This window comes from Pseudomonas huaxiensis (genome assembly GCF_003231275.1).
GTDB lineage: Bacteria > Pseudomonadota > Gammaproteobacteria > Pseudomonadales > Pseudomonadaceae > Aquipseudomonas > Aquipseudomonas huaxiensis.
The window spans coordinates 1-55042 of record NZ_QKVL01000014.1 but is presented as its reverse complement, the minus strand read 5'-3'; the positions used below and the strand labels follow the sequence as shown (position 1 = coordinate 55042).

Below are 55042 nucleotides of genomic sequence, written 5' to 3'. Positions count from 1 at the left end.
ATTCGCTGTGAGCAAGAAGAAAACCCACTTCGCCATCGTCTCCAGTGTCGAGCTGGAGGGGTTGCGTCGGGACCGTGAACGATTGAACGCTCTTGAATCGTGCTGTTGGGATGTCCGCTTCGAGAGTCACTCCAACGGCATGGACGGCGACTACAGCATCGGAATCGAGATCGTCGGACACTATGAGGGCAAGCCATACCAGCGGGTTCTCGGTGAGAATTACAACGAGAACCTGCGCGCAGCCATCGACCAGGCGCTGACTGCCGAAGCGTATCCGCCAGAGCGCCCCGAGTACGACTTGTACGGTAAGCCTGAACGGAGGTCAGCATGATCGCCCTCGCCTACATGGCCTACCACGTATGGAGGTGGCCGCGATGAGCAAGCCTCGCGCAAGGACCACCGCCGGCGCCAAGGTCACCATCACAATCGAGCTATCCAACCTCGGAAGCTGGGGCCCCGACTGCACCATCGACCAGGTTTACCGACAAGCCCGCGAGGCTGCGATTGGTCGTCTCAATAAGGTGTTCAAGGATCATGTCGCCAGCACACGAATCCTCGGCCCAGTGATCGTCGAAGCCATCACGACCGACGTCGAAAAGCGCTGACCCCTCCCCCTACAACTCAACCCCGCCGACATGCGCGGGCATGGAGAGCTATTGTCATGACGAAACACACGCCTGAACCTTGGTCTGTCGACCCAAATGACCAACGTGAGATCAGCCCGGCCGATGATATGCGGTTCGGTATTGCCTCGGCCTGTAATGTCGACCCGAGGGAAACGCCTGGAAAATGGTTCTTCGGCCCAAGGTCGCAAGCCAACGCCCGTCGCATCGTGGCATGCGTTAACGCATGTGCAGGCATCGACACTGGCGGCTTGGAGCAGATGCCGAAGACCAGCGAGCCAATCGTCACCAGAATTCAACGGTTGACGATTCAGCGCGGAGAGTTGCTGGCAGATCTGATCGACGCCGCTGCCCAGTTGCGAGCTTACGAAATACTGCACCGTGCCAAAGGCACCGCCGATAGCCTGGCGAAGGCCGAGGTCAATGCCGGCCTGGCCGCGCGCTTCGAGCAAACCATCGCAAAGGCCACGGCCTGACCCAGCCTGCCGCCACCGGCGGCGTGGAGACCATCACATGGAAACCGCCAGCGCTCCACAGCCGCGCATCCTTCGCGCAGGCGCAGCCCCGGCCTACCTTGGAATGAGCCGGGCCGAGTTCAACAAGACGGTCAGGCCTCATGTTAGCGAATTCCCTGTCGGCGAGCGCGGCATCGGCTTTGACCGGCAGGAACTTGACGCCTGGATCAGCAGCTACATCCAAGCCACAGCGATTGCGAAACCAGGTGCTCAAGGGACAGAATCGGCCCGCAGCGAGCGCCAAGCAGGAGAATACACATGGCGCGAAAGACCATCACGGGCCTCTCACAGAGGAACGGAATCTGGCACATCGACAAGAAGGTCAACGGTGAGCGACTTTACGAAAGCACTGGAAGCCGCGAAAGGGAGGAAGCGGAAAGGTACCTGATCTTCAGGCTGGAGCAGTTGCGGCAGCAGAAGGTCTATGGCGTGCGCAGGGTCAGAACGTGGCGGGAGGCCGCGACGAAGTACCTGGTGGACTTCGCAGATCAGCCTTCGATCTGGCTGACGGCGACCCACCTGAAGCTGCTGGACCCGTACATCGGTGACCTTCCTGTGGGGCATATCGATGACGGGACGTTGGCGCAGTACATCAGGGATCGAAAGAGCGCAGGCAAGACAAAGGCCGGTGTATCGAACAGGACCATCAACATCGGCCTGCAGCGCGTCGTCAGGATCCTGAATCTTTGCGCAAGGAAGTGGCGGGATGCCGAGCAACGACCATGGCTGGACAACGTGCCGATGATCACGATGCTCGAAGAGAAGCGCTCTGCACGCAAGCCATACCCGATGTCATGGGAAGAGCAAGCGGTTCTGTTCGGCGAACTGCCAAACCACCTGCACAAGATGGCGCTGTTCAAAGTGAACACCGGCTGCCGGGAGCAGGAAGTTTGCAAGCTGAGGTGGGATTGGGAGATTTACGTCCCGGAGATCGACGCAAGCGTCTTCTTGATCCCCGCTGACTTCGGGGGTCGAACGGAAAACTCGGGCGTGAAGAATGGCGACGAGCGCCTGGTGGTGATGAATAGCGTGGCTCGCTCGGTGATAAACCAGCAGCGCGGGATCAGCAAGGAATGGGTTTTCCCGTATCACGCAGATACGCCGCTCCACCGGATGAACGATTCGGCCTGGAAGAAAGCCAGGGCGCGGGCTGCCAAGGCTTGGCAGGAAAAGAAGCTGCACCCAGCACACGAGGGCTTTGCTTCATTCAGGGTGCACGACTTGAAGCACACATTCGGCAGGAGGCTGAAGGCAGCAGGGGTGACCGAGGAAGACCGCAAGGCATTGCTGGGCCACAAGAACGGAAGCATCACCAGCCATTACTCGGGCGCCGAGATAGGGCAATTGATCGAGGCAGCAAACAGGGTGTCCGCTACAGATTCGCGCGGGCCGGTTCTCACGATGTTGAGCAGGAGAAAGGCATGAAATCAGGAGAAGTCACGCAAAAGTCACGCACATGAAAAAGGCCAATGCTGTGAACATTGGCCTCATCCATTGGAGTTTGTTGGTCGGGACGGAGTGATTCGAACACTCGACCCCTAGCACCCCATGCTAGTGCGCTACCGGGCTGCGCTACGCCCCGACGATGCTCTCGATACTGCTGAGAACGATGAAGAATCTACCTTAAGCTTTTGAATTTTGGAAGGATTATTTTTCACAATACCTTCCGCATTCAACTGAGGCTTACTTCTTCAGAACCACCAATACATCTTCCAACTCGGCAATCATCTGCCGGATCAGTTGTTTGTACTGGGTGGTGTCGTCCTTGGCCTCATCACTGGACAGCCGCAAGCGCGCACCGCCGATGGTGAAACCCTGGTCGTACAGCAAGGCGCGGATCTGACGGATCATCAGCACATCCTGGCGCTGATAATAGCGACGGTTTCCACGCCGCTTGACCGGGTTGAGCTGAGGAAACTCCTGCTCCCAGTAACGCAGCACGTGCGGTTTTACCGCACAAAGCTCACTCACTTCACCAATGGTGAAGTAGCGTTTTCCCGGGATAGGCGGGAGTTCGTCGTTATGGCTTGGTTCCAGCATAAGCCTCAACCCGGGCCTTCAGTTTCTGCCCTGGACGAAAGGTGACGACGCGACGTGCAGTGATCGGGATTTCTTCACCCGTTTTCGGGTTGCGTCCCGGACGCTGGCGCTTGTCGCGCAGGTCGAAATTGCCGAAACCGGACAATTTGACCTGCTCGTTGTCTTCAAGAGCGTGCCTGATTTCCTCAAAGAACAGCTCGACCAATTCCTTGGCCTCTCGCTTGTTCAGGCCCAGCTCCTCGTACAGCCGTTCTGCCATCTCAGCTTTCGTCAGAGCACCCATCCGCTATTTCCTTAACGTGGTGTTCAACCTTTGTTCGAGCGAGGTGAGGATATTCTGGGTAGTGGCATTCACCTCATCGTCGTTAAGAGTGCGCGATGGATGCTGCCAGGTCAAGCCGACGGCCAGGCTTTTTCTATCAGGATCAATACCTTTACCCTGATAGACATCAAACAGCCTGAGGTCCGTGAGCCACTCACCCGCGTTATCACGGATAACTTCCAGGACGGCATTCGACGCCACATCACGACCAGCCACCAAGGCCAGGTCACGACGCACTTCCGGGAACTTGGACAGTTCGTGGAATTTCGGCAGTCGCCCTTCCACTACTTCATCCAGCACCAGCTCGAAGACGTAGACAGTACGGTCCAGGCCGAGAGTCTTGACCAGTTCAGGATGCAGCGCACCCAGATAACCCACTTCATGACCGTTGCGCTCGATACGTGCGGTCTGGCCAGGATGCAGCGCCGGGTGCTTGCCGGCAACGAAGGTGAAGTCACCCAGCGAGCCCGACGAGCTCAGCAGCGCTTCCACATCCGCTTTCACGTCGAAGAAGTCGATGCCGTCGCGACCATTTGCCCAGCCTTCCGGCAGGCGGCTGCCACACACCACACCTGCCAGCATCGGCTGCTGTTGCAGACCGTCGAGCTGACCAACGAAACGCAGACCGCTCTCGAACAGACGCACGCGATCCTGCTGGCGGTTCAGGTTGTGTTGCAACGCCTTGACCAGACCCGGCCACAGGGAAGCACGCATGGCCGCCATGTCGTTGGAGATCGGGTTGGCCAGCAGCAGCGGTTCGACGCCTGGGCTGAACAGTTCGAACAGTTTCGGATCGATGAAGCTGTAGGTGATCGCTTCTTGATAGCCACGGGCAACCAACAGACGGCGCAAGATCGGCAGCTCGCTGCGGGACTCCGCGCGAGCCTGCGGAGCAAGACGCGCTTGCGGGTAACGAACCGGCAGGCGGTTGTAACCGTACAGGCGACCCAGCTCTTCGATCAGGTCGACTTCCAGGCTGATATCAAAGCGGTGACTTGGCACTTCGACCTGCCACTGCCCTTCACCGGCGGTGGTTTTCAGGCCCAGCGCGTTGAGCAGTTGCTCAACTTCAGCATCAGGCATTTCCATGCCCAGCATCTGGGTCACACGCTCGGCACGCAGAGTGATCGGCGCAACCTGCGGCAGGTGCTGCTCGCTCAGTGTCTCGATGACCGGGCCGGCTTCACCACCGACGATCTCAAGCAGCAGACCAGTCGCACGCTCCATGGCTTCGCGAGCCAGTTGCGAGTCAACGCCGCGCTCGTAACGGTGCGAGGCATCGGTGTGCAGGCCGTAGGAACGGGCTTTGCCAGCGACCGAAATCGGCTCGAAGAAAGCACTTTCCAGGAAAATGTCCCGCGTTGTAGCGGACACACCGCTGTGCTCGCCACCCATCACACCCGCGATGGCCAGGGCACGGCTGTGGTCTGCGATGACCAGGGTGTCGGCACGCAGGGTGACTTCCTGACCATCCAGCAGAACCAGCTTCTCGCCCTCTTCAGCCATGCGCACGCGAATGCCGCCGTTGATTTCGGCGAGATCGAAGGCGTGCAGTGGCTGACCCAGCTCGAGCATCACATAGTTGGTGATGTCGACAGCAGCGTCGATGCTGCGAACGTCGGCGCGACGCAGGCGTTCAACCATCCACAGCGGGGTAGGACGTGAAAGGTCGACGTTGCGGATCACTCGCCCCAGGTAACGTGGGCAAGCGGCTGGCGCCAGCACGTCGACCGGACGGACTTCATCATGGACCGCAGCCACGACAGGAACGACCGGACGGGTGACCGGAGCGGCGTACAGGGCGCCAACTTCACGCGCCAGACCCGCCAGGGAAAGACAATCGCCGCGGTTCGGGGTCAAGTCGACCTCGATGCTGGCGTCATCCAGGTCCAGGTATTCACGAATGTCCTGACCAACCGGAGCATCAGCCGCCAGTTCCAGCAGACCGTCATTGTCGTCGCTGATCTGCAGTTCGGAGGCCGAGCACAGCATGCCGTTGGACTCCACGCCGCGCAGCTTGGCCTTCTTGATCTTGAAGTCGCCCGGCAGTTCGGCACCGATCATGGCGAACGGGATTTTCAGGCCTGGGCGTACGTTTGGCGCACCGCACACGACCTGGAAGGTTTCACTGCCGTTGCTCACCTGGCAAACGCGCAGCTTGTCGGCATCCGGATGCTGCTCGGTACTCAGCACCTCGCCCACCACGATACCGCTGAATTGGCCAGCGGCCGGAGTCACGCTGTCGACCTCAAGTCCGGCCATCGACAGGCGAGCTACCAGCTCGTCACGGGAAACCTGCGGGTTGACCCAACCGCGCAGCCATTTTTCACTGAATTTCATCCTGCTCTCCTGAAAGATTCGTTACGGGTGCGCGACCTAGCGAAATTGCGCAAGGAACCGCAAGTCGTTGTCGAAGAACAGGCGCAAATCGTTGACGCCGTAACGCAGCATGGCCAGGCGCTCGGCGCCCATGCCGAAGGCGAAGCCCGAGAACTCTTCGGGGTCGATGCCAGACATGCGCAGCACGTTCGGGTGAACCATGCCGCAACCCATGACTTCCAGCCAGCCCGTCTGCTTGCAGACGCGGCAGCCTTTGCCACTGCACATCACGCACTGGATATCGACTTCAGCCGAAGGCTCGGTGAAGGGGAAGAACGAAGGACGGAAACGTACCGCCAGTTCTTTTTCGAAGAACACCCGCAGGAACTCTTCGATGGTGCCTTTGAGATCGGCGAAATTGATGTCGCGATCGACCAGCAGGCCTTCGACCTGGTGGAACATCGGCGAGTGGGTCAGGTCCGAGTCGCAACGATAGACGCGGCCCGGGCAGACGATACGAATAGGTGGCTGCGAGGACTCCATGGTCCGCACCTGCACCGGCGAGGTGTGGGTCCGCAGCAGCATGTTCGCATTGAAATAGAAGGTGTCATGCATTGCCCGCGCCGGGTGGTGGCCGGGAATGTTGAGCGCTTCGAAGTTGTGATAGTCGTCTTCGACCTCAGGACCTTCGGCGATGCCGTAGCCGATATGGGTGAAGAACTGCTCGATACGCTCGAGGGTACGGGTGATCGGGTGCAAACCACCGGAGGTCTGGCCACGGCCCGGCAAGGTCACGTCAATGCACTCGGCAGCCAGGCGAGCACTGAGCTCGGCTTCTTCGAAGGCGGCCTTGCGCGCATTGAGCACTTCGGTAACGCGTTCCTTGGCATCGTTGATCAGGGCGCCGACTTTCGGACGCTCTTCAGCAGGCAGGTTGCCCAGGGTCTTCATCACCTGGGTCAGCTCGCCTTTCTTGCCAAGGAATTGAACCCGGATCTGCTCCAGGGCATTGATGTCTTCGGCGCGCTCCACAGCCTCCAGGGCTTGAGAGACCAGCGCATCCAGGTTTTCCATGTACAGACTCCAGATACGAAATAGGGGAAGAGCTTACAGGCTCTTCCCCTATTTATGACGTTTAACATTCGCCGCCGGATTCAGCGGCGAATGATTGTCGTGGGTACTTAAGCCAGAACGGCTTTAGCTTTCTCGACAATCGCAGCAAACGCCGCTTTTTCGTTCACTGCCAGATCAGCCAGAACCTTACGGTCGATCTCGATGGACGCCTTTTTCAGACCGGCGATCAGACGGCTGTAGGACAGACCGTTGATACGAGCACCAGCGTTGATACGGGCGATCCACAGAGCGCGGAACTGACGTTTTTTCTGACGACGGTCGCGGTAGGCGTACTGGCCTGCCTTGATGACCGCTTGCTTGGCAACACGGAATACGCGCGAGCGTGCACCGTAGTAACCTTTAGCCAGTTTCAGAATTTTCTTGTGACGCTTACGAGCGATGACGCCACGCTTTACACGAGCCATGAGTAACTTCCTCTATCTTTGACCGAAATTAACGTACGCGCAGCATGCGCTCGACTTTTGCAACGTCCGACGGGTGCAGCAAGCTGCTACCACGCAGTTGACGTTTACGCTTGGTCGACATTTTGGTCAGGATGTGGCTCTTGAAAGCGTGCTTGTGCTTGAAGCCGGAAGCAGTTTTCAGGAAACGCTTCGCGGCACCGCTTTTGGTTTTCATTTTTGGCATGTTCGGATACTCCGCATTCAGTGGATAAACATAACCGCAAGGCCTGCCGTGCCCTGGTGGTTATTTCTTTTTCTTGGGGGCGATGACCATCATAAGTTGGCGTCCTTCCATCTTCGGATGCTGCTCAACGGTACCGTATTCGGCAAGGTCAACCTCGACCCGCTTCAACAGTTCCATGCCCAGCTCCTGGTGAGCCATCTCACGACCACGAAATCTCAAGGAAATCTTGGCCTTGTCCCCATCACTAAGGAAACGTACCAGGTTGCGTAGTTTTACCTGGTAATCCCCTTCTTCCGTCCCTGGACGAAACTTGATTTCTTTAATCTGGATCTGCTTCTGGTTTTTCTTGGCCTCGTTGGCTTGCTTCTTCTTCTCGAAGAGGTGCTTGCCGTAGTCCATGACCTTGCAGACGGGCGGTACCGCGTCTGCAGAAATTTCTACCAGATCCAGCTTCGCTTCTTCAGCGATACGAAGCGCTTCATCAATCGAGACGATGCCAATCTGCTCGCCGTCAGCACCAATTAACCGAACCTCGCGTGCCGAGATATTCTCGTTGATCGGGGCCTTCGGTGCAGTTCGTTTATCCTGTCTCATTTCACGCTTAATAGTAATTACTCCGAATCTTGGCGACCACGCCGGGAAACCGCTTGCGCAAGCAAGTCCGCGAACTGTGCGACGGGCATCGAGCCCAGGTCAGCACCTTCACGGGTACGCACAGCGACAGTTTGCGTTTCGACTTCCCGATCTCCGATAACCAAGAGATAGGGAACCTTGAGCAAGGTATGCTCGCGGATTTTAAAGCCGATCTTCTCATTTCTCAAGTCAGACTTGGCACGGAATCCGCTTTCAGTGAGGGTTTTTTCCACTTTTTGAGCGAATTCGGCCTGCTTGTCGGTGATGTTCATGATCACCGCCTGGGTTGGCGCGAGCCAAGCCGGGAACGCACCTTCATAGTGCTCGATGAGAATACCGACGAAGCGCTCGAACGAACCGAGAATGGCGCGGTGCAACATGACTGGATGTTTGCGACCGTTGTCTTCGGAAACGTACTCCGCGCCCAGACGGATCGGCAGGTTGAAGTCCAGTTGCAGCGTACCGCACTGCCAGACACGACCCAGGCAATCCTTGAGCGAAAACTCGATCTTCGGACCGTAGAAAGCACCTTCACCCGGCTGCAGATCAAACGGCAGACCGGCGTTGTCCAGCGCGGCGGCCAGCGCAGCCTCGGCACGATCCCACAGCTCGTCGGAGCCAACACGTTTTTCCGGACGAGTGGACAGCTTGAGCTGGATATCCTGGAAGCCGAAGTCGGAATAGACATCCATCGTCAGCTTGATGAATGCGGCCGACTCGGTCTGCATCTGCTCTTCGGTGCAGAAAATATGCGCGTCATCCTGGGTAAAGCCACGCACACGCATGATGCCATGCAGTGCACCCGAGGGCTCGTTTCGGTGGCAAGCACCGAATTCGGCCAGGCGCAGCGGCAGCTCACGGTAGCTTTTCAGACCCTGGTTGAAGACCTGCACGTGGCACGGGCAGTTCATCGGCTTGACCGCGTAATCGCGGTTTTCCGACTGGGTGGTGAACATATTGTCGGCGTAGTTGGCCCAGTGACCGGACTTTTCCCACAGACTGCGATCAACCACTTGCGGCGTCTTGATCTCCAGGTAGCCGTTTTCACGCTGGATCTGGCGCATGTACTGCTCCAGAACCTGGTACAGGGTCCAGCCGTTCGGGTGCCAGAACACCATGCCCGGCGCTTCTTCCTGGAGATGGAACAAGCCGAGACGCTTGCCGATCTTGCGGTGATCGCGCTTTTCGGCTTCTTCAATACGCTGGATGTACGCCGCCAGCTGCTTTTTGTCCGCCCAGGCAGTGCCATAGACGCGCTGCAGCTGCTCGTTCTTCGCATCACCGCGCCAGTAGGCACCGGACAGCTTGGTCAGCTTGAACGACTTGAGGAAACGGGTATTCGGCACGTGCGGACCACGGCACATGTCGACGTATTCTTCGTGGTAGTACAGGCCCATGGCCTGTTCATTCGGCATGTCCTCGACCAGACGCAGCTTGTAGTCTTCGCCGCGGGCCTTGAACACCTCGATCACCTCGGCGCGCGGGGTGACCTTCTTGATGACGTCGTAGTCGGTGTCGATCAACTGCTGCATACGCTGTTCGATCGCCGCCATATCCTCAGGCGTGAAAGGACGCTCGTAGGCAATGTCGTAATAGAAGCCTTCGTCGATGACCGGACCGATCACCATTTTTGCCGTCGGGTACAACTGCTTTACCGCATGGCCGACCAGGTGAGCGCACGAGTGGCGAATGATTTCCAGCCCCTCTTCGTCCTTGGGCGTAATGATTTGCAGACGGGCATCGTGTTCGATCAGGTCGCACGCGTCGACCAGCTTGCCGTCGACCTTGCCGGCCACGGTGGCCTTGGCCAGACCGGCACCAATGGATGCGGCGACCTCAGCGACGGTAACCGCCTTGTCGAACGTACGTTGACTGCCATCGGGAAGAGTAATTACGGGCATGGCGCCTCCTCTCCTAGTGGTGACCCCTACCAAAGGTCACGTGGGTTGGGATGAGCCAGTACGCGATTCGCCCCTGTCTTTCCTGACGGAAAGCCTGCCTCACAGTGGCAGAAGTCGGATGCCTGCCAGGGGAACGAACCAGAGTGACTGGAACAGAAATAAATGCGGGGCAAGCGTTTAGCTATCCCGCGCCCGGCATGCTAGCACAAGCATCAGTGCAGACGGCGGGCTGGACAGCCAACAAGCGGAAATATTTGGAAAAAGGCCTCTGGAGTGAACTCCTGCGGATTTTTTCCGCTCAGAGTGACTGAAGCGACCTACTCTTCATGAGACCCGATTACCAAGGAGTGCCTGGTTATGCGATTTCAGACTCTTCTGGCCCTGGCTGCCGCCGGAGCCATGATGCTGCCTGTGGGGGCCAATGCCGGTTCGTGGCCCGCTGGCAAGAAAGGCGAGTACATGGACCAATGCGTACGAGCTGCCCAAGAGCAGGAAGTTGCCCCAGGGCAGAAACTCAGCGTCACGCAAGCCGATCAGCACTGCAAATGTGGCGCAAATGCCATCGAGAAGAACTTTACCACCGAGGAAATCCAGCAACTGGACAGCAAGACTGGCGTGGACGCTCAATTGGTCAGCCGCGCCCAAAACGCCGTGAAAACGGCATGCGCGCCGAAGCAATGAGACCGATTCTTTCAAATATTTGCGCCAGATCAGCATTAGCTAACGCTAAAAGTCACCACACGCCCAGAATTAGACTATGATGTCGGGGTGCACCCTGTGGCTCTCGGCGACACCGCACTACTGAAAAAAATCAAGATTCCTGGAGATACACCCATGTCCAATCGCCAAACCGGCACTGTCAAATGGTTCAACGATGAAAAAGGCTTCGGCTTCATCACTCCACAAGGTGGCGGCGACGACTTGTTCGTACACTTCAAGGCCATCGAAAGCGACGGCTTCAAGTCGCTGAAAGAAGGTCAGACCGTATCCTTCGTAGCCGAAAAAGGCCAGAAGGGCATGCAGGCTGCACAGGTTCGTCCAGAGTAATAACTCTGCCGAATTGAAAAACCCGTCGCTTGCGACGGGTTTTTTGTGTTCGCAATTCGGGATCAGCCGCAATTGACGCGAGCAATCACGCCTTTTTCATCAGCATGAAGGTTCAACCGCTCGGAGCGGTACTCGAGCGTCACGGCATCGTCCGGCTTGAGCACGCGGGCCAACTGCGCGCCGCTCGCCTTGCGCGCCTGCTCCAGCAGCTCGGCAGAAGCCGGCTTGCCCACGGCGAATGCTGCGCCACTGGCCTCACAACGACCGTCCAGATTAGGTGCAGCAGCAACTTCAGGCGCTTTCGACGCAGTGCCACCACTGCTGCAACCGACCAGAATGACGGCAGCCAGCAGGCTCACCAATGATGCACGCATGGGGAACATGAATCCTCCTTAGGGATACGGGAATGCTGCCAGATCCGACAGCACTTGATGCCAGTTGTTGCAAAGCGGGTCAGTCTGCCTGACTCGTTCTTGAAGGGGAAATGCCAATAGTGTCCGGATTTTGCGCCACGACGGCTCTCAGTACAGGTCGATGTAGTCGCTTGCGGGCTTAGGCCAGTTGTCCTGCAGCGCCTTGAATACCTGCCGAACCCAACGCTCATCCTCCGCAGCCACACTCCCTACGCAACCCGATCCGGCGGACCAGGTTTCCAGGCGAAACAGCAGACCATCAAGTTGCGCACCACCCACCACGCTGGATAGCCAGGCATGCCCCGCACGATCGACCCGCAGTTGGTTGTGAATCGCGCCGTTGCCAGTGGCGATCAATTGGCGCACCTGCTCCAGAGTGAACTGGTTCGGATCGTTCAGGTCGATCTGCATAGTGTTTTCCTGCCAGCGAAAATACCGTTAGTTTGCCACGCCGCCATCGTTATGCCTAAGTCGCAGAGCCGCGCGCGAGCGGACATGATTAACTTAAGGCTTGCGACGATGCATTGCAGAAACGCTAGTGGCCCAGCGTTTCACCCTCCACAGTACGGGCCGTTCCGAGAACTCCATGACCAGCCACAGCATCGATGCCGACATCAAGGTGAAATGGCCCGAAGGCCAAAGCGCCTATAGCCCGGGCACAGCGGAAGAATTGACCCTCATTGCACTCGACCTGCTGGTCAAGGAAATGGGCAGCGACGCCGCCCGCGGGTTTGTCGATCAGGTATTCGAACGCTATCGGCATGACCCCGCTACCGGGCACCCGTAATCCAGGTTACATATTCCCGACCTCAGCCAGCGAGGGAATCGACGGCTGCGCGCCGGGACGAGTGACGGAAATCGCTGCGGCCCGCTGACCGAAGACTATCGCCTCGCGCTCGCCCCGCCCCTGCACCAATGCCGCGGCAAAACTACCAACGAAGGTGTCTCCCGCCGCGGTGGTATCCACCGGCGCCACGACCGGGGCGGGAAAATGCTCACTGCCCTCCCCGTTGACGAGCAGCGCACCCTGCGCCCCAAGAGTGACGATGACCTTGCCCGCACCGAGCGCGAGAAGCTGATCAGCCGCCGCGTGTGCCGACGGCAGGTCGTCCACCGGCAAGCCGGTCAACGCCGACGCCTCGCTTTCATTCGGAATCAGGTAGTCGATATTGGCGAACCACTCCACCGGCAAGGGGCCTTTGACCGGCGCCGGATTTAGAATCACCGTCTTCCCCAATGCACGCCCGCTCGCCAGAACATGCGCAACCGTCTGTGGCGGGACCTCCATCTGGCAAACAATCACCTCAGCGCCGCGCAATAAAGCCTCGAAACGCTGGACCGACGCCGGCAGCAGCCGGCCATTGCCGCCAGCGACAACGACAATGGTGTTCTGGCTGGCCGCATCCACCATGATCAGGGCAACACCACTGGACACACCGGCCGCCACCTCCACCGCCTGGCAGTCAATGCCCTCAGCCAGCAACGCACCACGCAACTGCTGGCCATAAGCATCGTCGCCAACACAACCGATCATCGCCACCGACGCACCCAGCCGCGCCGCCGCTACGGCCTGATTGGCGCCCTTGCCACCAGGCACCGTCTCGAACGACTCCCCCGCCAGCGTCTCGCCCGCTCGCGGCAGGCGCTCAGCACGCGTGACCAGATCCATATTGAGACTTCCGACCACTACTACCTTCGCGTGCATGACAAGCCCTCAACCACTGAACAAGTCCGGACTCGGCCCGGTCGACTCGCGCAGAACGATTTTCGGCGCAATGATGCGCTGCTCCAATGCCGCAGAACCCGACCCGACAATGCGCCGCAGCAGTAACGCCGCAGCCATTTCCCCCAGCTCGCGAATGGACTGCCCGACAGTGGTCAGTGCCGGATACACGTACGGACACATCTGGATATCGTCGAATCCAATCACCGACAGCTCACCAGGGACACTGATGCTGCGCTCCGCGGCTGCTCGCAACACACCTATACCCATCAAGTCGTTAGCGGCGAAAATGGCAGTAGGCCGGTCCCGACCCAGCAATTGCGCCGCGGCCTCATACCCGCCAAGACTGGTGAAGTCACCATCCAGTACCCGTCCGTCACGCAGCCCTACGCCCGCCTCCCGCAGGGCTCGACGAAAACCCGCAAGACGCAATTTTGCGACGCTGGTATTGGCCGGGCCGTTGATGCAGGCAATATCCACATGCCCCAGATCAAGCAGGTGGCGGGTCGCCAGATAAGCGCCCTGCTCATGATCGACTCGTACCAGGTCTGCATCCACGCCGTCCAGCGCGCGGTCAACGATCACCATCGGCGTGCGCACGGAGGCCAGACTGTCGAGCAGGTCACGCTCCTCGCCCACTGATGCGACGACCAGGCCGTCGACGCGTTTTTCCAGCAACACACGCAGGTAGCTGCGCTGCTTTTGCGGGTTGTCGTCGGAATTACAGAGGATCACGCAGTAACCGTTACGCTCGCAGGCGTCCTCGATGCCTCGGGCAAGCTCGGCAAAATACGGGTTGACGCTATTGGGCACCAACAGCCCGATGGTGGCCGTGCTCCGGGCCTTGAGTGAGCGCGCCACAGCACTGGGCACGTAATCGAGCTCGGCGATCGCCGCTTCGACCTTTAGTCGCACAGGCTCGCTGACCGGTCGGGTCTTGTTCAGCACGTGGGACACAGTGGTGTAGGAAATGCCGGCCAGCGCCGCTACATCTTTAATGGTTGCCATGCTTTCAGTTCCGCCGGCCTGCACACCGGCTGCGATAAGTTGTGATTGTTATGAGATAGCAAACGTTTGCGATAGCCAACTATGCGAATGCAATGTGGCATTGTCAAATTCGCCGAAACGCGTGAGGCAGGCACGAGAGTTTCGGAATTGTCGCTCAACCAGGTCGGAAAACCGAACAATTTGTTACAAGCGTTCGGCTTTCCGACGCTGAAGCCGAATTCTACGCCCACTAATAAGTCACCCGAAGACCCGTTCCGCGGCGAACAGCCGACCTTTGAAAAGCCTCTTGAATTTATTTTCAGCACTGCGCAGCAAACATGGCGCGGCGCGGTCACATGCGCTCTTTAACTGACGATCTGTTGCGAAATGCCTTACAGTAAAATACTGTATGCGCATACAGCAAAAACAAGGGAAACACTTTCGTGGCCACCTCATCCTCAGCATCCATGTCTGTCAGCAGCTATGAGCAACTGGGCGTCCGGATCCAGAAAATCATCAACGCACCTACCGCGCAGCGCGCCAGGGCCGCACTGATCTTCCGCCTCGAACATGAATCGACCTCCGACTGGGAAACCCTGCTCGAAGAAATTGCCGAGAACGACAACGTTACCCTCGCCCACCGTGATGACGGCGGAGTGCAGTTGTTCTGGACTGTGCCGAAGGAAGACTGACCCGGATGAGATTCACTGTATTGGCAGCTACCTGCCTGTTGTTCAGCATCAACGCCCAAGCCGACGCACCACGCACCTTTACCGAAGCCAAGAAAGTCGCCTGGCGCCTGTATGCACCGCAGTCCACCGAGTTCTATTGCGGCTGCAAGTACACCGGCAACAAAGTCGACCTGGCCGGCTGCGGTTACGTACCGCGCAAGAACGCCAACCGGGCATCACGCATTGAATGGGAACATATCGTTCCGGCCTGGCAGATCGGCCATCAGCGCCAATGCTGGCAAGATGGCGGACGCAAGAACTGCTCACGCAACGACACGGTCTATCAACGCGCCGAGGCCGACCTGCACAACCTTGTACCGAGCATCGGCGAGGTGAATGGCGACCGCAGCAACTTCAGCTTCGGCTGGCTGCCGGAGCAAGCGGGGCAATATGGCTCATGCCTGACTCAGGTCGATTTCAAAGCGAAAAAGGTCATGCCGCGACCCTCAATTCGCGGAATGATCGCGCGCACTTATTTCTACATGAGCAAGCAGTACAACCTGCGCCTGTCCAAGCAGGACCGGCAGTTGTACGAAGCCTGGAACAAGACCTATCCCGCCCAGGCCTGGGAGCTTCAGCGCAACCAGCGCGTGGCCTGCGTGATGGGCCGCGGCAATGAGTTCGTCGGCCCGGTGAACCTCAAGGCCTGCGGCTGAAACTCAGTTCAGTGCCTGCAGGTAGGCGCTGGCCTGCTGGTACCGCTGCAAACGAGCGATGTCGGCGGGGCCAGGGATGGCAATCCGCGAGACATCGTTCTCATCGGCCAGGTCCGCCAGCTTCACCGTCCGCGCCAGCGGATCGGAGCCGACCCTGACGACGAAATCTTCATAACTTTCGTCGCTACGCTGGCTAAGGGCCTGGACCGCCGCAAGGATCTTCAGAGCGAACCCTTCGCGCGCCAGGTCTGACAGGGTCATGGGTGACTCCTGCAGGACTTCGTGCAGCACTGCGACAATCCGCTGTTCAGTGGTCGATACCCGCAGCATCACCCGCAATGGATGCAGGATGTATGCGGCGCCCCCTTTATCCCAATGCCCTTCATGGGCCCGGGCTGCAACCGTAATGGCTCGCTCCAGCGTGGACATGGCCCCCTCCTCACCGTTGCCGCATTCGTCGATGAAACCCCTCTTTCAGAGCATAGCCCGACAAACGCGCAAGTACCGGTCGCAGAGCGCCGCAATAGCGATTCAGCGAGGAGCGTCGTGCTGGATGACCACCGAATCGGTACCGAGGCGGGCCATGACATCGTTTTTGCTGGCTTCAGCCTCGCTCTTGTCTGCGAAAGGCCCCAGCAGCACCACCGGCTTGCCGTCGCGGTAGACCACCGAGGAAGGAATACCCTTCTCGATCAGGCGCGCGGTCATGTCGCTGAGCGCACCCATGTTCGGACCCTGAATTATCTCCACGTCCCAGCCTTGCGGAGCAGGCTCGGCGGCCAGCGCATCGGCGCGGCGCTGAAGGTCGGCACCACCGCAGACTTCACGTATGCGCAGGTCGTTGCCGCTTTCGTCAATGATGATGCGGTAGTCCGTGCCGTCCTTGATCGCCACATAACTGCGATACGGCAGGAAGGTACCGGTGTCGTCCTTGCCGCGGAACTGGCCACAGATATCGCCCTGCTTGTTGAAGCGCACGTTGGCGAACTTGGCCGTCTTGGGGTTCTGCAGATGCTCGGCGACCTGCTTGTGCACTCGCTCAGCATCGTTGTCACAACCGGCCAGGGCCAGCACCGCCATTACCATCGCCACTTTGCGCACGCGTCTACCTCCTGAATTCAAGCGGCGGATTCTAGCATCTGGCCGTTGCCAGGGTCCGCTACTCCTTGACGCAGTCCACGGTGTAGACGTGACCCTCCTCCTGTTGCTGCAACCCGTGCACATCCGCAACGAAACCGGGAAAACCGCTATCGAACGCCCGGGCAAAGGCCAGATAGTCGACGATCGAGCGGGTTTCTTCGGTGAAACGCTCGCCCGGCATGATCAGCGGAATTCCCGGCGGATAAGGCACCAGCATCACCGCAGCAATACGCCCTAACAATTGATCGATGGGCACCGCCTCGACGTCCCCGCGAACCAGCTTGTCGTAGGCGTCGGCGGGCTTCATCGCCACTTCCGGCAGACGGGTGTAGAGACGCTTGAGCTGCTTGGCGGTGGCATTGCTGCGGTAGCAGGCGTGCAGTTGATCGCAGAGGTCACGCAGGCCCATGCCACAGTAGCGCTGCGCATCCTGCGCAGCGACGCAGGGCAGGCTTTGCAGCAGGTCGGTGTTGGCGTCGTAGTTACGCTTGAACTCCAGCAGCTCAGTGAGCAGCGTGCTCCACTTACCTTTGGTGATACCCATGGAGAACAGCACCAGGAAGGAATACAACCCGGTTTTCTCCACCACCAACCCACGCTCCCAGAGAAACTTGCTGACCACCGCAGCGGGAATGCCGTGACGATCGAGGCTGCCGCCCGCATCCAGGCCAGGCATGACCAGCGTTACCTTGATCGGGTCGAGCAGCACATAGTCCTCACTGAGGTCGCCAAACCCATGCCACTGCGCCTGGGGTTCGAGCAACCAGTCCTCGGTGGCGATGCGGTGAATCCCCTCGACCCGCGGCGGCTGCCAGACACTGAACCACCAGTCCTGCGCATCAATGTGCTCACGCAGGTTGGCCAGGGCCCGGCGAAAACTTAGCGCCTCATCGAACATTTCCTGGAGCAGCGAACGACCCGCCGGCCCCTCCATCATTGCCGAGGACACATCCAGCGAGGCGAGAATGCTGTACTGCGGCGAGGTAGAGATATGCATCATGAACGCTTCGTTGAAGCGATCACGATCCAGTTGCCGGCTACCGCCGTTCTGCACATGGATCATCGACGCCTGGCTGAAAGCCGCCAGCAGCTTGTGGGTTGAGTGGGTGCTGAACACCAGCGGACTGTCGGCGCCGCGCGATGTGCCCATGGCGTAGCGCCCGGCAAAGAACTCATGGAAGGCCGCATAGGCGTACCAGGCCTCATCGAAGTGCAGCACCTCAACGCTATTGCCAAGCGTCTGCTTGATCAGTTCAGCGTTGTAACACAGGCCGTCATAGGTGGAGTTGGTCACCACCGCCATCTTCACCCGCGGCTCACGCCCACGGGCCAGCGGGTTGGCGAGGATCTTCGCGCGGATCGACTCGGCGCTGAACTCGCTGAGCGGAATCGGCCCGATGATGCCCAGTTCATTGCGCTCCGGGCACAAGTACAACGGAATGGCGCCGGTCATGATGATCGCGTGTAACACCGACTTGTGACAGTTGCGGTCCACCAGCACCAGATCGTCGCGACCGACCATGGAGTGCCAGACAATTTTGTTCGCGGTGGAGGTGCCGTTGATGACGAAGAAGGTATGGTCGGCGCCGAAATTGCGCGCCGCGCGGGCCTCCGCTTCCGCCAAGGGGCCGGTGTGATCCAGCAGGGAGCCCAGTTCCGGCACCGATACCGAAAGGTCCGAGCGCAGGGTATTTTCCCCAAAGAACTGATGAAACGCCTGCCCCACCGGACTCTTGCGGTAGGCCACACCGCCACCGTGCCCCGGGGTATGCCAGGAATAGTTGGACTGGGCAGTGTGCTGCACCAGCGCCTTGAAAAACGGCGGCAGCAAACCGTCCAGGTAATTGTGCGCAGCCCGTGCGACCTGGCGGGCGAGAAAGGGCACGGTGTCTTCGAACAGGTAGAGAATGCCGCGCAACTGGTTCAGTTCGCTCATGGCATCGGCCGGGGCATTTTCCAGGGTGACCTGCTCACCGAGGGCAAAGATCGGCAAATGCGGCGCACGTGAGCGGGCCAGGCGGATCAACTCGACCATGTTCTGCAGCAGATGGGTGTTTTCGCCAGCACCTTCGGCGGCGATCAGCATGCAAGCGAGGCCATGGTGGGTCGCGGCAACCAGCCGGCCTTCGGCGTAATCGGTGGCGCTGAGGATAGTGAAACCGTCTTGCGCGAGCTCTTGAGCGATGCCGCGCACGCGGTCGCCGGCCACGGTGTCGGCCTTGATGTCACGATGAACGATGAGAACGGGGAACTTGAGGTCCTTGTACATAGGCGGCGCTACCTTCTTCCTGCGACAGGCCCCCTGGGCCGTTCATCTCAGGGTAGAAGGTTGCCGCCATGGCGCGCGGGAAATACCTCAGTTGGCCTCGGCCAACTGCTGCCAGAGGGCGGGGCCGCCCGCTGATTTTGCGACGGCGCCAAGGCGCGCCACATGGCTTTCCAGCTCGCTGGTGCTGGCGCGGATGATGCGGCCTGATTGGCGGCTCGCCGGTAAACGACGAATCTCGCTGCCCTGGTCAGATCCGCCCTCGCCTTCACCATCGTGACCCGCCAGCGAAAGGCTGGTCTGGCCACCGGTCATGGTCAGGAAGACATCGGCGAGCAACTCGGAGTCGAGCAACGCGCCGTGCAGTTCACGACCCGAGTTGTCGACGCCGTAGCGCTTGCAGAGTGCGTCGAGACTGTTGCGCTGGCCCGGGTGGCGCCCACGCGCCATCACCAGGGTGTCGAGGATTTCGCAATGCTGGGAAATGTCGGCGCGGTCTTGCTGGCCGAGCAGGGCGAATTCGTTGTTGATGAAGCCAACGTCGAACGCCGCGTTGTGAATGATCAGCCGCGCGCCCTGGATGAACTCGAAGAATTCGTCGGCGACTTCAGCGAAGCGCGGCTTGTCCTTGAGGAATTCGTCGGTGATGCCGTGGACGCCGATGGCGCCCTCGTCGCTGTCACGGTCCGCCTGCAGATAAACGTGGAAGTGACGCCCGGTCAGCCTCCGGCCAACCAGTTCGACGCAGCCGATCTCGATGATCCGGTGACCGTCGGTGACCGGCATACCGGTGGTCTCGGTATCGAGGACGACCGACCTGTTGTTTTGCAAATCCACGTCGGTGATCTCCTGCCGTGTTGCTCAAAGCGGCGAATCTTACCCCACCTTCGCCGTCGCGTCCCGGATTCATCGGCGGCGCTTGTCAGCGAACGCCGCGCACCTCGTCAACGCCGCGGTTGGCCAACTGATCGGCACGTTCGTTGCCGTGGTGACCGATATGCCCGCGAACCCATTGCCAGGTGACCTTGTGCCGGTTGACCTGCTCATCGAGCAGTTGCCAGAGGTCGGCGTTCTTGACCGGCTCCTTGGCAGCGGTCTTCCAGCCGCGCTTCTTCCAGTTGGTCATCCACTCGGTGATGCCCTTCATGACGTACTGCGAGTCGGTCACCAGCAATACCTCGCATTCACGACGCAATGCCTCCAGGCCCTTGATCGCCGCCATCAATTCCATGCGGTTGTTGGTGGTCTCGCGCTCGCCACCCCAGAGCTCTTTCTCGACGCCCTTGCAAACCATCAGGACGCCCCAGCCACCAGGGCCAGGATTGCCCTTGCAGGCGCCATCGGTATAGATCTCGACGCTATCGCTCATGTACAGCCTTATTCATCGTTGAAGGTTCTGCCTTCGGGGTGGGGAGACTGGCGGTTGACCTTGGCCAGTGGCAACGGCAACAGCTTGCCCATCGGTTCGCGACGCGCCTGGCGCAGGGGCCGCAGGCCGACCACCATCTTGCGCGCCACCAGCAGATACACCCCGCCACCGGCACTCTGCCAGCGCCCGGCAAGGCGCTCCCACCCCGCCAACCGGGTTTGCCAGGCTGGCGAAGCAAGCGGCGGACGATAGCACCCGAAACGGCGTTTCTCCAGTGCGAAACCCAGCAGGTTAAGCCAGTCGCCAACCCGCGAAGGCGAGATGCAGCGCGCCTTGCGCAACGCATCATGGGCGAACACCCGACGCATGCCCCAACTGCTCCAGGGATTGATCCCGACGATCAGCAAGTGACCACCAGGACGCACGCTGCTCGCCGCTTCACGCAAGAGGCCGTGGGGAGAAAGACAGAAATCCAGCCCATGCTGCAACACGACAACATCGGCGGCATGCTCGCTGAGCGGCCAGGCCTGTTCCTCACAAACGATCTCCACACCCGGCAACGGCGCACCAAGGCGAACGTTACGTTGCACCTGCGGCGCGGTCGGAGGCGGCTCGGCACTGGGCCCGTAATGCACCAGGTAGCCACCGAAATAGCGCCCCAGCTCTTCCTCCAGCAGGCGTTGCTCCTCCTTGAGCATCAGTTGCCCCAGGGGCCCGGCGAACCAGTCACGGGCCAGGCTGATCAGTTCGAGCCACTCCGGATCGGCCTGGGCGAAGGCTTGATCGGTCATTGCAATCTCCCTGGAAGGTTCTCGACAGAGCACATAGCTACTAAGATGCACCCTTGTCCCACGTTTGGCGAATCGCTCGATGATACAGATAGAAGCCTTGCCCGCTTTCAGCGACAACTACATCTGGTTGTTGCAGGATCCCGCCAGTCGTCGCTGCGCGGTGGTCGACCCGGGCGACGCGGCACCCGTGCTCGCCTGGCTGGAAAGCCACCCGGACTGGCGCCTCGAGGACATCCTCATCACCCACCATCACCATGACCATGTCGGCGGTGTCGAAGTGCTGAAGGCCGCCACTGGCGCGCGGGTCTGCGGCCCGGCTCACGAGCACATTCCAGCTCGCGACCTGTCACTGGATGACAATGCCGAGGTCCAGGTGCTGGGCGTGGAGTTCCAGGTATTCGCGGTACCGGGCCACACCCTCGGGCACATTGCTTATTTCACCGAGTCCACGCCAACACCCCTTCTGTTCAGCGGCGACACGCTATTCGCCGCCGGCTGCGGCCGGATGTTCGAAGGCACGCCGGTGCAAATGCACGGCTCGCTGCAACGGCTGGCGGCGCTGCCTGAGGCCACGCAGGTGTTCTGCGCCCATGAATACACCTTGAGCAACTTGCGCTTCGCTCGCGCCGTCGAGCCGGAGAATCCGCATGTTGCCCAGCGATTCGAGGAAGTTACCCGCTTGCGTGCGGAAAATCGCATCACGTTGCCATCAACCATCGCGCTGGAAAGGCTCACCAACCCCTTTTTACGCACGGGGGAAACATCCGTTAAAGAAAAAGCAGACGAACGGACAGGGGCTATAAACCCTACGCCAAGTGCTGTTTTTGCTGGCTTGCGGGCCTGGAAGGATACGTTCTAAGGATTGCCGCTTGATGACCGTACAGTTCTGAAAGGTTGACCGAGTGTGGGGCGCTTTCTAGAATCGCCCGACATTTTCGCCCGGAACTTTATCCCAGCCAATGTCGTCCACTTGCCGCAGAACCTTCAAATCCGTCGCCCTGACGCGCCTGGCACAGGCCATCGCGCTCGGCCTGTCAGCCACTCTCGTGGGCTGCCAGAGCACCAGTCAAATGGGCGACGCCGAAAGCGTTCGCATGCACGTCCAGCCTCGCATCAAGCAAAAGCCTGTGTTCGTCCAGGCCAAGCCGGTCGAGCAGGCGCCGCAGGACGTCTGGGAGCGCATTCGCCAGGGCTTCCAGTTGCAGGACGATATCAACGTCAACCCGCGCATCGAGCAGCAGCGCCTGTGGTTCGCCAGCAACCCGACCTTCCTCGAAACCGCGGGTGATCGCGGCAGCCTCTACATCCACTACATCGTCGAACGCCTCGAAGAGCGCGACATGCCGCTGGAACTGGCACTGCTGCCAGCCATCGAGAGCGCCTACAACCCCATGGCCTACTCTCGCGCCCACGCCGTCGGGCTGTGGCAGTTCATCCCGTCCACCGGCCGCCACTACAACCTGCGTCAAACCAACTTCTACGACGGCCGTCGCGACATCACCGCGTCGACCAACGCCGCCCTCGACTACCTGGGCCGCCTGCACGACATGTTCAACGGTGACTGGCTGCTGGCCCTGGCGGCCTACAACGCCGGTGAAGGCACCGTCAGCCGGGCTATCGAGCGCAACGAGCGCCTCGGCCTGCCCACCGATTACTGGAACCTGCCCCTGCCCCAGGAAACCCGCGACTACGTGCCCAAGCTGCTGGCCCTGTCGCAAGTGGTCCTGACCCCGCAGGCCTACGGCGTGAACCTCAACCCGATCGCCAACGAACCGTATTTCGAAGCTGTCGCGATCAAGGACCGTGTTGACCTGTCCCGCGTCGCGGCCCTGGCCGAGATCGACGAAGACGAACTGTTCCAGCTCAATCCGGCCTTCAAGAAGCGCATGACCGTGGACGGTCCGCAGCAACTGCTGGTACCCACTGCCAAGGCGCAGTTGCTCACCACCAGCCTGTCGAACATGAGACCCGAAGAATTGCTCACCCTGCGGCCGAAGTCCGCAGTGTTCGAAGCCGCCCTGGCAGAAGCCTCGGCACCAGCACGCAGCACCCGCTACCGGGTCAAGCGCGGCGACAGCCTGGGCAGCATCGCCAAGGCCAACCGTGTCAGCGTCAACGACCTGCAGCGCTGGAACAAGCTCAGCGGCAACCGCCTCAAGCCTGGCCAGACCCTGGTCATGCAGGGCGTTCAGCCCGCCACCACGGTCGCCTCACTCTCCGCCGCCGATGCGAAAAAACGCGCAACCCAGTACAAGGTTCGCAAGGGTGACTCGCTGTATCTGGTCGCCAAACGCTTCAACGTGGAAATGCAACACCTCAAACGTTGGAACCCGCGCAGCGGCCAGGCACTGAAGCCCGGCCAGACCCTCACTGTCTATCTGCCTCATTAAGTGGAACGCACCGCCATGGAGCGGTGCGGTGACGTCTGGGGATGCGCCCTTTTTCCTGCTGATACAAGCTGTTACTGTAGGGACAATAAAGCCCAAGCCGCCTGGATCGGATCGCCGACTTGATACGTCCCCTCCTGCTGTCACTCAGCCTGGCCTTGAGCTTTCCCGCGGGCGCAACCATCACCGAAAGTCACGGTTACGCCCAGTTCGGCACGCTCAAGTACCCTGCCAAATTCACCCACTTCGACTGGGTCAACCCGCAAGCTCCCAAGGGAGGCACCTTGCGGGCCATGGCATTCGGCACCTTCGATACGCTCAACCCCTACACCTTCAAGGGCAGCAGTCCGGTAACCACACCGAACTTCCTGCAATACGGGGTCAGTGAGCTCAACGAAACCCTTATGGTCGGCACCGGCCAGTACGACCCGTCCGGTGATGAAGCGACGTCCAGCTACGGCCTGATCGCCCGCTCGGTGGAGTACAGCGAGGACCGCAGTTGGGTGGTGTTCAACCTGCGCCCCGAAGCCCGATTTCACGATGGCAGCCCCATCACCGCGGCGGACGTCGCGTTCTCCTACCGCACCCTGCTCAAGGACGGCCACCCGATTTACCGCACCAACCTTCAGGAAGTGCAGCGAGTCGACATTCTCAATCCACAGCGCATTCGCTTCGTCTTCAAGCGTGCCGGCAACCCCCTGCTGATCCTGCGCCTGGGCGAGATGCCAGTGCTGGCCCAGCACTATTGGAAAGGCCGCGACTTCAAGGCCACCACCTTCGAGCCGCCGCTGGGCAGCGGTCCCTATCGCATAACCCAGGTGCAACCGGGGCGACGCCTGGTGTTCGAGCGGGTCAAGGATTGGTGGGGCAAGGATCTCGCGGTCAACCGCGGCAAGTACAACTTTGACCGCGTGGAGTACGAGTTCTACCGCGATAGCGATGTGGCCTTCGAAGCCTTCAAGGCCGGTGAATTCGATATCTACATCGAGCACCAGGCGAAAAACTGGGCCAACGGCTACAACTTCCCGGCTGTGCGCCGTGGCGAGGTCATCCAGGCGCAGATCAAGCACCAGATCCCGACCCAGACCCAAGGCCTGTTCATGAACAGCCGCCGCGCCGCCTTCGCCGACCGCCGCGTTCGCCAGGCGCTGGGCCTGATGCTGGATTTCGAATGGACCAACCGCGCGCTGTTCAGCAATGCCTATCGACGCGCCACCAGCTTCTACCCCAACAGCGAATTCAGCGCCGAAGGTCTGCCAGTCGGCAAGGAATGGCTGCTGCTGGCGCCCTACCGCGACCAGCTTCCCGCCGCACTGCTGACCCAGCCCTACAGCGTCAGTCGCACCGACGGTCGAGGTATCGGCCGCGACAACCTGCGCCAGGCCCTGGAGTTGCTCAGCCAGGCCGGCTGGAAGCTGTCCGGGCAGCGCCTGCTCAACAGCAACGGCCAGCCGCTGAAAATTGAAATCCTGCTGGTCAACCCGAATCTGGAACGCATCCTCCAGCCCTACGTGGAAAACCTCGCTAGCATCGGTATCGACGCACGCCTGCGCACAGTCGACCGCGCCCAGTACAAGCAGCGACTGGACCAGTTCGACTTCGACATGATCCTGATGACCCTGACCCAGACCCTCAGCCCGGGCCTGGAACAGTGGCAGTACTTTCACTCCAGCCAGGCAACGACCAAAGGCAGCAAGAACTACGCTGGCGTGAGCAGCCCGGTGGTCGACCACCTGCTCGAAGCCCTGCTCGCCGCCCAGAGCCGCGATGACCAGGTGGCCGCCGCCCGCGCCCTGGACCGCGTACTGCTCTGGCAGCACTACATGATTCCCAACTGGTATCTCGACTATCACCGCCTGGCCTACCGCAACCGGTTCGCCTTCGTCGCCACGCCGCCCTACACCCTCGGGCTGAATAGTTGGTGGCTCACGCCTTCGGAGAACGCCCAATGATGCCAATGCCTCGTCTGCGCCAGTTGCTCGGCGGCCTGCTGCTGGCCAGCCTGAGCCTGTCGACCCTGGCCGCGCCGCAGCACGCCGTGACCCTGTACAACGAAGCGCCGAAGTACCCGGCCAACTTCAAGCATTTCGACTACGTAAACCCCGACGCCCCCAAAGGCGGCACGTTCCGCCAGAACGGCTTTGGCGGCTTCGACAGCCTCAACCCGTTCATCAGCAAGGGCGTCCCGGCGGACAACATCGAGCTGATCTACGACACCCTCGCCCGCGCCAGCCTAGACGAACCCTTCACCGAGTACGGACTGGTCGCACGACAGATCGAGAAAGCCCCGGACAACAGCTGGGTACGCTTCTACCTGCGCCCCGAAGCCCGCTTTCACGACGGCAAGCCGATCCGCGCGGAAGATGTCGTGTTCACCTTCAACACCCTGATCAAGAACGGCGCCCCCATGTATCGCGGCTATTACGCCGACGTGGCCGAAGTCGTCGCCGAAGACCCGCTGCGGGTGCTGTTCAAGTTCAAGCACAGCAACAACCGCGAGTTGCCGCTGATCCTCGGCCAACTGCCCGTCCTGCCGAAACACTGGTGGGAAGGCCGCGACTTCACCAAGAGCGGCCTGGAAGTCCCGGTGGGCAGCGGCCCGTACCGTGTCTCCGACGTAAAGGCCGGCCGCACGATCCGCTTGGTGCGCGACAAGGACTACTGGGGCAAGGACCTGCCCATCAACCGCGGATTCTACAATTTCGACACCATCACCGTTGACTATTTCCGCGACAACACCGTCGCCCTCCAAGCGCTCAAGGCCGGCCAGTTCGACTACTGGTTCGAAACCAGCGCGAAGAACTGGGCCACCGCCTACGACATTCCGGCAGTGCGGGAAAAACGCCTGATCCGCGAAGAAATCCTCAACGGCACGCCGACAGGCATGCAGGGCTTCGTCTTCAACCTGCGCCGCCCGGTGTTCCAGAATGTGCGGGTTCGCCAGGCACTGAGCCTGCTGCTGGACTTCGAGTGGACCAACAAGCAACTGTTCAACGGCGCCTACACCCGCACCGGCAGTTACTTCGAGAACTCCGAAATGGCCGCCAGCGGCCTGCCGGGTCCGGAGGAGCTGAAAATCCTTGAGCCGTTGCGTGGAAAAGTCCCCGAGCAGGTGTTCAGCGAAGCCTTCAAAAACCCGGTAACCGACGGCAGCGGGATGATCCGCGAACAGCAGCGCCAGGCCTACAAGCTGCTGCAGGAAGCCGGCTGGCGTATCGAGAACGACAAGATGGTCGATGCCCAGGGCAAGCCGCTGACCATCGAATTCCTGTTGGCGCAGACCGAGTTCGAACGCATCCTGCTGCCCTACAAACGCAATCTCGCCGACCTCGGCATCACCCTGAACATCCGCCGGGTCGACGTTGCGGAGTACATCAACCGCCTGCGGTCGCGGGACTTCGACATGATCGTCGGTGGCTTCCCACAATCCAACTCGCCGGGCAACGAACAGCGTGAGTTCTGGCAGAGCAGCAGCGCCGACAACCCCGGCAGCCGCAACTTCATGGGGCTCAAGGACCCTGCCGTCGACAGCCTGGTGGAATCGCTGATCAACGCCGACTCGCGGCAGAGCCTGGTGGCCCACACCCGCGCCCTTGATCGCGTGCTGCTGTGGGGCTTCTACGTTGTCCCCAACTGGCACATCAAGACCTGGCGCGTGGCGTACTGGAACCACATCGGCCACCCGGAAACGCCGCCCAAGTACGATATCGGCATCACGACCTGGTGGATCAAGCCAGAGGTGAAGCCGGCCATCCCGGTCACACCGCCGAGCGATGCGGCATCCGCGAACGGGGAGCAGTGACATGCTGGCTTACATCCTGCGGCGGCTGCTGCTGATCATTCCCACCCTGCTCGGCATCCTGATCATCAACTTCGTCATCATCCAGGCCGCACCCGGCGGCCCGGTGGAACAGATGATCGCCAAGCTCGAAGGCTTTGAGGGCGCCACCAGCCGCATCGCCGGTGGCGGCGCGGAAGTGTCGGTTGCCGGCTCCAATTATCGCGGCGCGCAGGGCCTCGACCCGGCCCTGATCCAGGAAATCGAGCGCATGTATGGCTTCGACAAGCCGGCGCCGGAACGCTTGTGGATCATGATCAAGAACTACGCCCGCCTGGACTTCGGCGACAGCTTCTTCCGCGACGCCAAGGTGGTCGATCTGATCGCCGAAAAGATGCCGGTGTCCATTTCCCTCGGGCTATGGAGCACGCTGATCATGTACCTGGTGTCGATCCCCCTGGGCATCGCCAAAGCCACCCGCCATGGCAGCCACTTCGACGTCTGGACCAGTTCGGCGATCATCGTCGGCTACGCCATTCCCGCGTTCCTGTTCGCCATCCTGCTGATCGTCGTGTTCGCCGGCGGCAGCTACCTGGACTGGTTCCCGCTACGGGGGCTGACGTCGAGCAACTTCGACGAGCTGAGCACCACGGGCAAGATCATCGATTACTTCTGGCACCTGGCACTGCCGGTCACCGCGCTGGTCATCGGCAACTTCGCCACCATGACCCTGCTGACCAAGAACAGCTTCCTCGACGAGATCAACAAGCAGTACGTGGTCACCGCCAAGGCCAAAGGCCTGACGCCCAACCGCGTGCTCTATGGCCATGTGTTCCGCAACGCCATGCTGCTGGTGATCGCCGGCTTCCCTTCGGCCTTCATCGGCATCTTCTTCACCGGCTCGCTGCTGGTCGAGGTGATCTTCTCCCTCGACGGCCTGGGCCTGATGAGCTTCGAGGCCGCTATCAACCGCGATTACCCGGTGGTGTTCGGCACACTGTTCATCTTCACCCTGCTCGGCCTGGTGGTGAAACTGATCGGCGACCTGACGTACACCCTGGTCGACCCACGTATCGACTTCGAAAGCCGGGAGCAATGAGATGAACCTGTCCCCTCTCAATCGCCGCCGCTTCGAACGCTTCAAGGCCAACCGCCGCGGCTGGTGGTCACTGTGGCTGTTCCTGATCCTGTTCGGGCTGAGCCTCGGTGCCGAACTGATTGCCAACGACAAACCACTGGTCGTGCGCTACGACGGCGAGTTCTATTTCCCGGCGTTCAAGCGCTACCCGGAAACCACCTTCGGCGGCGAATTCCCGCTGGAAGCCAACTACAAGAGCCCGTACATCCGCGACCTGCTGGAGAAGAAGCAGAGCTGGGTGCTTTGGGCACCGATCCCGTTCAGCTACCAGAGCATCAACTACGACCTGAAAGTCCCGGCGCCCGCCCCGCCGTCCGCGCAAAACTGGCTGGGCACCGACGACCAGGGTCGCGATGTGCTGGCGCGAGCGATCTATGGCTTCCGCATCTCGGTGCTGTTCGCCCTGACGCTGACCATTCTCAGTTCCATCATCGGCGTGATTGCCGGGGCGCTGCAGGGCTTCTATGGCGGCTGGGTGGATCTTGCCGGGCAGCGCTTCCTGGAAATCTGGTCGGGCCTGCCGGTGCTCTACCTGCTGATCATTCTCGCCAGCTTCGTCCAGCCCAACTTCTGGTGGTTGCTGGGGATCATGCTGCTGTTCTCCTGGATGAGTCTGGTGGACGTGGTCCGCGCCGAGTTCCTGCGTGGGCGCAACCTGGAATACGTCCGTGCCGCACGGGCGCTGGGCATGCAGAACGCCGCGATCATGTACCGGCACATCCTGCCCAACGCCATGGTCTCGACCATGACCTTCATGCCCTTCATTCTCACCGGCGCCATTGGCACCCTGACCGCACTGGACTTCCTCGGTTTCGGCCTGCCGGCCGGCTCGCCATCCCTGGGCGAGCTGGTATCCCAGGGCAAGTCCAACCTGCAGGCGCCCTGGCTCGGCATCAGCGCCTTCGCCGTCCTGGCCGTGATGCTCAGCCTGCTGGTATTCATCGGCGAGTCCGCCCGCGATGCCTTCGACCCGAGGAAATGAAATGAACAAGGACACCTTGATCGAAGTACGCGACCTTGCCGTCGAGTTCGTCACCGGCTCGCAACAGCAACGGGTGGTGGAAAACATCAGCTTCGATATCCGCCGCGGCGAGACCCTCGCCCTGGTCGGCGAGAGCGGCTCGGGCAAGTCGGTCACCGCGCACTCTATCCTGCGCCTGCTGCCCTACCCGCTGGCACGCCACCCCTCCGGCAGCATTCGCTACGAAGGCCAGGACCTGCTGCACCTGGACGAGAAGAAGATGCGCCACATCCGTGGCAACCGCATCGCCATGATCTTCCAGGAACCGATGACCTCGCTGAACCCGCTGCACAACATCGAGAAGCAGATCAACGAAGTGCTCATGCTGCATAAGGGGCTGCGGGGCAAGGAAGCGACCGCGCGGACTCTGGAATTGCTGGAGCTGGTCGGCATTCCCGAGCCGGCCAAGCGCCTCAAGGCCCTGCCCCACGAGCTGTCCGGTGGCCAGCGGCAACGGGTGATGATCGCCATGGCCCTGGCCAACGAGCCGGAACTGCTGATCGCCGATGAGCCGACTACCGCCCTGGACGTCACCGTCCAACTGAAAATCCTCGAATTGCTCAAGCGTTTGCAGGCAAAGCTGGGCATGGCGCTGTTACTGATCAGTCACGATTTGAACCTGGTGAAAAGAATTGCACACCGCGTATGTGTCATGCAGCGCGGTTGCATCGTCGAACAGGCGTCGTGTGACGAACTGTTTCGCGCTCCGCAGCATCCATATACGCAAATGCTGCTCGGCGCCGAGCCCAGCGGCACGCCTGCCGCCAACCCGGTTGGCCCGCCGCTGCTGGAGGTCGAGGACCTGCGCGTCTGGTTCCCGATCAAGAAGGGGTTCCTGCGCAAGACCGTCGATTACGTCAAGGCAGTGGACGGCATCAACTTCAGCCTGCCTCAGGGTCAGACCCTGGGCATCGTGGGCGAGAGTGGTTCCGGCAAGTCTACGCTGGGTCTGGCGATCCTGCGGTTGATTGGCAGCAAGGGCGCCATCCGCTTCGAGGGCCAGGCCCTGGACGGCATGACGCAACAACAGGTGCGGCCGCTGCGGCGGCAGATGCAGGTGGTCTTCCAGGACCCCTTCGGCAGCCTGAGCCCGCGCATGTGCGTGGGTGACATCGTCGGAGAGGGCCTGCGCATTCATCGGATAGGCACGGAGGCGGAACAGGAAGAAGCCATCATGGAGGCACTGAGGGAAGTAGGTCTGGACCCGGAAACCCGGCACCGCTACCCTCACGAGTTTTCCGGAGGCCAGCGACAAAGGATTGCCATTGCCCGTGCACTGGTATTGAAACCTGCGCTGATACTGCTGGACGAGCCCACTTCGGCGCTCGACCGGACCGTTCAGCGTCAGGTGGTGGAACTGCTGCGTGCGCTGCAGACCAAGTACAACCTGACTTACCTGTTCATCAGCCACGACCTGGCGGTGGTCAAGGTGCTGAGCCACCAACTGATGGTGGTCAAGCAGGGTCAGGTGGTGGAACAAGGTCCGGCGGCGGGTATTTTCGCCGAACCACAACATCCCTACACACAGCAGTTGCTGGAGGCCGCTTTCCTGGCTCCCACAGCTGTCGATATAACCTGAATGAGGAACAACACATGGGTTTTCTCGCTGGTAAGCGCGTACTGATCGTCGGTGTCGCAAGCAAACTGTCCATCGCATCCGGCATCGCTGCCGCCATGCATCGCGAGGGTGCCGAACTCGCCTTCACCTACCAGAACGAAAAGCTCAAGGCCCGCGTCGAAGAGTTCGCCGCTGGCTGGGGCTCCAACCCAGAGCTGTGCTTCCCTTGTGACGTTGCCAACGATGACGACATCGCCAGCGTCTTCGAAGCACTGAGCAAGAAGTGGGACGGCCTGGACTGCATCGTGCACTCCGTAGGCTTCGCGCCTGGCGACCAGCTCAACGGCGACTTCACCGAAGTCACCACCCGCGAAGGCTTCCGCATCGCCCACGACATCAGCGCCTACAGCTTCGTCGCCCTGGCCAAGGCCGGTCGCGAACTGATGAAAGGCCGCAACGGCAGCCTGCTGACCCTGTCGTACCTGGGCGCCGAGCGCACCATGCCGAACTACAACGTCATGGGCATGGCCAAGGCCAGCCTGGAAGCCGGTGTACGCTACCTGGCCGGCAGCCTCGGCCCGGAAGGCACCCGCGTCAACGCCATTTCCGCCGGCCCGATCCGCACCCTGGCGGCTTCCGGCATCAAGAGCTTCCGCAAAATGCTGGCTGCCAACGAAGCGCAGACCCCACTGCGCCGCAATGTCACCATCGAGGAAGTCGGCAACGCCGGCGCGTTCCTCTGCTCCGACCTGGCGTCGGGTGTCAGCGGTGAAATCATGTACGTGGACGGTGGCTTCAACACCACCGCCATGGGCGATATCTCGGAGTAATCCCCCGGGAACGGAAAAGGCCGCTAATGCGGCCTTTTCTTTTGCCCGTAAATAACCAATCGGGGCACGCGCGGCATGTTCCGCAGACATGAAAAAGGCCGCATCAGCGGCCTTTTTCAATAACGCGACAGCACTCAGTAACGCGTGATTTCCGCGTTGGCTTCCAGCTGCTTGCGGTAAGCCGCGAAGTCCTGCTGGCCGGCACGGGAAGCGAGATAGCGGCGGTACTGGCCCTTCTCCTCTTCGCTCGCCGCAGTGCCTTCGTTGACGCCGTTCAGGCGCAGCACGACGACACTACCGTCAGCCAGGATGACGCTGGAGTAAACCGGCTTGTCCTTGGCCTCAGGCTTGCTCATGCGGAACAACGCCTGCAGAGCAACTGGATCGATACCGTCCTGGCTGCGGGAGACCGCTTCCTGGACCTTCCACGCCTGACCGTCCTGCACCGACTGGTAAGCGATCTTGCCATCGCTCAGGCCAGCCATCAGGGCCTCGGTCTTGGCTTTCAGCGCGGCAGTGGCCTGCTCGCGAGCCAGGTGAGCACGGATGGCATCGGAAACGGCTTCCAATGGCAGTTGCTCAGGCTTGCGGTGCTCCTTGGCACGGATAACCACGATGGTTTCCGGGTCCAGCTCGATAGCCGAGCTGTTGGAGCCCTCGTCCAGCACTTCCGGGCTGAACGCAGCCTGGATCACTTGACGATTGGCAGCAATGCCGTCGCCACCTTCACGACCGAAAGGCTGCGAGGTCTGCACTTTCAAGCCCAGGTCCTGGGCCGGTTGGGCCAGGTCAGAGGCTTCGAACGCCGAGTCTTCCAGTTGCTTGGTGACTTCAACAAAGCGCTGCTCGACTTGCTGGGTCTTCAGCTCGCGACTCAGCTTGTCCTTCAGGCTGGCGAAGGTCGGCACTTCCGGCGCCTGCACATCCACCAGCTTGATCAGGTGGAAGCCGAACTCGGTACGCACAGGAGCGGAAACCTGACCCTTGTTCAACGCATACAGCGCGTCTTCGAAGGCTGGATCGTAGACGCCCTTGCCGGCGTAACCCAGGTCACCACCGCTGTTGGCCGAGCCAGGATCCTGCGAGAACTCCTTGGCCAGCGCCGCGAAATCTTCACCCTTGGCCAGACGCTGCTGGATTTCTTCGATGCGGGCCTTGGCCTGAGCCTCGTCCTGCTTGTCGTTGACTTCCACCAGAATGTGCGCAGCATGGCGCTGTTCGGCGAGGTTGGCGATTTCTTTCTGGTACAGCTCCTGAAGCTCGTTTTCGTCGACATTGACCTGGTCGAAGTACGCGGACTTCTTCAGCTCGATGTAGTCGATGACCACCTGGTCCGGGCTCATGAACTCCTTGGCGTGCTCGTCGTAATGCGCCTTGACCTCTTCATCGGTGACCTTGCTGGCTGCAGGGTCTGCCTTGAAGGTCAGCGAAGCGAAATCACGGGTCTGCTTCTCGAGGCGAGCGAACGCTTCAACTTGCGAATCGGTAACGAAACCACTGCCCGCCAGACCAGCGCGCAGCTGGCCAATCAGCATTTCCTGAGCGAGCATTTCGCGGAACTGCAGACGGCCATAGCCCAGTTGGCGAATGACCTGGTCGAAACGCTCGGGGCTGAACTTGCCGTCCGCCTGGAACTCGGGCGTTTGCAGGATCACCTGATCCAGCGCGGCTTCGGAGAAGGAGAACTTGGCGTCGCGGGCGCCCTGAAGCAGCAGTTGCCGTTCGATCAAGCCCTTGAGCGCAGCTTCGCGCAGCATCTTGTCGTCAAGCAGGGAGGCGTCGAAGTCCTTGCCCAGTCGTTGCATCAGTTGCCGACGTTGCGTGTCGACAGCCTGGCTCAGCTCGTTCTGGCTGATGGTGTCACCGTTGACCTTGGCAGCATCCTTGTTGTGGTTGACGGCCTGGAAGATGGCGTCAAAGCCGGTCAGCGCCATCAGCACCACGATGACACCGATGATGGTCTTGGCAATCCAACCTTGTGAATTGTCCCTGATATTCTGCAGCATGCGTCCCCCAGAAACGGCTGTGTCAAAAGCACAACCGCGGAGCGTGGGTAGAGTCCTGATAGAAGAAAGGCGCATCCGGGGATGCGCCTTCTCGTAACGCGCGAAGCAGGCGAATTGTTGATCGCTCGTGCTTCACAAGCGGGCTGGCCGCGAGGGCCATTCCAGCCAGGCGAAAGCCTGAAAAGAACGCCTTAGTTGACGGCTTCTTTCAGCGCCTTGCCGGCCTTGAAGCCAGGCTTCTTGGCAGCAGGGATTTCCAGAGTCTTACCGGTTTGCGGGTTGCGGCCGGTACGAGCAGGACGATCGGTTACCGAGAAGGTACCGAAACCTACCAGAACCACCGAGTCACCTTCCTTCAGGGCGCCAGTGACAGATTCGATGACTGCATCCAGCGCACGGCCGGCAACAGCTTTCGGGATATCAGCAGATGCAGCGATAGCGTCAATCAGTTCCGACTTGTTCACTCTAAGTCCCCTTATATCTCTATTGAGTTTGTTTCTAACTATGTAATGGAAAAGCTTAAACAACTGCCGAGCGGCCTGTGACACTTAAGTGCCTTTTACGACAAGGACCTTGAAAACGGTCAGCGAGGCCACCCCGCTAAATACTTACTAATGTGTGCTGATTCGTTCCTTGGAATCACTGTCGCGTTTTTCATCCTTGGCGACAATCTCAGGAGCCACATCCGGCAAGGGCTCCGGGGCGTATTGCAGCGCAATTTGGAGGACTTCGTCAATCCATTTGACAGGTTTAATCTGAAGATCCTGCTTAATATTGTCAGGAATTTCTTTCAGATCACGCACGTTCTCTTCTGGAATGATGACTGTCTTGATTCCACCGCGGTGAGCAGCGAGCAATTTCTCCTTCAAGCCGCCGATCGCCAGCACCTGACCACGCAGCGTAATTTCACCTGTCATGGCGACATCAGCGCGCACCGGAATCTGAGTCAGCGCGGAAACCAGGGCCGTGCACATGCCGACACCGGCACTCGGACCATCTTTCGGCGTCGCACCTTCAGGCATATGGATATGGGTATCGCGCTTCTCGTGGAAGTCCGCGGGAATCCCGAGACTCTTCGCCCGGCTGCGAACCACGGTTTGCGCCGCGGTGATGGACTCGACCATCACGTCACCCAGCGAACCGGTCTTGATCAACTGACCCTTGCCCGGTACCACGGCAGCTTCGATAGTCAGCAACTCGCCGCCCACCTGGGTCCAGGCCAGCCCGGTGACCTGCCCTACCTGATCCTGCTGCTCGGCAAGGCCGTAACGGAACTTGCGCACACCCAGGAAGTGCTCCAGGCGGTCACTACCGACCTTGACCCCAACCTGTTTCTGCCCAGCGTGCTCCTTGACCACCTTGCGGCAGATCTTGGCAATCTGGCGCTCCAGGCCACGCACACCGGCTTCACGGGTGTAGTAGCGAACGATGTCGCGGATCGCCGCCACGTCGACTTCCAGCTCGGCCTTCTTCAGACCGTTGGCCTTGATCTGCTTCGGCAGCAGGTACTTGACCGCGATGTTGATCTTCTCGTCTTCGGTGTAGCCCGGCAGACGGATCACTTCCATCCGGTCAAGCAGCGCCGGCGGGATGTTCATCGAGTTGGACGTGCACAGGAACATCACATCGGAAAGGTCGTAGTCGACTTCCAGATAGTGGTCGTTGAAGTTGTGGTTCTGCTCGGGATCGAGCACTTCCAGCAAGGCGGAGGCCGGATCGCCACGCATGTCGCTGCCCATCTTGTCGATTTCATCGAGCAGGAACAACGGGTTGCGCACGCCAACCTTGGTCATCTTCTGGATCAGGCGGCCTGGCATCGAACCGATATAGGTGCGACGGTGACCACGAATCTCAGCCTCGTCACGCACGCCACCCAGGGCCATGCGCACGAACTTGCGGTTGGTGGCGCTGGCAATGGACTCAGCCAGCGATGTCTTGCCGACACCGGGCGGACCCACCAGGCACAGCACAGGCCCGCGAATTTTCTTCACGCGCTTCTGCACGGCGAGGTACTCAAGGATGCGCTCCTTGACCTCATCCAACCCGTAGTGGTCGGCATCAAGAATTTCTTCGGCCTTGGCCAGATCAAGACGGACCTTGCTCTGGGCCTTCCACGGCACTTGCACCAGCCAGTCGAGGTACGAACGCACCACGGTAGCCTCAGCCGACATCGGCGACATCTGCTTGAGCTTGTTCAGCTCGGCCTGAGCCTTGGTGTACGCGTCTTTCGGCAGGCCTGCAGCCTCAAGGCGCTTCTTCAGCTCCTCGATTTCATTGTGGCCTTCGTCGCCATCACCCAGCTCTTTCTGAATGGCCTTCATCTGCTCATTCAGGTAGTACTCGCGCTGGCTGCGCTCCATCTGTTTCTTGACGCGGCCACGGATGCGCTTCTCGACCTGAAGCAGATCGATCTCGGCATCCAGCAACGCGAGCACATGCTCAACGCGGGCGGCCAGATCGATGATTTCGAGAATTTCCTGCTTCTGCTCGATCTTAAGCGCCATGTGGGCGGCCATGGTATCGACCAGGCGGCCCGGCTCATCGATGCTGTTGAGCGACGACAGTACTTCAGCCGGGACTTTCTTGCCCAACTGCACATATTGTTCGAACTGGGAAAGCAGACTGCGGACGAAAACTTCGGACTCGCGATCAGCCGCATCGACCTCATCGATCAGGGCGACATCAGCGCGGATATGACCGTCTACCTCGACAAAGCGCTCGACTGAACCACGCTGCTCGCCTTCTACCAGCACCTTGACGGTGCCATCAGGCAGTTTCAGCAACTGGAGGACGGTAGCGATGGTGCCGACGCGATACAGGGCGTCTTCACCCGGATCATCATCGGCGGGATTTTTCTGAGCCAGCAAAAGGATTTGCTTCTCACCTGTCATCGCGGCCTCAAGGGCCTCGATCGACTTTTCACGTCCCACGAACAGCGGGATGACCATGTGCGGGTAAACAACGACATCGCGCAATGGCAAAAGAGGCAAGTCGAGGGTTGTCTTCATGATTTCGCCTCTACAGCGGCCATGTGGCCGTAATCCGATGGAAATTTGAGCTTGGGGTTAATGTGGGGGCAGCCCCGGAAAAAAACAAGCTCTGCAACAGGAAAAGCAAAGGGGCCCGTAGGCCCCTTGCATGTTTCGCTGCGTTGCCGGACTCAGGCGTCTGGCGCGGCTTTGGCTTGCGGCTCGCTGTTCTCGTAAATCAGCAGCGGCTGCGAAGTACCCTCGATGACGCTCTCATCGATAACCACCTTGCTGACATCCTTCTGCGAAGGAATCTCGTACATGGTGTCGAGCAGAATGCCTTCCAGGATCGAGCGCAGGCCACGAGCACCGGTCTTGCGCTCCAGTGCCTTGCGGGCAACCGACTTGAGCGCGTCGCTGCGGAACTCGAGGTCCACACCTTCCATCTCGAACAACTTGCCATATTGCTTGGTCAAGGCGTTCTTCGGCTCGGTCAGAATCTGCATCAATGCGGCTTCATCCAGCTCATCAAGCGTTGCCAGAACCGGCAGACGACCAACGAACTCGGGAATCAGACCGAACTTGACCAGATCGTCCGGCTCAACTTCACGCAGCGACTCGCCAACTTTCTTGCCCTCTTCCTTGCTGCGGACTTCAGCACCAAAGCCGATACCGCCGCGAGTGGAGCGCTGCTGGATGACCTTCTCCAGACCGGAGAATGCACCACCACAGATGAACAGGATGTTGCGCGTGTCGACCTGCAGGAATTCCTGCTGCGGATGCTTGCGGCCACCTTGTGGTGGAACCGAAGCAACGGTGCCTTCGATCAGCTTGAGCAAGGCCTGCTGCACGCCTTCACCCGAAACATCACGAGTAATCGACGGGTTATCGGACTTGCGCGAAATCTTGTCGATTTCATCGATATAGACAATGCCCATCTGGGCTTTCTCTACGTCGTAATCACACTTCTGCAGCAACTTCTGAATGATGTTCTCAACGTCTTCGCCCACATAACCTGCTTCGGTCAGCGTGGTAGCGTCAGCGATGGTGAAGGGTACATTCAGCAGACGAGCGAGGGTTTCAGCGAGCAAGGTCTTGCCCGAACCCGTTGGGCCGATGAGCAGGATGTTACTCTTGCCCAGTTCAACCTCATCGCCCTTTTTGTCACGTTGATTCAGGCGCTTGTAGTGGTTGTACACCGCTACAGCCAGAACCTTTTTCGCACGCTCCTGACCAATGACGTACTGGTCCAGGATGCCGCTGATTTCTTTCGGCGAAGGCAATTTATGCGCACTGCTTTCGGCCTGGGCTTCCTGCACCTCCTCACGGATGATGTCATTGCACAGGTCGACGCACTCGTCGCAGATAAATACCGAGGGGCCGGCAATCAACTTGCGCACTTCATGCTGGCTTTTGCCGCAGAAGGAGCAATAGAGCAATTTGCCGTTGTCCTCGCCGTTACGGGTGTCAGTCATTCGATCGATCCAATCCGGTAGGCTTGCAACACAAGATGAAGGCAATTGCGGGCTTTTTCAAGTCCGCAGGTAGGCGCTTTCCGCGCCTACCTGCTCTGGGACCCGGGATCAGGACACCAGTTGCCGCTTGTCGTAGACCGAGTCGATCAGGCCGTACTCGGCTGCGCGCGAGGCGCTCATGAAGTTGTCGCGCTCGGTATCACGCTTGATGGTTTCCAGCTCCTGACCCGTGTGATGAGCCAGCAGCTCATTCAGGCGCGCCTTGATGCTGAGAATTTCCTGGGCGTGGATCTCGATATCGGTCGCCTGACCCTGGAAGCCACCCAGCGGCTGGTGAATCATCACCCGCGAGTTTGGCAGGCAGTGGCGCTTGCCAGCGGCACCGGCCGCCAACAGGAAGGCGCCCATGCTGCAGGCCTGGCCAATGCAGATAGTCGAGACGTCCGGCTTGATGAACTGCATGGTGTCGTAGATCGACATACCGGCAGTCACCGACCCGCCTGGGGAGTTGATGTAGAGATGGATATCCTTGTCCGGGTTTTCCGCTTCAAGGAACAGCAGTTGCGCCACTACCAGGTTGGCCATGTAGTCCTCTACAGGACCCACCAGGAAGATCACACGCTCCTTCAACAGGCGCGAGTAAATGTCATAGGCGCGTTCGCCACGGGCGGACTGCTCGATAACCATCGGGACCAGGCCGCCTGCGGCCTGGATGTCAGAGCTCTGCTGAATATAAGAATTGCGGGACATGTCCTGCACTCACTCCCAAATAGTCGTGGCTTGAATACGCACAAGCCAGCGCGAAGGCTGGCTTGTGGGGTTTTCCTACGAAGGAGGAAATCACTCAGCGTCGGCAGGTGCCTGTGCTGGCTTGACGGCCTCTTCGTACGAGACCGATTTGTCGGTCACAGTCGCTTTCTGCAGGACAGTATCTACAACTTGTTCTTCCAGCACAACCGAACGAACTTCGTTCAGTTGCTGGTCGTTCTTGTAGTACCAAGCCACGACCTGCTCAGGCTCCTGGTAGGCCGAAGCCATTTCCTGGATCAGCTCGCGAACGCGATCTTCGTCCGGCTTCAGCTCGTTCTGCTTGACCACTTCAGCGACGATCAGGCCCAGCACGACGCGGCGCTTGGCTTGCTCTTCGAACAGCTCGGCCGGCAGTTGCTCAGGTTTGATGTTGCCACCGAACTGCTGTACGGCTTGAACGCGCAGGCGATTCACTTCGTTTTCCAGCAGGGCTTTCGGCACTTCAACCGGGTTGGCAGCCAGCAGGCCGTCCATTACCTGGTTCTTGACCTTGGTCTTGATGGCCTGACGCAGTTCACGCTCCATGTTCTTGCGAACTTCGGTGCGGAAACCTTCCAGACCGGTTTCCTTGATACCGAACTGGGCGAAGAACTCTTCGGTCAGCTCAGGCAGCTTCGGCTCGGAAACGCTGTTGACGGTAACGGTGAACTCGGCGGTTTTGCCAGCCAGGTCCAGGTTCTGATAGTCCTCAGGGAAGGTCAGGTTGAGCACACGCTCTTCACCAGCCTTGGCGCCAACCAGACCTTCTTCGAAGCCCGGGATCATGCGGCCGGAACCCAGAACCAGCTGGGTACCCTGGGCCGAACCACCAGCGAAGGCTTCGCCGTCGATCTTGCCGACGAAATCGATGTTCAGCTGGTCTTCGTTCTGGGCAGCGCGCTCGGCCACTTCAAAACGGGTGTTCTGCTTGCGCAGCACTTCCAGCATGTTGTCCAGGTCGGCGTCGGTCACGTCGGCGCTCAGGCGCTCGACAGCGATCGAGTCGAAACCGGCAACGGTGAACTCAGGGAAGACTTCGAAAGTGGCGACGTATTCCAGGTCCTTGCCTTTTTCGAAGACTTTCGGCTCGACGGCAGGGGCGCCAGCCGGGTTCAGCTTCTGCTCGACAACAGCTTCATAGAAGGTGGCCTGGATCAGGTCGCCCAGGGCTTCCTGACGGGCTGCATCTTCGTAGCGCTGACGGATCACGCTCATTGGCACCTTGCCAGGACGGAAACCTGGGACCTTGGCGCGACGGGCAGTCTGTTGCAGACGCTTGTTGACTTCGGTCTCGATGCGCTCGGCTGGAACGCCGATGGTCATGCGGCGCTCGAGAGCGGAAGTATTTTCAACAGAAACTTGCATGGATATTCCTCGTTGCACAGACGTTAGCCGGCGAAACCCGACTCCAGAATCAAGGGCAAGCATTCTAGTAGCTCACACACCAGAAGTCACCCTGTTCGACCCGGAGGCGAATAGCGCCGGCTCTCATGATTTTCGACAATGGCCGGACAGCGGCGGAACAGACCTGCAACGCCCGCGAAACAGGGATTTTCTACCCCGCTCGCGAGCCCTGTGCGGATCTGCGTCAACTCTCCGGCGAAACAATTCAACGCATCAGGAAACAGGACCATCGATCTCGTTGAAATCGCAGTACTCTTCCCAGCTCATACCCAACGCCTCGGCCACTTCGCGATGAACTTCCAGGCGCATGACCTGAAGCTCTTCTGGCGACTCGGCGACAAGACGTAGAGTCAGCTCCCAGGGCTCGATACCCTGCTCTTGGGCCTCATCTTCAAATGCCCACTGAATCTGTTGTTGCTGCTCGGACTCGCTCAGCGCGGCAATCTCCGCCAGCAACTGTGGATTGGCTTGAGTGAAGCGCTCCAGCGCAACAGCCTGCCGGGACTCTTTCGCAATCATCTTTCCATCCGCCCGCCGACTCACCGGCATTTTGTCAACCGGCTGAAATCTATCAGCTTTTGTTCAGGTCTTGCTAGTCATGGGACCCAGCAGGGACTGCAACAAACAGCAGTAATAAAGGAAGCGAAGGACGGAAAAAGAAAAAGGCCGCTCAAGGCGGCCTTTTTTGAAGTTTCGCGGCATTCAGCGGAAGGCGGCGAAACTTAAGATGGTGCGGACGAAGAGACTCGAACTCATCAACTAATAGCAGCATCGCTTGAGGGCCGCGATCCTAGGGGCTTGCAGGAGGTCCGCGCAAGCATTTTTGTTCCCAGGTTGTTCCCAGTCTATGCATGGGCGTCACTGCTCGGGCGCCCTGTTGGTGGGAAATCGCCGTTTCATGTTGACCCATCAAAAAAAGGTAATTTTGGTAATTTGTTTTTCAAAATGCTCTGGAGGCCACGTAAATCAAGGGCTCCAGCGATTTTGAAAAAGGTAATTTTTAGGTAATTGAAAGGTAATTGGATTACCTCTAAAGAGGGTTGGAAGGACGAAAAATAAAATCCTTTAAAATCAGTCTCTTATGAAAAAATTACCTTTCCCCTTACCTCAAATTACCTTTTGAGGTAATCGCTGGAAGCCTTACGGTTCAAGGGCTGGAGCACTGGTTGGCACCCCACCTAACCAAAATTACCTTTTTTGGAAGGCCGACCTGAAAAGCACAGACAGAGGAGCTCTCCTCAGCGCAGTAAATGCCACCAGTGCAGGGATTCGCAGGGATGTTGCCCACCGTATTCCCCACGAACGCCCATAGCCTGCATGACCTCTGCCGGAGCGCAGGGGTGCCGAAATTCCCACACGTTTAGCCCGCAGGCGTGGCGGGGGGACGATTGCGCGCGCCGGCTCCAGGTACTGGTGAACACCGCGTTCGTCGATCAGGCGAGCGAGCAGGCACAATCACTGATACTGTTCATATATACAGCATTAAGGGAGCACGGTAGTGCTGATCGATGACACAGGATTCGAGCTGGGGATGCCTACCCTCGAGGAAATGATCCGGCACCAGGTCGTGCTACTGAAGCACGAGCGCGAGGACGTCTGGCTACGCCTGGCCAAAGCCAACGAAGACATCCAGCGACTGATTGAGATCAACGAAGGGCTCAACCGTCAGGTCATTGATCTGCGGCGGCAAATGAGCGAAAGAGGTGTGGCCGAAGTGAAGAAGGATGTCCGGGGGTTGCACTCAGGTCATGTGCCGACCTGGGGCATGAGGCTACCGAGTACCGAGGAAGTGCTGGCCGAGATCGCTGCCCGTGACGGGAAGCCCGTCAAGGCCCCGTAATTGCTGGGCAAAGGCCATGAAACCTGTGGCTTGAATGCCCTCTAAATGCTAGTATTTACTGGGGTTTTACATACTCAAAATCGATCCTTTTTTCCTCCGCCAAGACACAAAAAAACCGTCACATAGACGGCTTTTTGCAATGCGTGCTCTTCATGATTTGGGCGGTAACTCGAATGGCCGGAACCTCACGACCTCCTCGCCCAACCATTCGTTGATCTGCTGCAGGCGGGCCTGCTCCGGCTCCAGCTCGTTGACGGACCAAACCTCTGCAGCCTCGCGCACCGAGCCGAACCCGCCCGCGTTCTGCGGCACAACCCCCATCAGTTGCGGCGGGATCCGCAGCATCGCCAACTGGTCGTCGCGGCTGATGTTCTTGATCGCACCGAAGTCGTCCTTCGCGGCCACCTCACTGATCGGGATGAGCTGGATTCCGTCCTTCTTGCCGTTCGGCGCGTACATGAACAGGTTGCGGAAGTTACCTGGGCCCTTGCTGTTCTTCATGGCCTTGCGCAAGTCGTCGACGAAATCCTCGTTCTGCGCCGCATCCGTCATGTAGAGGATGAACCCCGCGTGACTCCCGTTTTGGTAGTACTTGCGGCGGAATAGCGTTGCCGACTCGTTCAGCAGTGCGGCCTGCAGGGCCGGTAGCCACTCCGGCAACCCGTAAACCTCTTGATTGATGTCCGCTACCCGCAAGTGGCAAATACTGCCTGGGCGAAATTCATGCTCATCGCGCCACCCACGCACCTGGAAGTACGTCTCCAGGTCAGTCCCTCGGCGCATGTACTTCGCCAAGCAGGGCTTGAGGCCCAGGGCCTGTCGGAGCATGTTGTCGCGCTTCTCCAGGTACAGGTTCCCAGACCAGCCAAGGTCCATGACGATCTGCTCGAAGGCCTCTCGGCTAAGCAGCCGGTGGGGAATGAACGTCCTGGCCAAGGCGTTGCGCTTGAAAATCAAGCCGGACTGCAGGTAGACGCTGGCCTTCGATGATCTGGCCAGGCCATCCAATGAAACCGGTGGCTCGTACCAGCGCCCATTGCTGTAACACTCCAGGTAATCCAGGATCTCGCGCCCGTCCAGGACTGGCGTCGGATCCCCGAAGGTAAAGGCCTCCGCCCGACTGGCCGAGCCCACCAGTTGCTGCCCGTTACTCGCCGGCAACGTGCCGGCCTGCTCAATCGCGCCCATTCAATAGATCTCCATGATGCCGGTGTTGACCACGGTCTGGCCCTCCAGCGGCTCGTTGTGCAATGCGTGAAAGAGTGCCCAGGCCAGGTCAGCATGGCCGGTTTCTTCGTTCCGGCCTGCGGTGTAGGTGAACTGCCGACCGCTGGGTGTAATGGTCTTGCGGATGGCCATCAACGACTGCGCGACATCCGTCCAGCCGGCATCGAACTCCAGGCGCCCCTTGCTGATGACGTCCCAAGCCTTCATCACCAGGCGGGTCTTGACCTCGGGGCTGTATGAGAACGTCCGCAGCGCCGGGAAGAACTGGCGCACCAGGTGGGCGACGCCGCTGCCCATGCCCGTGTTATCGATGCCGATGTACGTCACGTTGTAGCGCCGGGTGACCTGCCGGATCGTCTCTGCCTGAGCGTTGAAGTCCATCCCGCGGAACTGGTGCCGTTCCAAGAGGAAGAACTTCCCGCCTGGTACCAGCGGCGGAGCCAATACGACCAAGGCCGAAGAGTCGCCGGTTTCCGCCGGGTCATAGCCAATCCAGACAGGGCGCTCGCCGAATGGCCGCGCCGCGAACGGGCTGTAGCCCGGCCAGTCCCAGCTTTCGACCATGCACGGCTGCAGCATCGCAAGCGGAAAAATACTCGCTCCGTCGTCGACGAACTGGCACATCAGGAGGTTCTGGAATGAGGCCGGGTCGTATTCGATCTTCAACTCATCCAGGTCGAAGAGGTCGCACCCTCTGGACTCGGCGTCCATGATCGTGACGATCTGCCGCCAGATCCGGTCCTTGCACAGGTGCCCCTGCTGCAGAGCCTCGTGGCTCACGTCTATCTGAATATGCTGGGCCGTGGGTTTGCCCTTATTCAACCGCTCCCCTGTCCACCAGGTGTATGCCTGGTGGGCCATGCTGCTAGGGGTCGAGAAGTAGGTCCTCCTCCAGCGCTTCTGCAGGGCCATAGCCGAGGCGACCTTGTTGATCTCCTTGAAACCGTGGACCCAGAAAAACTCGTCGAAGTAGAAGTTACCGGTCCGGCCCTGAGCGGTGCGGAAGTTCGTGCCCAGAAAGTGCAGCTCGGCGTTGTTCCAGAGCACGATCGGGTCACCAGTCAGCTTGATGCCCAGGACCTCGTTCATGAACGACTGCATGTAGGTCTTGAACTGGTGGGCTTGGGCCTTGCTGGCCGAAAGGAATATCTGGTTACGGCCAGTGGTGATCGCGTCGATCAGGGCCTCGCGTGCGAAGTAGTAGGTCGCACCGATCTGCCGGCTCTTGAGGATCATCCGCGTCCGCTGATTGCCGGCGCGGTACCAGTCCATCTGGTAGTCGTAACAGCCATCACGGAAAGCCTCGACGAGCTGCTCGATCTGCTCCTCGTTCAGCTCGTTCCGAACAGCCTGCTTCTTCGGCCCCTCGTTCCGCTTGCTGAGGTTCGGGTTGAGGTCGGTCTCTGTCCCGCCGCTCTGGAAACGCTGTATGCGCGCCTGCCGCTCCAACTGGCGATGGAGCAGGTCGATCTCCTTGAAATCGCCGCCGGTCTTGCCCTCCTTGAGGATCAACTGCACCAGGCGCGCCTCAAGGGCACCGCCGATTCGCTCGACGTTATCCGCCCGGTCCCACTCATCGCGGGTCTTCCAACTGTGGACGGTTTTCTCTTTCTCGCCCAAATAATCGGCGATATCGGTGATACGCCAGCCGGTCCAGTAGAGGAATTTGGCTTGGCGGCGAGAGTCGGTCGTGGGCTGGGCGAGAGTATTCATGGCGCCGATGCTGCCGCTCACGCGCGCGTTGCCCCACTGGCGCCCCCTGTAGCGCGCCCTCCTACAACTCCACCGCGTTGCCCTCTAAAGCCCCGCTGCCGACCATGAGCCCCATCGCAAGGCACAACGCCACCGCATTGAGGACAGCCCGCATGGCCGCAAGCACCGCCCCTACCAAGAAACTCCGCTCCAAGTTCTTCCGCGTAGCCCTGGAAGGTTCGACCACTGACGGCCGCGTCATCGAGCGTGACTGGATCACGCAGATCGTGGACTCCTACGATCGGAATCTGTTCGGTGCCCGCATCAACTGCGAGCACATCAAAAGCCTCCTGCCGGACTCGCCTTTCGGCGCCTACGGAGACGTGATCGCGGTCAAGGCCGAGGACTTCACGATTGGCGGCAAGACCAAGCTCGCGCTGCTTGCGCAAATCGAGCCCAACGAGGCCCTGATCGAGCTGAACAAGAAGAAACAGAAGATCTACTCGTCGATCGAAGTCGACCCCGAGTTTGCCGACACCGGCGGTGCCTACCTGAGAGGCCTGGCCATCACCGACAACCCGGCCAGCCTTGGCACCGAAGCGTTGGAGTTCAGCGCTAAACACGGGACCTTCGCCAACCGGAAAAGCAGTGAAAACACCCTGTTCACTGCTGCCGAAGAGGTAGTACTGGAATTCGAAGAGGTTGCTGACAGCGCCGGCATGTTCGCTGGATTACGCGAAAAAGTTAGCGGCCTCCTCAACAAGAGCAAGGAGAAAGAAGGCAAGGATGCCGCTAGCTTCACCGCCCTGGGCGAGCTGATCGAACAGATCGCTACCCACGGTGCTGAACAGGCTGAAGCGTTCGCCGCCGAGCAAAAAGCCCGCGAGGACCTGCAGGCCAAGCACGACAAGCTGTCCACCGACTTCAACGAGCTGGTCGAGCGCCTGGGCAAAACCGCAGACCACACCCAACAACAGCGCCCGCCCATGGCTGGCGGTGACGGCAAGGTCGTCGCCGAATTCTGATCCCCAGCCTCAACCACGCACCCAGTTCGGAGAAACACCATGCAGAAAGCCACCCGGATCGCCTTCAACGGCTACCTGACCCAGCAAGCCAAGATCAACGACGTCACCTCGGCGACCGAGACGTTCACCGTTGCGCCTACCCCCGTGCAGAAGCTCGAAAAGGCTATCCAGGAGTCCAGCGGGTTCCTGAAGAAGATCAACATCATTCCGGTCGACGAGGCCGAGGGCGAAGCCATCCTGCTCGGCGTCAATGGTCCAACGGCCAGCCGAACCGCGACCGGCCCAGGCAAACGCCGACAGCCACGCGATGTCAGCGCGATGAGCAAGGACACCTACGCCTGCAAAAAGACCAACTTCGACACCTCGCTGTCTTACCAGAAGCTCGATACCTGGGCGAAGTTCCCTGAGTTCCAGACCATCCTGTCCGGCTCGATCGCTGAGCGTCAGGGCCTGGACCGGATCATGATCGGCTTCAACGGCACCAGCGCAGCCGCCGATACTGATCTCGATGCCAACCCCATGCTTGAAGACGTGAACATCGGCTGGCTGCAGAAGATGCGCGACAAAGCGCCTGATCGTGTGATCGACGAAGGCGCTACTGCCGGCAAGGTCAAGTTGGGCGCTACTGGCGACTACAAGACCCTCGACGCCCTGGTGTTCGATGCCATCCAACTGCTCGACCCTTGGCACCGCAAGCGTCCTGACCTGGTCGTTATCGTCGACCCGGCATTGCTGCACGCGAAGCAACTGAAAGCACTGGAGAACGGCGCGGCATCCAACCAGGAAGCCAATGCAGCGGACGAGATCATCACCAAGACCCGCGTTGGTGGCCTTCCAATCGAAAACGACGCGCCGTTCTTCATCGAAGGCGGCGTCTGGGTTGGTCCGTTGAAGGTTCTGTCCATCTACTACCAGGCCGACAAACGTCGTCGCCACATCCGCGACGAACCGGACGCCGACCAGGTCGCCGACTACCAGTCTTCCAACGAGGCCTATGTCATCGAAGACTTCGGCGCCTGCGCCTTGGTCGAGAACATCGAGAAGGTGTGAAGCCATGACCCTGACCCTCGCTCAACGTACCCAATTGCGTAAGCGTGCTGCCAAGGAAGCGGCGCGTACTGCCCCTGCGGCCCTGATGGACGGGCTTACCCAGTACGAGCTGATGCTCGCGAAGCTCCAGCAGGACGGGCTGCGTTTGCGGCAAGTGCAGTCCCTGCAGCACAAAGCCCTGGTGAAAGCCGAGCTGATTGGCGAGTACAAGCCCTACGTCGAGGGCGTTCTCGCGGAAGGCCGTGGCGCCCAGGATGACGTGCTCATGACGGTCATGGTCTGGCGGCTGGATGCCGGTGCTTATACCGAAGCACTGGATATCGCCAAGTACGCGCTTGAGCACGGTCTCAAGATGACCGACAAATTCACCCGCACCACGGGCTGCGCAGTCGCAGAAGTCGTCGCGGACGCGGCTCTCAAAGAGTTCAAGGCAGGCGAGTCATTCCCGATTGAAGTGCTGGCCCGCACGGCGGCACTCACCGATAACCAGGACATGCCAGACGAGGTCCGAGCGAAGCTGAAGCTGGCCCTGGGCAAGGCGAAGCTCCGTGACCTGGACCTTTCCAATCCGGGGCAGCCAGGCCAGATCCAGGAAGGTATCGACTTCCTGAAAAGCGCCATCGGCCTGAACAGCCACTGCGGTGGCAAGAAGGATCTGGAGGCCGCCGAACGCCTCCTGAAGAAAATCGCCGGCACCGCCGGCTAACCGAGCGTCCCACGCACCCGGCGGCTCGGGACGGATCAGCGGCCATCAGGCTCACCTGTGAAGTCCCGACCACCGCCGATCTATTCCAGAGCACGCCATCATGAGCGGATTCATTGCCGGCGCCCCGGTGCCCAGCGGCCACATCAACACCGACACTTTCTGGCCCTCGATCGATATCGAAAAGCTGCGCAAATCCCTGCGCATCGACTCCAGCGTCACCCCCGCCAGGCTCGAAACCGCAATCATCGCCGCGGCCATCAGTGTCAACGACGAGTTGGACGCATGGCTGCAAGCCAAACGGGCCGAGGGCTTCGTCGCCCTGACCGAGGTCCCCAGCCCGCCGGTCGGCGATGTCACCAAACACGTCTACCTGTACCTGCGCGCGATCGAGGCTGCCACCGGTGCCGAGGTGTGCGAGCGATACCGCGGCTACGACACCACCGGCAGCGGCAGCAAGAACGCCGAAGACACCGCGCCAACCATCGACGACTACCGCCGCGACCAGCGCTGGGCGATCCGCGACTTCCTCGGCAAGTCGCGTACCACTGTCGAGCTGCTGTGATGACAACCCAACTGCGCACTATCCAGAACGACACCGTTGATGCCCTCTGCTGGCGTCACTACGGCCGCACGGCCGGCGTCGTCGAGGCGGTGCTCCACGCCAATCCAGGACTGGCAGATTACGGCCCGCAACTGCCCACCGGCCTGCTCGTCACCCTCCCCGACCTCCAAACCCCAGCCCCGACCAGGGCGATGGTGAACCTATGGGACTGACCACCAAGAAAAGGACTCTGCATCATGGCTGACCCGACTTCCGGAACAATCACCGGCCTGCTGATGGGCCTGGGCCTGGCCACCGCCGTGCCCCTGATCGATGGCGGCGCTCTGTTCGGCGCTGTCCTCGGCGCCTGGCTGGTGACCAGCACCAAGCGCGACCTCAAGGTCTGGCAGCGGTTGGGCTCGCTCACCCTGTCGGTCGGAGTCGGCTACCTCTTTGCCCCCGTGGCTCTGGCCTTCGCCCCGTTCATCACCTCCGGAGGCGCCGCTTTCGCCAGCGCTCTGGTCGTGATCCCGATCAGCATCAAGTGCATGGTCTGGGTCGAGCAGGCCGACCTGTTCGAGATCGTTCGCCGCATCCGTGGAGGAAGCTGACATGTCGATCATCACCACTGCCGTGCCGCTCATTACCGCCGCTGCGTACCTGCTCGGCGCCTTGCGCCTGGTCTGCTACAACCGCGGCGAAGCCCGGTACCGTCTGGGCATTTCGTTGCTGGCCAGCCTGTTCGGCGCCGCCCTGTGCCTTAACGGCCTGGATTTGCTGCTGTACCGGCCGCCCGTCAGCTTCTGGCAGACCGTGACCGCCGTGCTGCTCTGCATCCTGATCTGTCGATCTCGCGGCAACGTCGCCGCCCTGCTGAGGCCCAGCGTATGACAACTCTCCAACACGGCGATCGCTCGCAGGCCGTCCGCGACCTGCAGCGCAAGCTCAACGATCTGGGCGCCAAGCTGGTGGCCGATGGCGTCTACGGCGCCGGGACCGAGGCTGCCGTCCGGGCCTACCAGCTCCGGATCGGTCTGGTAGCAGATGGCATCGCCGGGCCGAAGACTCTTGCCGCCCTGCAGGGCGCCGACTGCCGGTTGCTGCTGCAGAACGCCGACCTGGTCAGAGCCGCCACTCGTCTCCGCGTGCCAGTAGCTGCGGTGTACGCGCTGAACGAAGTCGAATCCAAGGGCCGCGGCTTCCTGGACAACGGCAAGCCGGTGATCCTTTACGAACGGCACATCATGTACCGGCAACTGCAGGTAGCCCGGACCGACGTCGACGTGCTCCAGCTCCAGCAGCGCGCCGCTGAACTGGCCGCGAAATATCCGGCCCTGGTTAACCCGTCACCCGGTGGGTACATCGGAGGTACCGCCGAGCACCAGCGCCTGACCAGTGCCCGCCAGCTCGATGACACCGCGGCCCTGGAGTCCGCCTCTTGGGGCGCATTCCAGATCATGGGGTTCTGGTGGCAACGCCTGGGCTACACCAGCGTGCAGGACTTCGTCGCGGGAATGTCGCGCAGCGAGTCCGAACACCTAGAGGCCTTCGTCCGATTCATCGAGACCGATCCGGCGCTGCACAAGGCACTCAAGGCCCTGAAATGGGCAACGGTGGCCAGTCTCTACAACGGTCCGGACTACAAACGAAACCTCTACGACGTGAAGCTGCAGCGTGCGTTCGAACGGCACCAAGATTGCGCCTGCGAGGTTGCAGCGTGATCGACATCCGCACCGGCGTCCTGGCCGGTGCCCTCCTGCTCTCTGCCGGCCTTTGGTCCTGGGGCCAGCACCAACGCCTCGACACCGCCGAGGAAAACGCGAAGCGCCTGCAGGACCAGGTCGACACCGCCCAGGGCGAAGCGCGCCAGAACCTGGCCACCGCCACCGAACTGAAACAGACCCTGAACCGCGAACGCGAAACCCAAGCCCAGCAACTCCAGCTCCTGGGCGAGCTTCGCCTTGGCCTGGCCGATCGCCGGCGACAGATCGAGGACCTCAAGCGTGAAAACGACCAACTCCGTAACTGGGCTGACCAGCCTCTGCCTGACGCTGCTCGCCGGCTGCGCGAGCGCCCCGCCCTCACCGGCGCCGACGCTTATCGTGACTGGCTGTCCCGCAGTGGTGCCGTGCGTGCTGCCGGCGACGGCGCCGGCGAACAACGGCAACCTGCTCAGTGACGAAGACCAGGTCGAACAGGCGTGGGCCGAATGTGCCGCCCAGGTCGACCTCATCTATAAGCACCAGGTGAACACCGATGAACAAGCCCGATAGCCTACGCGCCCACCTGCTCGCCGCCGTTCCGGATCTCGCACGCAACCCTGATCGACTGCTGGTCTTCATCGACAACGGCAAGGTCCGTTGCACCGCCGCGACGTCCCTGTCATTCGAGTACGAGTACAGCCTGCAGCTCATCCTCACCGACTTCGCTGGCCATCCCGACACGGTCATGCTGCCGATCCTCGGCTGGCTGCGGGTGAACCAGCCCGAGCTGCTGGCCAACCTGGACAAGTCGAAGGAAGGGTTGAAATTCGAGGTCGATATTCTGGACGGCAGCAAAGTGGACATGAGCATCAGCCTGCCGCTGACCGAGCGCGTCGTCGTCAAGCTCAACGACCAGGGCAAATACGACGTCAGCCACCCGGCTGATCGGGGCTACGAGATGTACGAACCACACGGCCCGATCGAGATTTACGCCAACGGTGAGCAGGTAACCACCTACCAGCCGCCGGCGGCGCCCGATGGCATGGCCCTGGCGAGCCCGCACCCGAAGCGGCCACAACATGGCTGACCTTGAATCACTCGACACCTGGATCAATCCTCTCCTGCAGCGCATCGCCGCGCCCGAGCGCGCGAAGCTGGCCAGGTCGATCGCCCAGCAGCTCCGTCGCTCCCAGCAGCAGCGGATCAACGCCCAGCGCAACCCGGACGGCACGCCGTTCGCCCCGCGCAAGCCCTCCAAGCTGCGAGAAAAGCAGGGCCGGGTGAAGCGCAAGGCCAAGATGTTCCAGAAGCTACGCGCCGCCAGCTACATGAAAGCCCGCGGCGACAAGAGCCTCGCCACGGTCGGTTTCACCGGGCGCATTGCGCGTATTGCCCGTGTGCACCAGGACGGCCTGCGCGACCGGGTCGCGCCGCGGGGGCCGACCGCCTTGTACGAGCGCCGCGAAATTCTCGGCCTGACCGACATCGATCATCAGCTCATCCGTGACGCCTTGATCGACCACCTCGCCCTGTAGCCGCGCGCCGTACAACCCCCGCGTGCTGCGCGCGCATGAGCCCGGCGCCACCATCGCGCCATGAACGATCTCCCCACGCTCTCCCGACTGCTGGAAAACATGGTCCGCTTCGGCACTATCGCCGCAGTGCAGCATGTGCCGCCCCGCGTGACCGTCAGTACCGGCGACCTGGTGACCACTTGGCTGCCGTGGGTTGCCGGGCGTGCCGGCCAGGATGTCGACTGGGATCCGCCAACACCTGGTGAACAGGTCCTCCTGATATCCCCGAGTGGTCAGCTCGCAAATGGCGTGGTCTTCACCGGCCTATTCAGTGATGCGATTCCCGCCAATGGCGATCGTGCCGGCCTGCACCGCCGCACCTACCGTGACGGCGCCGTGATCGAGTACGACAGCATCGCTCACCACCTCAACGTCACGCTGCCGGCCGGCGGCACCACCAACCTTGTCAGTACCGGTGGGATCACGATTGAGGGCCCGATCACACACAAGGGCGACTACATCCAGACCGGCAACCAGACCGTGACAGGCAAGGTCACCGTGAGCCAGGACGTGGTCGCCGGCGGCGTCAGCGTCGTGCAGCACAAGCACACCGGTGTGGCGCGCGGTGACGGTACGACAGATGGGCCGCAGCCATGAACCGCAGAAACGGCCGCCCGCTGACGGAGCTGGAGCACATCACCCAGTCCGTCGAGGACATCCTCACCACCCGTCTCGGTACCAGGATCGCCCGCCGCGAGTACGGCAGCCTGCTGCCGGAGCTGATCGATCAGCCACAGAACGCCACAACCAGGATCCGCCTGATCGCCGCCACCGCCATGGCACTTGTGAACTGGGAACCCCGGATCAGCCTGTCGCGTGTGCAGTTCCATCTCTCCGACCTGTCCGGCCGTGCGGAGCTGGAAATCGACGGCGTCCTGGTCGACAGCAACGAGCCATTCAACCTCAGCACTTCCTTGCAACTGGGGGCCAGCACATGACCACCTTCACACCGATCGACTTCAGCCTCCTGCCGGCGCCGGCCGTAGTCGAGCAGATCGACTACGAGGCCATCCTGCAGGAGCGAAAGGCGTACATGATCGGTTTGTGGCCTGCGGACGAACAGGCCGAGATCGCAGGGCGCCTGGAGCTTGAGTCTGAGCCTTTGACCAAACTCCTGCAGGAGAACGCATACCGCGAAACGGTCTGGCGGCAGCGATGCAACGAAGCGGCGCTGGCAACCCTCCTCAGCACAGCGAAAGGCTCGGACCTTGACCAGGTCGCCGCCAACTTCAACGTTCAACGCCTGGTGATTCGAGCTGCTGCGCCGAAGGCCATCCCGCCGATCGCCGAGGAGCTGGAAAGCGACGACAGCCTCCGCGAGCGTGCGCAAATGGCTTTCGAAGGCCTGAGCACCGCCGGCCCCCGCAATGCCTACATCTTTCACGCCCGGAACGCCGACGGTCAGGTTGCCGACGCCTCGGCCGAAAGCCCGTCGCCGGCAGTGGCGGTTGTGACCGTCCAGGCGGCCGCCGGTGACGGCACGGCCACCCAGGCGCTCCTGACCACCGTATTCAAGTACCTGAACGATGAGGACCGCCGCCCGGTCGCTGACCGGCTGACAGTCCAAGGGGCGGAGATAGTGCGGTACCAAGTGAGCGCAAAGCTGTTCCTCAGCACTCCAGGACCTGAGTCCGACCTCATCCTTGCCGCCGCCCGGCAGAGACTGGAATCCTACGTCGGACAGCGCCGACGGCTGGGCATGCAGGTCTCACAGTCAGCGATCCACGCGGCGCTGCACGTTGAAGGCGTACGCAAGGTCGAGCTGCAGGGCTGGCAGGACATCAACGCGACACTCGCCCAGGCGCCGTACTGCACCGGCATCCAACTGGCCGCCGAGGTTGTGCAGTGAGCGCGCCGCTACTGCCAGGCAATGCCACGCAGCTTGAGCGCAACGCAGCTCAGGCTCTGGCCGAAATCCAGCGGGTGCCGATCCCGATCCGCGACCTGATGAATCCCGACCGCTGCCCGCTCGCGCTGCTGCCCTACCTGGCCTGGGCCTTCTCCGTTGATCGCTGGTCAAGCGCCTGGCCAGAGGCGGCGAAGCGCCGGGCCATCCGCGCCGCGTTCTTCATCCACACCAGGAAGGGAACCATCGGCGCGCTGCGGCGCGTGGTCGAGCCGCTCGGCTACCTGATCGATGTTGTGGAGTGGTTCAACATGACGCCCCAGGGCTCGCCGGGCACCTTCGCACTCAAGATCGGCGTCCTGGACACCGGCATCACCGACGAAATGTACGACGAGCTGACATGGCTCATCGACGACGCCAAGCCCCTCACCCGCCATCTGGTCGGCCTGGCCATCACTCTTTCCACCACCGGCTCCCTACGAATCGCCGCGGCGCTGACCGATGGGGAAGAAATTGACGTGTACCCGCCAATCGCGCGGGACATCGTCGTCAACGGCACGTTCGGCCATGCCGGCCGTGATCATCACATCGAAACCCTGGACGTTTACCCATGACTGACCAGAACAGCCAGTTCTTCGCGATCCTGACCGCGATCGGCGAGGCCAAGCAGGCGAACGCCGATGCCCTGGGCGTGCCCTGGACATTCGCCCAGATGGGCGTCGGCGACGCCAACGGCGTCGAACCTCTCCCCGATCGCCTGCAGACCCGCCTGATCAACGAGCGGCGCCGGGCGCCGCTGAACACCGTCAAGGTGGATCCCAGCAACGCCAGCATCATCATCGCCGAACAGGTAATCCCGCCGGACGTCGGTGGCTGGTGGATCCGTGAAATCGGACTATACGACGCTGCCGGCGACCTTGTGGCCGTGGCCAACTGCGCGCCAAGCTTCAAGCCGCTGCTCAGCCAGGGTACCGGCAAGACTCAAGTCGTGCGGCTGAACCTCATCGTCACCAGTACGGCGAACGTGCAGCTCAAGATCGATCCGTCCGTGGTGCTTGCAACGCGAGAGTATGTCGATACCCGAATCGTCGAGGTGCTTCCGGCAACTCGCCCTGCAGGCACATTCACAAAATTGACGATCAATGCGCGCGGGGTCGTGACTTCGGGTGAGAACCCAACAACCCTGGCAGGTTACGGAATTATCGATGCTTTGCGATTAGGGCCGCCCAGTGATCAGCGGCCGACC

The 55042-nt window shown here is 60.6% G+C and carries 62 protein-coding genes, 1 tRNA gene and 1 pseudogene (1 of these 64 cut by a window edge); 36 read left to right on the top strand and 28 right to left on the bottom strand.

Features of this window, described 5'->3' with window-relative positions:
* The 5 genes from DM374_RS16540 to DM374_RS16515 all read left to right on the top strand — a co-directional run.
* On the top strand, positions 1 to 11 hold the end of the coding sequence (locus DM374_RS16540) for a hypothetical protein (RefSeq protein WP_110970823.1). 262 nt of this gene lie to the left of the window's left edge; the window shows 11 of its 273 coding nt (coding positions 263-273); its start codon lies off the left edge, out of view; the stop codon is at positions 9 to 11.
* Positions 8 to 331 (top strand): hypothetical protein, encoded by a 324-nt coding sequence (locus tag DM374_RS16535; protein ID WP_110970822.1) that lies wholly within the window; start codon positions 8 to 10, stop codon positions 329 to 331. The genes DM374_RS16540 and DM374_RS16535 overlap by 4 nt, the downstream gene beginning before the upstream one ends.
* Before the next feature lie 43 nt (positions 332 to 374).
* Positions 375 to 605 carry a hypothetical protein gene (locus DM374_RS16530; RefSeq protein WP_110970821.1) on the top strand — a complete coding sequence of 77 codons (231 nt, stop codon included), beginning with the start codon at positions 375 to 377 and terminating at the stop codon, positions 603 to 605.
* Positions 606 to 661: 56 nt separating this feature from the next.
* On the top strand, positions 662 to 1099 hold the full coding sequence (locus DM374_RS16525) for a hypothetical protein (RefSeq protein WP_110970820.1): 438 nt from the start codon (positions 662 to 664) through the stop codon (positions 1097 to 1099).
* A gap of 297 nt (positions 1100 to 1396) precedes the next feature.
* Positions 1397 to 2563: a tyrosine-type recombinase/integrase gene (locus DM374_RS16515; protein ID WP_110970819.1), complete on the top strand. Its 1167-nt coding sequence runs from the start codon at positions 1397 to 1399 to the stop codon at positions 2561 to 2563.
* A gap of 80 nt (positions 2564 to 2643) precedes the next feature.
* Here DM374_RS16515 and DM374_RS16510 read toward each other — a convergent pair.
* From DM374_RS16510 to thrS, 9 genes are all read right to left on the bottom strand, one after another.
* A tRNA-Pro gene (locus tag DM374_RS16510) sits at positions 2644 to 2720 on the bottom strand.
* 101 nt (positions 2721 to 2821) lie between these two features.
* Entirely contained in the window at positions 2822 to 3178 is a 357-nt protein-coding gene (locus tag DM374_RS16505) for a MerR family transcriptional regulator (protein ID WP_043213594.1), read from the bottom strand.
* Positions 3159 to 3461, bottom strand: a complete 303-nt coding sequence (ihfA, locus tag DM374_RS16500; RefSeq protein ID WP_009394049.1) for an integration host factor subunit alpha — start codon at positions 3459 to 3461, stop codon at positions 3159 to 3161. The genes DM374_RS16505 and ihfA overlap by 20 nt, the downstream gene beginning before the upstream one ends.
* Before the next feature lie 3 nt (positions 3462 to 3464).
* The gene (gene pheT, locus DM374_RS16495; RefSeq protein ID WP_110970818.1) at positions 3465 to 5840 is read right to left on the bottom strand and encodes a phenylalanine--tRNA ligase subunit beta; all 2376 of its coding nucleotides are present in this window, start codon (positions 5838 to 5840) and stop codon (positions 3465 to 3467) included.
* 36 nt (positions 5841 to 5876) lie between these two features.
* The gene (gene pheS / locus DM374_RS16490; protein ID WP_110970817.1) at positions 5877 to 6893 is read right to left on the bottom strand and encodes a phenylalanine--tRNA ligase subunit alpha; all 1017 of its coding nucleotides are present in this window, start codon (positions 6891 to 6893) and stop codon (positions 5877 to 5879) included.
* A gap of 107 nt (positions 6894 to 7000) precedes the next feature.
* Positions 7001 to 7357: a 50S ribosomal protein L20 gene (rplT, locus tag DM374_RS16485; protein ID WP_095159233.1), complete on the bottom strand. Its 357-nt coding sequence runs from the start codon at positions 7355 to 7357 to the stop codon at positions 7001 to 7003.
* 28 nt (positions 7358 to 7385) lie between these two features.
* The gene (gene rpmI / locus DM374_RS16480) at positions 7386 to 7580 is read right to left on the bottom strand and encodes a 50S ribosomal protein L35 (RefSeq protein ID WP_009394045.1); all 195 of its coding nucleotides are present in this window, start codon (positions 7578 to 7580) and stop codon (positions 7386 to 7388) included.
* A 60-nt stretch (positions 7581 to 7640) separates the two neighbouring features.
* On the bottom strand, positions 7641 to 8192 hold the full coding sequence (gene infC / locus DM374_RS16475) for a translation initiation factor IF-3 (protein WP_175651949.1): 552 nt from the start codon (positions 8190 to 8192) through the stop codon (positions 7641 to 7643).
* Positions 8192 to 10114, bottom strand: coding sequence for a threonine--tRNA ligase (thrS, locus tag DM374_RS16470; RefSeq protein WP_110970816.1), 1923 nt, complete (start codon positions 10112 to 10114; stop codon positions 8192 to 8194). The genes infC and thrS overlap by 1 nt, the downstream gene beginning before the upstream one ends.
* A gap of 357 nt (positions 10115 to 10471) precedes the next feature.
* Between thrS and DM374_RS16465 the strand changes: the two genes are divergently transcribed.
* Positions 10472 to 10795 (top strand): hypothetical protein, encoded by a 324-nt coding sequence (locus DM374_RS16465; protein WP_110970815.1) that lies wholly within the window; start codon positions 10472 to 10474, stop codon positions 10793 to 10795.
* 153 nt (positions 10796 to 10948) lie between these two features.
* The gene (locus DM374_RS16460) at positions 10949 to 11161 is read left to right on the top strand and encodes a cold-shock protein (RefSeq protein WP_003179963.1); all 213 of its coding nucleotides are present in this window, start codon (positions 10949 to 10951) and stop codon (positions 11159 to 11161) included.
* 62 nt (positions 11162 to 11223) lie between these two features.
* Here the strand turns inward: DM374_RS16460 and DM374_RS16455 are convergent, their stop codons facing one another.
* The gene (locus DM374_RS16455; RefSeq protein WP_110970814.1) at positions 11224 to 11544 is read right to left on the bottom strand and encodes an I78 family peptidase inhibitor; all 321 of its coding nucleotides are present in this window, start codon (positions 11542 to 11544) and stop codon (positions 11224 to 11226) included.
* 138 nt (positions 11545 to 11682) lie between these two features.
* On the bottom strand, positions 11683 to 11985 hold the full coding sequence (locus tag DM374_RS16450) for a hypothetical protein (protein ID WP_110970813.1): 303 nt from the start codon (positions 11983 to 11985) through the stop codon (positions 11683 to 11685).
* 175 nt (positions 11986 to 12160) lie between these two features.
* On the opposite strand from DM374_RS16450, the gene DM374_RS16445 reads away from it, so the two are divergent.
* Positions 12161 to 12361, top strand: a complete 201-nt coding sequence (locus DM374_RS16445) for a hypothetical protein (protein WP_110970924.1) — start codon at positions 12161 to 12163, stop codon at positions 12359 to 12361.
* A gap of 6 nt (positions 12362 to 12367) precedes the next feature.
* Here DM374_RS16445 and rbsK read toward each other — a convergent pair whose 3' ends face one another.
* Positions 12368 to 13279 carry a ribokinase gene (rbsK, locus tag DM374_RS16440; protein ID WP_110970812.1) on the bottom strand — a complete coding sequence of 304 codons (912 nt, stop codon included), beginning with the start codon at positions 13277 to 13279 and terminating at the stop codon, positions 12368 to 12370.
* Between the two features lie 9 nt (positions 13280 to 13288).
* Entirely contained in the window at positions 13289 to 14305 is a 1017-nt protein-coding gene (locus tag DM374_RS16435; protein WP_110970811.1) for a LacI family DNA-binding transcriptional regulator, read from the bottom strand.
* Positions 14306 to 14751: 446 nt separating this feature from the next.
* Between DM374_RS16435 and DM374_RS16430 the strand changes: the two genes are divergently transcribed.
* Together DM374_RS16430 and DM374_RS16425 are read left to right on the top strand one after the other, a co-directional pair.
* Positions 14752 to 14976, top strand: coding sequence for a DUF1654 domain-containing protein (locus tag DM374_RS16430; RefSeq protein ID WP_095159224.1), 225 nt, complete (start codon positions 14752 to 14754; stop codon positions 14974 to 14976).
* Positions 14977 to 14981: 5 nt separating this feature from the next.
* Positions 14982 to 15671, top strand: coding sequence for an endonuclease (locus DM374_RS16425; RefSeq protein ID WP_110970810.1), 690 nt, complete (start codon positions 14982 to 14984; stop codon positions 15669 to 15671).
* A gap of 3 nt (positions 15672 to 15674) precedes the next feature.
* On the opposite strand, the gene DM374_RS16420 is transcribed toward DM374_RS16425, so the two are convergent.
* The 6 genes from DM374_RS16420 to DM374_RS16395 form a co-directional block, all read right to left on the bottom strand.
* Complete coding sequence (locus DM374_RS16420; RefSeq protein WP_110970809.1) at positions 15675 to 16100, bottom strand: GTP pyrophosphokinase; 426 nt, start codon at positions 16098 to 16100, stop codon at positions 15675 to 15677.
* Positions 16101 to 16202: 102 nt separating this feature from the next.
* The gene (locus tag DM374_RS16415) at positions 16203 to 16772 is read right to left on the bottom strand and encodes an SPOR domain-containing protein (protein ID WP_110970808.1); all 570 of its coding nucleotides are present in this window, start codon (positions 16770 to 16772) and stop codon (positions 16203 to 16205) included.
* A 58-nt stretch (positions 16773 to 16830) separates the two neighbouring features.
* Entirely contained in the window at positions 16831 to 19080 is a 2250-nt protein-coding gene (locus DM374_RS16410; RefSeq protein WP_110970807.1) for an Orn/Lys/Arg family decarboxylase, read from the bottom strand.
* An 87-nt stretch (positions 19081 to 19167) separates the two neighbouring features.
* Complete coding sequence (gene dnaQ / locus DM374_RS16405) at positions 19168 to 19908, bottom strand: DNA polymerase III subunit epsilon (RefSeq protein WP_263854288.1); 741 nt, start codon at positions 19906 to 19908, stop codon at positions 19168 to 19170.
* Between the two features lie 91 nt (positions 19909 to 19999).
* Positions 20000 to 20446 (bottom strand): ribonuclease HI, encoded by a 447-nt coding sequence (gene rnhA / locus DM374_RS16400; RefSeq protein ID WP_110970805.1) that lies wholly within the window; start codon positions 20444 to 20446, stop codon positions 20000 to 20002.
* A gap of 8 nt (positions 20447 to 20454) precedes the next feature.
* A complete protein-coding gene (locus tag DM374_RS16395) occupies positions 20455 to 21237 on the bottom strand; it encodes a class I SAM-dependent methyltransferase (RefSeq protein WP_110970804.1) in 783 nt (260 codons plus the stop codon).
* Between the two features lie 79 nt (positions 21238 to 21316).
* On the opposite strand from DM374_RS16395, the gene gloB reads away from it, so the two are divergent.
* The 8 genes from gloB (at position 21317) to fabI (ending at position 31949) form a co-directional block, all read left to right on the top strand.
* On the top strand, positions 21317 to 22096 hold the full coding sequence (gene gloB, locus DM374_RS16390; protein ID WP_110970803.1) for a hydroxyacylglutathione hydrolase: 780 nt from the start codon (positions 21317 to 21319) through the stop codon (positions 22094 to 22096).
* A gap of 100 nt (positions 22097 to 22196) precedes the next feature.
* Positions 22197 to 23627 carry a transglycosylase SLT domain-containing protein gene (locus tag DM374_RS16385; RefSeq protein ID WP_110970802.1) on the top strand — a complete coding sequence of 477 codons (1431 nt, stop codon included), beginning with the start codon at positions 22197 to 22199 and terminating at the stop codon, positions 23625 to 23627.
* Between the two features lie 119 nt (positions 23628 to 23746).
* Complete coding sequence (locus DM374_RS16380) at positions 23747 to 25576, top strand: extracellular solute-binding protein (RefSeq protein ID WP_177431569.1); 1830 nt, start codon at positions 23747 to 23749, stop codon at positions 25574 to 25576.
* The gene (locus DM374_RS16375) at positions 25573 to 27426 is read left to right on the top strand and encodes an extracellular solute-binding protein (RefSeq protein ID WP_110970801.1); all 1854 of its coding nucleotides are present in this window, start codon (positions 25573 to 25575) and stop codon (positions 27424 to 27426) included. The genes DM374_RS16380 and DM374_RS16375 overlap by 4 nt, the downstream gene beginning before the upstream one ends.
* A gap of 1 nt (position 27427) precedes the next feature.
* Positions 27428 to 28501, top strand: a complete 1074-nt coding sequence (locus DM374_RS16370) for a microcin C ABC transporter permease YejB (protein ID WP_095159213.1) — start codon at positions 27428 to 27430, stop codon at positions 28499 to 28501.
* A 1-nt stretch (position 28502) separates the two neighbouring features.
* Positions 28503 to 29522 carry an ABC transporter permease gene (locus DM374_RS16365; RefSeq protein ID WP_110970800.1) on the top strand — a complete coding sequence of 340 codons (1020 nt, stop codon included), beginning with the start codon at positions 28503 to 28505 and terminating at the stop codon, positions 29520 to 29522.
* Between the two features lies 1 nt (position 29523).
* Positions 29524 to 31140 (top strand): ABC transporter ATP-binding protein, encoded by a 1617-nt coding sequence (locus tag DM374_RS16360; RefSeq protein ID WP_110970799.1) that lies wholly within the window; start codon positions 29524 to 29526, stop codon positions 31138 to 31140.
* Between the two features lie 14 nt (positions 31141 to 31154).
* Entirely contained in the window at positions 31155 to 31949 is a 795-nt protein-coding gene (gene fabI / locus DM374_RS16355) for an enoyl-ACP reductase FabI (RefSeq protein ID WP_095159210.1), read from the top strand.
* A 134-nt stretch (positions 31950 to 32083) separates the two neighbouring features.
* On the opposite strand, the gene DM374_RS16350 is transcribed toward fabI, so the two are convergent.
* From DM374_RS16350 to DM374_RS16320, 7 genes are all read right to left on the bottom strand, one after another.
* Positions 32084 to 33955, bottom strand: a complete 1872-nt coding sequence (locus tag DM374_RS16350; RefSeq protein ID WP_110970798.1) for a SurA N-terminal domain-containing protein — start codon at positions 33953 to 33955, stop codon at positions 32084 to 32086.
* A 191-nt stretch (positions 33956 to 34146) separates the two neighbouring features.
* A complete protein-coding gene (locus DM374_RS16345; protein ID WP_110970797.1) occupies positions 34147 to 34419 on the bottom strand; it encodes an HU family DNA-binding protein in 273 nt (90 codons plus the stop codon).
* Between the two features lie 147 nt (positions 34420 to 34566).
* Positions 34567 to 36963 carry an endopeptidase La gene (gene lon / locus DM374_RS16340; RefSeq protein ID WP_095159207.1) on the bottom strand — a complete coding sequence of 799 codons (2397 nt, stop codon included), beginning with the start codon at positions 36961 to 36963 and terminating at the stop codon, positions 34567 to 34569.
* Positions 36964 to 37115: 152 nt separating this feature from the next.
* Positions 37116 to 38399, bottom strand: a complete 1284-nt coding sequence (clpX, locus tag DM374_RS16335; protein WP_095159206.1) for an ATP-dependent Clp protease ATP-binding subunit ClpX — start codon at positions 38397 to 38399, stop codon at positions 37116 to 37118.
* A 108-nt stretch (positions 38400 to 38507) separates the two neighbouring features.
* Positions 38508 to 39149 (bottom strand): ATP-dependent Clp endopeptidase proteolytic subunit ClpP, encoded by a 642-nt coding sequence (gene clpP, locus DM374_RS16330; RefSeq protein ID WP_095159205.1) that lies wholly within the window; start codon positions 39147 to 39149, stop codon positions 38508 to 38510.
* Between the two features lie 90 nt (positions 39150 to 39239).
* The gene (gene tig / locus DM374_RS16325) at positions 39240 to 40553 is read right to left on the bottom strand and encodes a trigger factor (RefSeq protein ID WP_110970796.1); all 1314 of its coding nucleotides are present in this window, start codon (positions 40551 to 40553) and stop codon (positions 39240 to 39242) included.
* Positions 40554 to 40805: 252 nt separating this feature from the next.
* Positions 40806 to 41111, bottom strand: coding sequence for a DUF6388 family protein (locus tag DM374_RS16320; protein ID WP_110970795.1), 306 nt, complete (start codon positions 41109 to 41111; stop codon positions 40806 to 40808).
* 979 nt (positions 41112 to 42090) lie between these two features.
* Between DM374_RS16320 and DM374_RS16315 the strand changes: the two genes are divergently transcribed.
* On the top strand, positions 42091 to 42432 hold the full coding sequence (locus DM374_RS16315) for a hypothetical protein (protein WP_110970794.1): 342 nt from the start codon (positions 42091 to 42093) through the stop codon (positions 42430 to 42432).
* Positions 42433 to 42582: 150 nt separating this feature from the next.
* Here DM374_RS16315 and DM374_RS16310 read toward each other — a convergent pair whose 3' ends face one another.
* Positions 42583 to 43620, bottom strand: a complete 1038-nt coding sequence (locus DM374_RS16310; protein ID WP_110970793.1) for a phage portal protein — start codon at positions 43618 to 43620, stop codon at positions 42583 to 42585.
* A complete protein-coding gene (locus DM374_RS16305) occupies positions 43621 to 45372 on the bottom strand; it encodes a terminase ATPase subunit family protein (RefSeq protein ID WP_110970922.1) in 1752 nt (583 codons plus the stop codon).
* A 152-nt stretch (positions 45373 to 45524) separates the two neighbouring features.
* On the opposite strand from DM374_RS16305, the gene DM374_RS16300 reads away from it, so the two are divergent.
* The 17 genes and pseudogenes from DM374_RS16300 to DM374_RS16225 all read left to right on the top strand — a co-directional run.
* Positions 45525 to 46376, top strand: a complete 852-nt coding sequence (locus DM374_RS16300; protein WP_110970792.1) for a GPO family capsid scaffolding protein — start codon at positions 45525 to 45527, stop codon at positions 46374 to 46376.
* Positions 46377 to 46415: 39 nt separating this feature from the next.
* Positions 46416 to 47426: a phage major capsid protein, P2 family gene (locus DM374_RS16295; RefSeq protein WP_110970791.1), complete on the top strand. Its 1011-nt coding sequence runs from the start codon at positions 46416 to 46418 to the stop codon at positions 47424 to 47426.
* Between the two features lie 4 nt (positions 47427 to 47430).
* Positions 47431 to 48132 (top strand): phage terminase small subunit, encoded by a 702-nt coding sequence (gene gpM / locus DM374_RS16290; protein ID WP_110970790.1) that lies wholly within the window; start codon positions 47431 to 47433, stop codon positions 48130 to 48132.
* Between the two features lie 100 nt (positions 48133 to 48232).
* Positions 48233 to 48694: a head completion/stabilization protein gene (locus DM374_RS16285; RefSeq protein ID WP_110970789.1), complete on the top strand. Its 462-nt coding sequence runs from the start codon at positions 48233 to 48235 to the stop codon at positions 48692 to 48694.
* Positions 48694 to 48906, top strand: a complete 213-nt coding sequence (locus DM374_RS16280; RefSeq protein ID WP_110970788.1) for a tail protein X — start codon at positions 48694 to 48696, stop codon at positions 48904 to 48906. Before DM374_RS16285 ends, DM374_RS16280 begins: the two co-directional genes overlap by 1 nt.
* 24 nt (positions 48907 to 48930) lie before the next feature.
* Positions 48931 to 49284, top strand: coding sequence for a putative holin (locus DM374_RS16275; RefSeq protein ID WP_110970787.1), 354 nt, complete (start codon positions 48931 to 48933; stop codon positions 49282 to 49284).
* A gap of 1 nt (position 49285) precedes the next feature.
* On the top strand, positions 49286 to 49564 hold the full coding sequence (locus DM374_RS16270; protein WP_110970786.1) for a phage holin family protein: 279 nt from the start codon (positions 49286 to 49288) through the stop codon (positions 49562 to 49564).
* On the top strand, positions 49561 to 50394 hold the full coding sequence (locus DM374_RS16265) for an N-acetylmuramidase domain-containing protein (protein WP_110970785.1): 834 nt from the start codon (positions 49561 to 49563) through the stop codon (positions 50392 to 50394). The genes DM374_RS16270 and DM374_RS16265 overlap by 4 nt, the downstream gene beginning before the upstream one ends.
* Positions 50277 to 50756, top strand: a pseudogene (locus DM374_RS16260) (hypothetical protein); the annotation flags it as partial. The gene DM374_RS16265 and the pseudogene DM374_RS16260, both read left to right, overlap by 118 nt.
* Positions 50677 to 50946 (top strand): Rz1-like lysis system protein LysC, encoded by a 270-nt coding sequence (gene lysC / locus DM374_RS33730; RefSeq protein ID WP_225422519.1) that lies wholly within the window; start codon positions 50677 to 50679, stop codon positions 50944 to 50946. The pseudogene DM374_RS16260 and the gene lysC, both read left to right, overlap by 80 nt.
* On the top strand, positions 50930 to 51463 hold the full coding sequence (locus DM374_RS16255) for a phage tail protein (RefSeq protein ID WP_110970784.1): 534 nt from the start codon (positions 50930 to 50932) through the stop codon (positions 51461 to 51463). The genes lysC and DM374_RS16255 overlap by 17 nt, the downstream gene beginning before the upstream one ends.
* Positions 51456 to 51911: a phage virion morphogenesis protein gene (locus DM374_RS16250; protein ID WP_110970783.1), complete on the top strand. Its 456-nt coding sequence runs from the start codon at positions 51456 to 51458 to the stop codon at positions 51909 to 51911. Before DM374_RS16255 ends, DM374_RS16250 begins: the two co-directional genes overlap by 8 nt.
* A gap of 60 nt (positions 51912 to 51971) precedes the next feature.
* Complete coding sequence (locus DM374_RS16245) at positions 51972 to 52547, top strand: phage baseplate assembly protein V (RefSeq protein WP_110970782.1); 576 nt, start codon at positions 51972 to 51974, stop codon at positions 52545 to 52547.
* Positions 52544 to 52888, top strand: coding sequence for a GPW/gp25 family protein (locus DM374_RS16240; protein WP_110970781.1), 345 nt, complete (start codon positions 52544 to 52546; stop codon positions 52886 to 52888). Before DM374_RS16245 ends, DM374_RS16240 begins: the two co-directional genes overlap by 4 nt.
* Positions 52885 to 53799 (top strand): baseplate J/gp47 family protein, encoded by a 915-nt coding sequence (locus tag DM374_RS16235; protein ID WP_110970780.1) that lies wholly within the window; start codon positions 52885 to 52887, stop codon positions 53797 to 53799. The genes DM374_RS16240 and DM374_RS16235 overlap by 4 nt, the downstream gene beginning before the upstream one ends.
* Positions 53796 to 54410, top strand: a complete 615-nt coding sequence (locus DM374_RS16230) for a phage tail protein I (RefSeq protein WP_110970779.1) — start codon at positions 53796 to 53798, stop codon at positions 54408 to 54410. Before DM374_RS16235 ends, DM374_RS16230 begins: the two co-directional genes overlap by 4 nt.
* On the top strand, positions 54407 to 55042 hold a 636-nt coding region (locus DM374_RS16225; protein ID WP_177431568.1), incomplete at its 3' end, for a phage tail protein. The genes DM374_RS16230 and DM374_RS16225, both read left to right, overlap by 4 nt.

Excerpts from the sequence above, each read along its gene's own strand:
- DM374_RS16410 (WP_110970807.1), bottom strand. The coding sequence starts at position 19,080 with ATGTACAAGGACCTCAAGTTCCCCGTTCTCATCGTTCATCGTGACATC.
- DM374_RS16375 (WP_110970801.1), top strand. The coding sequence starts at position 25,573 with ATGATGCCAATGCCTCGTCTGCGCCAGTTGCTCGGCGGCCTGCTGCTG.
- DM374_RS16350 (WP_110970798.1), bottom strand. The coding sequence starts at position 33,955 with ATGCTGCAGAATATCAGGGACAATTCACAAGGTTGGATTGCCAAGACC.
- DM374_RS16370 (WP_095159213.1), top strand. The coding sequence starts at position 27,428 with ATGCTGGCTTACATCCTGCGGCGGCTGCTGCTGATCATTCCCACCCTG.
- lon (WP_095159207.1), bottom strand. The coding sequence starts at position 36,963 with ATGAAGACAACCCTCGACTTGCCTCTTTTGCCATTGCGCGATGTCGTT.
- DM374_RS16435 (WP_110970811.1), bottom strand. The coding sequence starts at position 14,305 with ATGGCAACCATTAAAGATGTAGCGGCGCTGGCCGGCATTTCCTACACC.
- DM374_RS16235 (WP_110970780.1), top strand. The coding sequence starts at position 52,885 with ATGACCACCTTCACACCGATCGACTTCAGCCTCCTGCCGGCGCCGGCC.
- thrS (WP_110970816.1), bottom strand. The coding sequence starts at position 10,114 with ATGCCCGTAATTACTCTTCCCGATGGCAGTCAACGTACGTTCGACAAG.
- DM374_RS16460 (WP_003179963.1), top strand. The coding sequence starts at position 10,949 with ATGTCCAATCGCCAAACCGGCACTGTCAAATGGTTCAACGATGAAAAA.
- DM374_RS16285 (WP_110970789.1), top strand. The coding sequence starts at position 48,233 with ATGAGCGGATTCATTGCCGGCGCCCCGGTGCCCAGCGGCCACATCAAC.
- gloB (WP_110970803.1), top strand. The coding sequence starts at position 21,317 with ATGATACAGATAGAAGCCTTGCCCGCTTTCAGCGACAACTACATCTGG.
- DM374_RS16255 (WP_110970784.1), top strand. The coding sequence starts at position 50,930 with ATGAACAAGCCCGATAGCCTACGCGCCCACCTGCTCGCCGCCGTTCCG.
- clpX (WP_095159206.1), bottom strand. The coding sequence starts at position 38,399 with ATGACTGACACCCGTAACGGCGAGGACAACGGCAAATTGCTCTATTGC.
- DM374_RS16445 (WP_110970924.1), top strand. The coding sequence starts at position 12,161 with ATGACCAGCCACAGCATCGATGCCGACATCAAGGTGAAATGGCCCGAA.
- gpM (WP_110970790.1), top strand. The coding sequence starts at position 47,431 with ATGACCCTGACCCTCGCTCAACGTACCCAATTGCGTAAGCGTGCTGCC.
- DM374_RS16310 (WP_110970793.1), bottom strand. The coding sequence starts at position 43,620 with ATGGGCGCGATTGAGCAGGCCGGCACGTTGCCGGCGAGTAACGGGCAG.
- DM374_RS16240 (WP_110970781.1), top strand. The coding sequence starts at position 52,544 with ATGAACCGCAGAAACGGCCGCCCGCTGACGGAGCTGGAGCACATCACC.
- tig (WP_110970796.1), bottom strand. The coding sequence starts at position 40,553 with ATGCAAGTTTCTGTTGAAAATACTTCCGCTCTCGAGCGCCGCATGACC.
- DM374_RS16450 (WP_110970813.1), bottom strand. The coding sequence starts at position 11,985 with ATGCAGATCGACCTGAACGATCCGAACCAGTTCACTCTGGAGCAGGTG.
- rbsK (WP_110970812.1), bottom strand. The coding sequence starts at position 13,279 with ATGCACGCGAAGGTAGTAGTGGTCGGAAGTCTCAATATGGATCTGGTC.
- DM374_RS16525 (WP_110970820.1), top strand. The coding sequence starts at position 662 with ATGACGAAACACACGCCTGAACCTTGGTCTGTCGACCCAAATGACCAA.
- DM374_RS16505 (WP_043213594.1), bottom strand. The coding sequence starts at position 3,178 with ATGCTGGAACCAAGCCATAACGACGAACTCCCGCCTATCCCGGGAAAA.
- ihfA (WP_009394049.1), bottom strand. The coding sequence starts at position 3,461 with ATGGGTGCTCTGACGAAAGCTGAGATGGCAGAACGGCTGTACGAGGAG.
- pheT (WP_110970818.1), bottom strand. The coding sequence starts at position 5,840 with ATGAAATTCAGTGAAAAATGGCTGCGCGGTTGGGTCAACCCGCAGGTT.
- DM374_RS16295 (WP_110970791.1), top strand. The coding sequence starts at position 46,416 with ATGCAGAAAGCCACCCGGATCGCCTTCAACGGCTACCTGACCCAGCAA.
- fabI (WP_095159210.1), top strand. The coding sequence starts at position 31,155 with ATGGGTTTTCTCGCTGGTAAGCGCGTACTGATCGTCGGTGTCGCAAGC.
- DM374_RS16430 (WP_095159224.1), top strand. The coding sequence starts at position 14,752 with ATGTCTGTCAGCAGCTATGAGCAACTGGGCGTCCGGATCCAGAAAATC.
- rpmI (WP_009394045.1), bottom strand. The coding sequence starts at position 7,580 with ATGCCAAAAATGAAAACCAAAAGCGGTGCCGCGAAGCGTTTCCTGAAA.
- pheS (WP_110970817.1), bottom strand. The coding sequence starts at position 6,893 with ATGGAAAACCTGGATGCGCTGGTCTCTCAAGCCCTGGAGGCTGTGGAG.
- DM374_RS16265 (WP_110970785.1), top strand. The coding sequence starts at position 49,561 with ATGACAACTCTCCAACACGGCGATCGCTCGCAGGCCGTCCGCGACCTG.
- DM374_RS16530 (WP_110970821.1), top strand. The coding sequence starts at position 375 with ATGAGCAAGCCTCGCGCAAGGACCACCGCCGGCGCCAAGGTCACCATC.
- DM374_RS16250 (WP_110970783.1), top strand. The coding sequence starts at position 51,456 with ATGGCTGACCTTGAATCACTCGACACCTGGATCAATCCTCTCCTGCAG.
- DM374_RS16385 (WP_110970802.1), top strand. The coding sequence starts at position 22,197 with ATGTCGTCCACTTGCCGCAGAACCTTCAAATCCGTCGCCCTGACGCGC.
- DM374_RS16455 (WP_110970814.1), bottom strand. The coding sequence starts at position 11,544 with ATGTTCCCCATGCGTGCATCATTGGTGAGCCTGCTGGCTGCCGTCATT.
- DM374_RS16395 (WP_110970804.1), bottom strand. The coding sequence starts at position 21,237 with ATGACCGATCAAGCCTTCGCCCAGGCCGATCCGGAGTGGCTCGAACTG.
- clpP (WP_095159205.1), bottom strand. The coding sequence starts at position 39,149 with ATGTCCCGCAATTCTTATATTCAGCAGAGCTCTGACATCCAGGCCGCA.
- DM374_RS16270 (WP_110970786.1), top strand. The coding sequence starts at position 49,286 with ATGTCGATCATCACCACTGCCGTGCCGCTCATTACCGCCGCTGCGTAC.
- DM374_RS16515 (WP_110970819.1), top strand. The coding sequence starts at position 1,397 with ATGGCGCGAAAGACCATCACGGGCCTCTCACAGAGGAACGGAATCTGG.
- DM374_RS16280 (WP_110970788.1), top strand. The coding sequence starts at position 48,694 with ATGACAACCCAACTGCGCACTATCCAGAACGACACCGTTGATGCCCTC.
- DM374_RS16420 (WP_110970809.1), bottom strand. The coding sequence starts at position 16,100 with ATGTCCACGCTGGAGCGAGCCATTACGGTTGCAGCCCGGGCCCATGAA.
- rplT (WP_095159233.1), bottom strand. The coding sequence starts at position 7,357 with ATGGCTCGTGTAAAGCGTGGCGTCATCGCTCGTAAGCGTCACAAGAAA.
- DM374_RS16300 (WP_110970792.1), top strand. The coding sequence starts at position 45,525 with ATGGCCGCAAGCACCGCCCCTACCAAGAAACTCCGCTCCAAGTTCTTC.
- DM374_RS16425 (WP_110970810.1), top strand. The coding sequence starts at position 14,982 with ATGAGATTCACTGTATTGGCAGCTACCTGCCTGTTGTTCAGCATCAAC.
- DM374_RS16320 (WP_110970795.1), bottom strand. The coding sequence starts at position 41,111 with ATGATTGCGAAAGAGTCCCGGCAGGCTGTTGCGCTGGAGCGCTTCACT.
- DM374_RS16365 (WP_110970800.1), top strand. The coding sequence starts at position 28,503 with ATGAACCTGTCCCCTCTCAATCGCCGCCGCTTCGAACGCTTCAAGGCC.
- DM374_RS16305 (WP_110970922.1), bottom strand. The coding sequence starts at position 45,372 with ATGAATACTCTCGCCCAGCCCACGACCGACTCTCGCCGCCAAGCCAAA.
- DM374_RS16465 (WP_110970815.1), top strand. The coding sequence starts at position 10,472 with ATGCGATTTCAGACTCTTCTGGCCCTGGCTGCCGCCGGAGCCATGATG.
- DM374_RS16360 (WP_110970799.1), top strand. The coding sequence starts at position 29,524 with ATGAACAAGGACACCTTGATCGAAGTACGCGACCTTGCCGTCGAGTTC.
- DM374_RS16245 (WP_110970782.1), top strand. The coding sequence starts at position 51,972 with ATGAACGATCTCCCCACGCTCTCCCGACTGCTGGAAAACATGGTCCGC.
- DM374_RS16275 (WP_110970787.1), top strand. The coding sequence starts at position 48,931 with ATGGCTGACCCGACTTCCGGAACAATCACCGGCCTGCTGATGGGCCTG.
- rnhA (WP_110970805.1), bottom strand. The coding sequence starts at position 20,446 with ATGAGCGATAGCGTCGAGATCTATACCGATGGCGCCTGCAAGGGCAAT.